Source organism: Mesorhizobium sp. M0028 (assembly GCF_040323855.1).
Classification (GTDB): Bacteria; Pseudomonadota; Alphaproteobacteria; order Rhizobiales; family Rhizobiaceae; genus Mesorhizobium.
Genome location: NZ_JAMYVG010000018.1, coordinates 1 through 57,373 on the forward strand (window position 1 = coordinate 1; position 57,373 = coordinate 57,373).

Here is a 57,373-nt window from a genome sequence, read left to right on the forward strand (position 1 = left end):
TCTCGTATGCCGGCTATGAAAGTGAAGTGATGCGTGGCGCCTTCGCCGGTGTACCGCACGGCCAACTCGAGGCGGCCCGCGCTTTCGGCATGAGCCGTTGGAAAATCTTCGGGCGAATATGGCTCCCGCAGGCGATCAGCCGGGCGCTGCCGACGCTGGCGGGTGAAACCGTTCTCCAGCTGAAAGCAACACCGCTGGTGGCAACGATAACCATGGTCGACATCTATGCCGTAGCCTCGCGGGTGCGCCAGGATCTCTTCGTCACCTACGAACCCTTGCTGCTTCTGGCGTTGGTCTATATGTCCATCACCGGTATCGTGGTGTTCGGCTTCCGCCGGCTCGAGGCACGGATCCCGAGCAAGCTAGGCTAAAGCTGTTAAAGTCGCGAATTCAGGGCAGCTACCATGCAACTCAGTCTCGACCAGGCGACAGGGCTGTGCCGGATGGCCGCACTTGGCGCCGGCGCCAACGAAGAGGCGGCGCAGTCGCTGGCTGCCTCGATCGTCGCGGCCGAGGCTGAAGGACTATCGACCGTCGGGCTGTCGCATTTCATTGATTATCTCGAAGCGCTGGAAGCCGGCCGTATCGACGGCAATGCCGATCCTGTCATCACCAGGCCAGCGCTCGCGGTTTATCTCTCCGATGCCCGCGGCGGACTGGCGCATACCGGTTTCGACCGCACGATCGATGACCTCGCCAAGGCGGCGCGGCTGTTCGGCGTTGCCATCTTTTCGCAGAAGAATGCCTATACGTGCGGCGCGCTCGGCTATTTCACCGGACGGCTGGCCTCGCAGGGATTGGTATCGTTCGCCGCGACCAACGGCCCGGCCGTGCTTGCCGGCTCGGGCTCGGTCAAGCCGGTCTACTGCACCAACCCGATGTCCTTTGCCGCACCGGCCGCGGACGGGGCGCCGCTGGTCATCGACCAGTCGTCGAGCGCCACCGCCTTCGTCAACATCCGCAAGGCGGCCGAGGACGGCAAGAAGATCCCCGAAGGCTGGGCACTGGACGCCAGCGGCAATCCAACCACGGACCCGGCAGCCGCCATGAAAGGCGCCATGCTTGCCTTCGGCGGCCAGCGCGGCGCCAACATCGCGCTGATGGTCGAGGTGCTGGCTGCCGGCCTGTCGGGCGCCAACTGGTCGCTCGATGCGCCATGGTTCGACGGCGGGCAGGACAGTCCGGGGACCGGCCTGTTCGTGCTCGCCGTCGAGCCCAAGCTGCTCGATCCGGACTTCGAGAAACGGATGAAGGACCAGCTCGACCGGTTGCGGCGGCGCTATGGCGTGCATGTGCCGGGGCGTGCCCGGGCCGAGGCCGCGGAGAAGTCGGCGGCGCGCGGCATAAGCGCGCCGAAAGCTGTGGTGCAACGCATTTCCGAATTCGCCGCGCGCTATTCGTCCTGAAGAAATTCGTTTGTCCGATGAGCGGCTGAGGAGGCCGGCCGATCCGGCAGCGCGAGCCTACTTCCCGCAATAATGATCGTTGATGACGTTCGCCGCATTCGCGTCCGGTCCTACCCTGTTGTAGGAGCAGGGTTCGGCGGCTGTCGTGAACAGGTGGTTGTCATAGTAGCGCGGGCCACCGAACAGGAACTCGATGATGTCGCCGTTGGCGGGAACATAGCGTTCGGGTTGAGCTTGGTGGTGATGCCGGTTTCCGGCGAATGCCGAGGCGCCAATGCTGCAGCCTGCTGCTAATGCCAGAGCGAAGATCGCAACGCGTTTTGTCATTGGCAATATCCTTCATTCGGAATCAAACCATACATCTAAAATCGCCGACCGAACAAAGGTTCCTGTTTCGAATGGAGTTACCGCAAAGCCGGGCCTCGGCGGAGTTTTCTGCCGTTTCGAGCGGATCCGGAAAATCATGCTTCAACAATGCCGGGCGACCTATGGTCGCCCTTTGCCTTTGGCGCGAAACGGACTATGAAACGGCTTCAACCAAGCCATCTGGATAGCCCGCCGGAGCCAGCCATGACCGAAATCCTGCAGACCCCAAAGCTCGTCGTCGTGTTCGGCGGCTCCGGCTTTGTCGGTCGTCATGTCGTGCGGGCGCTGGCCAGGCGCGGCTACCGCATCCGGGTCGCCTGCCGTCGGCCCGATCTCGCCGGCCACCTGCAGCCGCTCGGCAATGTCGGGCAGATCCAGCCGGTGCAGGCCAATGTCCGGGTGCGCTGGTCGGTCGACCGCGCCGTGCAAGGCGCGGACCATGTCGTCAATCTGGTGGCGATCGCGCATGAGGCCGGCCGGCAGAAATTCACTGCCGTCCACGAGTTCGGCGCGCGCGCTGTCGCTGAAGCGGCGCGCGCCGTCGGCGCCGGCCTCACCCACATCTCGGCTCTGGGCGCGGATCTCCACGCACAATCGGACTATGCGCGCACCAAGGCGCTTGGCGAAAAGGCCGTTCTTGAGACGGTCCAGGACGCTGTGATCCTGCGGCCATCGATCAATTTCGGGCCGGAGGACGGTTTCTTCAACCGCTTTGCCAACATGGCCCGCTTTTCCCCAGTCCTGCCGCTGATCGGCGGCGGTCAGACGAAATTCCAGCCGGTCTATGTCGGCGACGTCGCCGAAGCGGTGGCGCACTCGGTCGACGGCAAGGTCCAGGGCGGCCATATCTATGAGCTCGGCGGGCCGCAGGTGCTCACTTTCAAGGAATGCATGCAAGAATTGCTTGTTATCATCGAACGCAAGCGGTTTTTGCTGCCTATGCCGTGGTGGCTGGCGAACCTCCAGGCATCAATTCTCGGGCTGCTGCCCAATCCGTTGTTGACCAAGGACCAGGTCCTGCTGTTGCGCCAGCACAATGTCGTGTCGGATGCCGCCGTCAAGGACAACAGGACGCTCGCCGGCCTCGGAATCCAGCCACGGTCGATCGGAACCATCCTGCCCAGCTATCTCTGGCGCTACCGCGCCGCGGGCCAGTTCCAACGCAAGTCCGCCGCATAATACCGGCGCGAATGGACGTTCAGCCGCTTACGAGGCGCGCCGGGTGACTTGCATCGGCAGCCCGCCTTGCGGTTGCGTCGTCAGCTTCTGCACCGGCCAGGGGCGGGTCTCCGCGGTGGTGTCGAAACGGTAGCGCGACAGCATGATCGCCAACGCAATGATCGCCTCCTGCATGGCGAAGCTGGCACCGATGCAGACGCGGGGGCCGGCGCCGAACGGCAAATACTGGAAACGGTCGATCTTTTCGCGATTCCCCGGATGAAAGCGCTCCGGCATGAAAGCGTCCGGCCGGTCCCATAATTTCCTGTGGCGATGGACGACCCACGGCATCACCAGCACCGCGGCGCGTCGCGGTATATAGAGGCCGTTCCAGGTTTCGGGTTCGATCGGTTCGCGGTTGATCGAGGGCGCCGGCGGATAGAGCCTGAGCGCCTCGTCGAAGGCGGCACGGGTCAGCGGCATGGCGTCGAGCCATTTCGTCGGGTCGGGCTCACGCGCCAGCACAGCATCGATCTCGGGCTCGATCTTTTCGCGCTCCCATGGCGCTTCGGCGAGACAGTAGAGCGTCCAGCCGAGCGCCCTGGCTGTAGTCTCGTGGCCGGCGCCGATGAAGGTGATGATGTTGTCCTCGACCTCGGCCCGGGTCAGCCCGCCCGGTCCTTCCGCCTTCAACAGCAGCGTGAGAAAATCCTGCGGCACCGCGTCCGGAGCGCGCCTCAGCCGCGCCTCGCGCATCTGCACCGTGTCGGTGACGATCTTGCGGAAGTAGGCCATGGTCTTGCGGCCGCGGATGCGGGTCAGGCGCGGCAGCCAATCGGGCGCACGCAAAAGGTCGAGCGGATCGACCCGGCCCATCGTCTCGAACAGGCGGTCGATCTCCTTGGCGAAGCTGCCCGGCTCGCCCGATATCTCGCCCGAAAACAGCGTCTCAGCCAGGATGTCGAAGGTGAGCAGCGTCATGTCGTGGGCGATATCCGACGTGCCACCTTGCTCGTAACGGGTGACGAATTCGAGCGTGCGTTTCAGCATCGGCTCGGCGAAGCCGAAAATGTGACGCGGCGTGAATACCGGCGCCATCGCCTTGCGCGAACGCCGCCACACCTCGCCTTCGGCGGTCAGCAGCCCGTCGCGCAGGATCGGCCGCAGGATCTTCTGGCGCACCGTCGCCATCTTGTAGTTCTTGGCGTTGTCGACCAGCACATGGCGGATGAGGCCGGGATCGTTGGCGATGACCAGCGGCCCACCGACGCCGTTCACCGAAATCCAGGGCTCGTTGTAGGTCGCCTCGCCCCACAGTTCGAGCGGATTGCGATAGACGATGCGGATCATCTCCAGCGTCGAAGGCGGCGCGGTGCGCGGCTTCGGCGCCGGCGGGACGAAGGGGACGGGCTGACTGTCCATGGCTTGCTCCGCTGACCCCTCAATGTAGTGGCTGGCAAGGCAGGCGTCCATGTGATCGGACGGCAGGGCCGGCTAACAACACGAACGGGCGGCTTGCCCATGCCATAAAGAGATGGAATGCTCCGGGAAATGACTGGGCCGGGGCGGTTCGATTTGCGTCTTCTGTTTGCTTTGCTGCTGATCCTCTCGACGGCCTCCGGTGCCATGGCGGAGCGGCGCGTTGCGCTGGTCATCGCCGAGAACGACTACCGGCTGATCCGGCCGCTCGCCAATCCCGTCAATGACGGCGAGGTCATGGAAACGGTGCTGAGGAAGCTCGGTTTCGAGGTCTTCCTCGAAACCAACCGCGACCTGCGGCGCATGCGCCGGGCGCTCGACGATTTCCGCGAGGATGCTAAAGGCGCCGACGTGGCACTGGTGTTCTTCTCCGGCCACGGCGTCGAGATCGCCGGCGAGAATCGGCTCCTGCCGGTGGATGCAGACGCGTCGTCGCTCGCTACGCTGGAAGGGACCAGCCTGCCGCTGGAGGAGATCCGCGCGGCCGTCGCCGCCACCAGCAAGGTCGGACTGATCGTGCTCGATGCCTGCCGCAGCGATCCGTTTGCTGCCACGGGCGGCGAAGGCCGCGGCGCAACGGCGCTGGTAAAAGAGGTCAGCGACAAGGTCCGGCCGGGTCTTGGCCGCATCGGGCGGGCAGAAAACATCCTGTTTGCCTTCTCGGCGGCGCCCGGCGAGACCGCCTCGGATGGGACCGGCCAGAATTCGCCGTTCACCGCGGCGCTGACGAAATACCTCGGCACCGAGGGTCTTGAGATCCGCTCCGTGCTGACGCTCGTGCAGCAGGAGGTCTACGATCTCTCGCGCGGCAGGCAATTGCCCTATGTCGAGAGCGGCCTGCCGCAGTTGTTCTTTGCCACGACAGCCAAGGAGAAACTGCCGGAGCGCGAACGCTTGTTGCTGGCCATGGCCGAGGTGACGCCCGCGATGCGTGGCGAGGTGGAAAAGATCGCCAGCGACGCCGACATGCCGCTGGCACCGCTCTATGGCGCGTTGATCAGTTCCGATGCCGGCCGCCTCTCCGCGGACAGTCTGAACGCCAGGCTGCGTGAGGCAGCCGACGCCTTCGTCAAGGTGCGGAGCGAAATGCAGACGCTTTCCTCCGACGATCTCAGAGTGGCAGCGTTGCGCCGGCAGGCGGAAGAGCAGCTTTCGCTGGGAGCGTTCGATGCCGCGCGGAAAAAGCTTGCCGAAGCAGCCGAGATCGACAATATCTCGCGCAACGCGCTGAAGGCCAATTTCGTCAGTCGCACGCTTTCCGAAGCCGCGACGCGCTATTTGTCCGGCGGGGCAGCGCGCGCCGACCTCGACTACGCCACAGCCATCAAGGATTATGAATCCGTGCTCACGCTTTATGGCGAAGCCGGACAGGTCGTGCTGTCGCTCGACGACGCCGACCGCTTGATCCGCACGCTGGACGAGCTCGGCAAGCTCTATACCACGGTCGGCAACATCGATGCTGGTGGCCGCGCCTTCGAGGCGCTGCAAGCCGATCTCGAGCGGCGGTCGCGCCACGAAACCGATCCCAACGTGAAGCGCGACTTCGCCGTCAGCCACGTCAAGCTCGGCAACGTGCGGATGGCGCAAGGCAATCTGCCGGCAGCGCTGCAAAACTATGAAACGGCCAAGACCATTCTGCAGGACCTGACCGAGGCAGAGCCGGACAATCTGGAGTGGTTCGGCGACCTTGCCATGACCGACGACAAGATCGGTAACGTGCTGGCGACGCAAGGTGATCTGGCCGGCGCCGCACAGGTCTATCAGGAAAGCCTGTCGATCAAGAAACAGCTCGCTGCCGGAGAGCCCGACCGTGCCGAACTGCAGCGCGACCTGACCATCACCTATGATGAGATCGGCCACCTTGCCCATGTCGCAGGTCAACTGGACAACGCACAGGCGGCCTATCAAGAGAGCCTGAAGGTGCGGCTGGCGCTGGCGGCGGACAGACCGGGAGACGCCGATCGGCAGCGTGACGTCTCGGTCAGCCACGATACGATAGGCGACCTGCTGCGCGAACGCGGCGACGCCGCTGGGGCGCTGACGGCCTACAAGGAAGGCCTGGCGATCGTCAAGCAACTGGCGAAACGCGATCCGGACGACACCGAGCTGAAACGCGACCTGTCCGTCGGCAACGCCAAGGTCGGCAACGCGCTGAGCGACCAGCAGAATTGGCCGGCGGCACTTTCGGCTTATCGTCAGGCACTCTCGCAAGCCAGCGCGCTCGCCGCCGGCGACCCGAACAACACCGATTGGCAGCGCGACCTGTCCGTGTGCCTCGAGAAGGTCGCCGGCGTCCTGGCGATACAGGGCGACCACAAAGGCGCACTGAAAGCCTATCTGGACAGCTACGCGATTGCGGAGAGGCTGGCGAAGCTCGATTCCGCCAATTCCGACTGGCAGCGGGACTTGTCGATAACGCTGTCCGAAGTCGCCACGCTCCGCCTCAGGCAGCGCGACGTCAGGGGAGCCCGGCAAGCCCTTCAGGACAGCCTTGCCATTCGCGAGAAACTTGCCCAGTCAGATCCGGACAACGCCACCTGGCAGCGCGACCTGGTGGTTGCCTATATCGACTACGCCCAAGTCGCAAAGGACCCGAAAGCCGTCCTTTCCAAGGCACTCGACATGACGCTGGAGCTCGACCGGACCGGTCGGCTGGCGCCGCGATACAAGTTCATGATCAAGTTTTTGCGTGAGCGGCTGGCCAGGATCGAAGCCAGGCGCCGGTAGCGGGTTCACGCGACGGTCATTCCGTTCGGAAATGCCTGCAAACCTTGGAAAAACCGCCTTTTGCGCCTATATCTACGACATTAGGAATGCGCGATTCGACGCCGATTTTTCGCGCTCTGCACACGGCACCAATCAGACAGGTTTTCATGAGCGACCAGACCGACATCGCCAACGGCGTTGAAGCCGAATACGGCGCCGATTCCATCAAGGTTTTGAAGGGCTTGGACGCCGTTCGCAAGCGGCCGGGCATGTATATCGGCGACACCGACGACGGCTCGGGCCTGCACCACATGGTTTATGAGGTGGTCGACAACGCCATCGACGAAGCACTGGCGGGCCATGCCGACCTGGTGACGGTGACGCTCAATCCGGACGGCTCGGTGACGGTCATCGACAATGGCCGCGGCATTCCGACCGATATCCACACCGGCGAAGGCATTTCGGCGGCCGAAGTGATCATGACGCAGCTGCATGCCGGCGGCAAGTTCGACCAGAACTCCTACAAGGTGTCGGGCGGCCTGCACGGCGTCGGCGTGTCGGTCGTCAACGCACTGTCGGCCTGGCTGAAACTGAAGATCCGCCGCAACGGCCAGATCTACGAGATGAGCTTCACGCATGGCGATGCCGACGCGCCGCTGCGCATCACCGGCAGTTATGAACAAGACAAGGTCCCCGGCACCTATGAAGGGCGCAGCGGCAGCGAAATCACGTTCTTGCCGTCGTCCGAGACCTTCACCATGGTCGAGTTCGACTATGGTACGCTGGAGCACCGGCTGCGCGAGCTCGCCTTCCTGAACTCCGGCGTGCGCATCGTTTTGACCGATGCCCGCCATGCCGACATCGTGCGCCATGAACTGCACTATGATGGCGGGCTGGAAGAGTTCGTCCGATATCTCGACCGAACGAAGAAGCCGTTGCTCGACAAGCCGATTTCGATCCGCGCCGAGCGCGACGGCATCACCGTCGAAGTCGCCATGTGGTGGAACGACAGCTACCACGAGAACGTGCTGGCCTTCACCAACAACATCCCGCAACGTGACGGCGGCACGCATCTCGCCGGTTTCCGGGGTGCGCTGACACGCCAGATAACCGGCTATGGCGACTCCTCGGGCCTGACCAAGAAAGAAAAAGTGGCGCTGATCGGCGACGATTGCCGCGAAGGCCTGACCGCGGTGCTGTCGGTCAAGGTTCCCGACCCGAAATTCTCCTCGCAGACCAAGGACAAGCTGGTGTCGTCCGAGGTTCGCCCGGTGGTCGAAGGGCTCGTCAACGAGGCGCTCGGCACCTGGCTCGAGGAGCACCCGACCGAGGGCAAGGCGGTCATCGAGAAGGTCATCCAGGCCGCTGCCGCGCGTGAAGCCGCGCGCAAGGCACGCGACATCACCCGCAAGAGCTCGCTCGGCGTCACCTCGCTGCCCGGCAAGCTGGCCGATTGCCAGGAGCGCGATCCGGCGAAATCCGAGATCTTCATCGTCGAGGGCGACAGCGCCGGCGGCTCGGCTAAGGGCGGCCGTTCGCGCCAGAACCAGGCCATTCTTCCGCTGCGCGGCAAGATCCTCAATGTCGAGCGCGCCCGCTTCGACCGCATGCTCGGCTCCGACATGATCGGCACGCTGATCACTGCGCTCGGCACCTCGATCGGCAAGGACGAGTTCAATGCCGACAAGCTGCGCTACCACAAGATTATCCTGATGACCGACGCCGATGTCGATGGCGCCCATATCCGCACCTTGCTGCTGACCTTCTTCTTCCGCCAGATGCCGGAACTGATCGAACGCGGTCATCTCTATATCGCGCAGCCGCCGCTCTATAAGGTGACACGAGGGAAGAGCTCGCAATATATCAAGGATGAAGCCGCCTTCGAGGAATTCCTGATCGGCTCGGGGCTGGAAGAAGCGTCGCTTGCGCTCAGCACGGGCGAGGTGCGGGCCGGACAGGATCTGCGCAGCGCCATCGACGATGCCCTGGCTGTCCGCCAACTCATCAACGGATTGCATACGCGCTATAACAGAGGCGTGGTGGAGCAGGCAGCGATTGCCGGCGCGCTCAACCCCGAAATCTTCACCGACCTCGGTCGCGCCAACGAGATGGCCGAGCGCGTTGCCCGCCGTCTCGACATTATCGCCGAGGACACCGAGCGCGGCTGGACAGGCCGCATGTCGACCTCCAACGAGGGCGTCGGCGGCTATGTATTCGAGCGCACGGTGCGCAGCGTCAAGGAGTTCGCGCATCTCGACCTGGCGCTGATCAATTCCGCCGACGCACGCCAGCTCGACCGCTATGCGCCGCGCCTGGCAGAAATCTATGGCGAGCCGCCGGTGCTGCGCCGCAAGGATGTCTCCGAAACAATTTCGGGGCCGCTGGCACTGCTCAATGCCGTGTTTGCCACCGGCCGCAAGGGTCTGACCATGCAGCGCTACAAGGGCCTTGGCGAAATGAACGCCGAGCAGCTCTGGGAAACGACGCTCGACCCGAATGTGCGCTCGCTCTTACAGGTCAAGGTCAATGACGCGACTGACGCGGACTCACTGTTTTCGCGACTGATGGGCGACGAGGTTGAGCCAAGGCGCGAATTCATCCAGGAAAACGCGCTGTCGGTCGCCAATCTGGACATCTGAGCCGCCATCCAGAATACCCAGCCTGCAGGCATGAAGTGCATTGGTGCATCTTGGCGCACCGACGCCGACTGCTGCACCGCAACAAAGATCACCGAGGATCTCCCGGAACGGAAAGTCTTTCAAGGCATTGTAGTTGATCACAATCGCCGCAGGAGGCATTCATGGGACGTGGCATTTTGCTCTGGCTTCTCGGAGTCCCGATTCCGATCATTATTCTGATTCTGCTTTTTGCAAGGTAGGAGGCTTCCATGCCGTCCACCCTAACGACTACCGAGGTTTCCGCACCGACGGAATCCTCATCCCCCGCCGTCAGCTGGGGACCAATCGTCGCCGGCGCCTTTGCTGCGTCGACGCTTACCTTCATCTTGATGCTGCTCGGCTCCGGGCTTGGACTTAGCATGGTGTCGCCATGGTCCGGCTCGGGTGCGTCAGTCACAACTTTCGCCGTTTCCACCGCCGTCTGGCTGATCGTCGTGCAGTGGCTGTCGTCGGCCCTCGGCGGCTACCTCGCCGGACGCCTGCGCACCAAATGGGTCGGCATCCACACCGATGAAGTCTTCTTCCGCGATACCGCTCACGGCTTCCTGGCCTGGGCGCTGGCGACGCTGCTCGTCGCCGGCGTGCTCGGCACGGCGCTTTCGGCCGCGATAGGTACCGGTGTCCAGGCCGCTTCGACTGTGGCATCCGGCGCGGCAATGGGCGCTTCGGCAGGTGCTGCTGCAAACGCTGGTGGCGCCTCGACTGACAACGCCACATCGTATTTCGTCGATACGCTGTTCCGCCCGGCCGATCCGGCAAGGCTCGCTGCCGCCAATCCGGAGAGCGACGCCGCGGCAACGGCGCAGGCATCGCGCATTCTGATCGCGAGTGCCGCAGCAGGCGAAATATCGGCCGACGACAAGACCTATCTGTCGCGGCTGGTGGCCGCCCGCACAGGCCTGTCCGAAGCCGATGCCACCGCTCGCGTCGATGCGGTAATCGCCAAAGCGCAGGAGGCCAAGGTCAAGGCCCAGCAGGCGGCCGACACCGCCAGAAAGGCAGGCGCCACCTTCTCACTGATTGGCGCGCTGTCGCTGGTCGTCGGGGCTTTCATTGCCAGTGCGGCTGCAGCACTTGGCGGCAGGCAGCGCGACGACGAGGAAGCGATTTTCCTGACCAATCGTTGATCGGCGCCTAAGCGAACTCGGTCCGCTTCGAAGATTACCCCGAAGCGGACCTTGCTTTGAGCTGTCGGCGCAGCATTGTCGTGCGTTGCTCGCCACCGACAGCTCAGTCCCCCAGCTTGCGGCCGAGATCGACCGCATCGCGCAGCACGGCAAGGTGCGAGCGCGGCACGCCGGACGGTGCGTTGGCCTCGACGCCGCTCGCCGTCAACGACCAGTAGAGCGTGTGTGTGAAGACGCGGCCGAGCGAGCCGCGCAGCTCGACCTGGATGTTTTCCACGCCCGGACCAAAGTTCTCCGTCATCGGCCCGGAGATCGGGTCGCCGGTCAACCAGCCATTGCCTCTGTCGAAAATGTTGGTCCAGCGCATCGCGGCAAACATCGCGCCATGATGCACCGCCCGCTGTGGCTTGCCCGAATGGCTGCGGCCTTCCTGATAGAGCATAGTCCCGCCCGCCGCCCTGTCGGCGATCGGCGGGCATGCCGAGAACAGCCGCTCGGCGATGCCGCGCCTGAACTCGGCAAGATTGTAGGTCACCAGAAACTCGCTGTGGGTCAGCGGACTGCCGAGCGTGACGAAATCGCTGATCTTCCACGGCAGCGGATGATCGGCGTCACTGTCGCGAAGCTGCCGGTAGAGTTCCCATTGGCCGCGCCGGAATGTGGGGAGGTCATCGAGGCGGTCGGGCCAGGCGGAAGCATCGGTGGCCAGCATCGCCTTATCGACGGCGTGGATCGCCTTCAGCCTCGCTCTGTCGCGAATGGCTTCCAGCTTTCGAGGCCTGAAATCGGCCCATAATATCTGCAACAGATCATAGGCTATGATCGACCCCAGGCTGTGCGAGACCAGCACGATGCGGTCGTAGGCGTCGTCCACCATAAGGCGCTTCAGCAGCTTGAGGCCACGCTCGCGGACCAGCGCGCGCTTCTCGACCGTCGCCGCTTCGGCCCGCACATAGGCGGCGGCATCGCCGAAATAGGGCAGGCCAAACTGGTCCACCGACCAGATAACGAACGACGCCAGGACGGTGACAAGCACGCCGGTCGTCCAGGAGATATAGCCTTGCCAGGCCGACGTTGCGAGCGCCAGCGCCGCGCCAAGGACGACGATGGTGGCCAAAAGCGTGACGACATAGAGTTTGCGCACATCGCGCGGAATATCGGCGGGCTTGCGCCAGAGCAGGGTCGTCACCCAGGCAGCAAGGCGGCTCCGGGTCGTGCCCTGGGTGATGTCGGCCCAGTAAAGCTCGTAGAAATCGGTGCGGCGGCCATCGACATCATACGGTGTGGTGATCCGGCGAAGCTCGTGCGAATTGGTCCGGCTGTCGGGCGTGATCCAGCTCTGGTTGATCTTCGCACCCATTGGGTCGGCCGGATCAGCGACATGGGCATAGAACGGAGCACGGGCCGGATCGTGGCTCCAAACGGCCTGGACAAATCCCCTCAACGTGTCCATGGGCCGCTGTTCGCCCATACCGTGCACGACCACCACCGCCTGGCTGCGCTTGCGCGGCACCTTCTCTGCTGCGGTCAGATCGGCGGCCGGCGACGCGGCAGAACCAGGGTCGGGCACAGCACCTCCACCGATCACGCCGTTAGACAAGACGACGGGTCGCTATCGTAGCTTCAGAACCGGTAACAGCCAAGAAAAAGCCCGGCGCGGAGCCAGGGCTGTATTTCGACGACCGGCAGTGAGTTGGCAACGACGCCGTTTCAGTGATCAATCGCCTTGACGATCTCCTCGGTCATCTTCTTGGCGTCGCCGAGCAGCATCATGGTGCCGTCCTTGTAGAACAGCGTGTTGTCGATGCCGGCATAGCCGGACCCGAGCGAGCGCTTGACGAACAGGCAGGTGCGCGCCTTGTCGACGTCGAGGATCGGCATGCCATAGATCGGCGACGATTTGTCGTCGCGGGCGGACGGATTGGTGACGTCGTTGGCGCCGATGACATAGGCGACATCGGCCTGCGCGAACTCAGAGTTGATGTCCTCCAGCTCGAACACTTCGTCGTAAGGCACGTTGGCTTCCGCCAAGAGCACATTCATGTGGCCGGGCATGCGGCCGGCCACCGGATGGATGGCGTATTTGACGTCGACGCCGTTGGCCTTGAGCTTGTCGGCCATTTCGCGCAGCGCGTGCTGCGCCTGGGCGACGGCCATGCCGTAACCCGGCACGATGATGACCTTTTGCGCATTCATCATCAGATAGGCGGCATCCTCGGCAGAGCCCTGCTTGACGGTGCGCTCGATGCCGTCGTCGGCAGCGGCTGATGTCTCGCCGCCGAAGCCGCCGAGGATGACCGAGATGAAGCTTCGGTTCATGCCTTTGCACATGATGTAGGACAGGATGGCGCCCGATGAGCCGACCAGCGCGCCGGTGATGATCAGCGCCAGATTGCCGAGCGTGAAACCGAGTGCCGCCGCTGCCCAGCCCGAATAGGAATTGAGCATCGATACGACCACCGGCATGTCGGCGCCGCCGATCGGGATGATGAGAAGGACGCCGAGCACGAGCGAGGCGGCAACGATCAGCCAGAACACCAGCTTGGACTCGGTGGTGACGAGCAGCATGATCAGCACAATGAGCGCTATGCCCAGGGCTGCGTTGATGAAGTGACGGCCGCCGATCATGATCGGCTTGCCCGACATGCGGCCGTCGAGCTTCAAGAAGGCGATGACCGAGCCGGTGAAGGTGACGGCGCCGATGGCAACGCCGAGGCTCATCTCGATCAGCGCCTGGGCATGGGTATCGGCGACGGTGCCGATGCCGAAACTTTCCGGCGCATAGATGGCGGCGGCCGCCACCATGACCGCGGCAAGACCGACCAGCGAGTGGAAGGCGGCGACCAGCTGCGGCATCGAGGTCATGGCAATGCGCCGTGCCGTGACCGCACCGACCGAGCCGCCGATGGCGAGGCCGAGCACGATCAGCGCAAAGCGGCCGGCGGAAGGGGTGGCCAGCGCCAGCGTCGTGACAATGGCGATGCCCATGCCGATCATGCCGTACATGTTGCCCTGGCGGCTGGTGGTCGGATGCGACAGGCCGCGCAATGCCAGGATGAACAGGATGCCGGAGACCAGATAGAGGAAGGAGGCGAAGTTGGCGTTCATAGCGGCCTACTTTTCCTTCTTCTTGTACATGGCCAGCATGCGCTGGGTGACGAGGAAGCCGCCGAAGATGTTGACCGATACCAGCATCAGCGCAACAAAGCCGAAGCCGGTGGCGATGCCCGAGGCCGAGATGCCGACGGCAAGCAACGCGCCGACGACGATGACGGAGGAAATGGCGTTGGTGACCGCCATTAATGGCGTGTGCAGCGCCGGCGTGACCGACCAGACGACGTAGTAGCCGACGAAGATCGCCAGCACGAAGATGGCGAAGCGGAAGACGAAGGGATCGATCGCGCCGCCGGACAGCGCGTGCGCGGCGTCACCAGCGGCCTCGGTGCCGGGCGCGGTGGCCAGGTTCTGGACCGCAAGGCGGACGGCAGCTGTGGCCTGGTCGAGCTGGTCGAGGGCTTTCTGCAGGGTCTGATCCATCACGCGATCCCTCCGGTGGTCTTGGGCTTCCTCGAAGCGGCCGGCCTCTTCGCAGCCGGCTTTGCCGAAGCCTCGGCAACCATCGTCTTGGCCGGAATGGCCGGCGGTTCGACATGTTGGCCCTTTGGCGGCTCCTGCTCAGCCCTGACGAAGGCGGGATGCACGACCTTGCCGGCATCGGTCAGCATGGTTGCCTTGACCAGCTCGTCGTCGCGGTTGATGGCAAGCGTCTTCGTCGCCTTGTCAACCAGCGTCTCGAGGAAGGCATAGAGGTTTCTCGCATAGAGCAGCGAGGCGGAGGCGGCGACGCGACCGGGAACGTTGAGATGGCCGACGATCTTTACCCCGTTGGCGGTGGTCACCACCTGCCCCGGAACGGCGCCCTCGACGTTGCCGCCACGCTCGACCGCAAGGTCGACGATCACCGAGCCGGGTTTCATCGAGGCGACCATTGCCGCAGAAACCAGCTTCGGCGCCGGCCGGCCCGGTATCAGCGCGGTGGTGATGACGATGTCCTGCTTGGCGATGTGCTCGGCGGTCAGCGCCGCCTGCTTGGCCTGATACTCCCTGGACATTTCCTTGGCGTAGCCGCCGGCCGTCTCGGCCGCCTTGAATTCCTCGTCCTCGACCGCCAGGAACTTTGCGCCGAGCGAAGCAACCTGCTCCTTGGCAGCCGGGCGCACATCGGTGGCGGTGACCACGGCGCCGAGGCGGCGCGCGGTGGCGATGGCCTGCAGACCGGCGACGCCGACGCCCATGATGAAGGCCTTCGCCGCCGGTACCGTGCCAGCCGCCGTCATCATCATCGGCAACGCCCGGTCATATTCGGCAGCCGCGTCGATCACCGCCTGATAGCCGGCGAGGTTCGCCTGGCTGGATAGAACGTCCATCGACTGGGCGCGGGTGATGCGCGGCATGAACTCCATGGAAAAAGCAGTAGCACCGGCCCTGGCCAACGCGGCGACGCCGGCATCGTTGCCATAGGGATCCATGATGGCGATCACGGCAGTGCCCGGCCGATAGACTTTCAGCTCGGCATCGCTCGGCCGGCGCACCTTCAGCACGACATCAGCCCTGGAAACATCGCCGGCCTTGCCGATCGCGGCGCCGGCCTTGGCAAACTCCTCGTCGGGAATGCGCGACGCCGCGCCGGCGCCAGCTTCGACGACCACGTCGAAACCCAGCGCCGCCAGCCGCTTCACCGTGTCGGGCGAGGCCGCGACGCGCGGTTCGTTCGCGTCGAGCTCACGAGGGATGAAAACCGTCTGTCCCACCGCATGATCCTTTCGGCCGCAACCCGTTACCGCAAGACGCCGGCCGGCCCCCGGCGGCGTCCTCGACAAAAATTGGAGGAGTTATCGGAGAATAAAGGCGCCGACGGCCAGGATCAGAACGAACAGGATGGTCCCCGAGAAGAAGCCGCCCACAAAGAAGCCGAACGCCATGGCCAGAAGCACTGCGGCGCAAAACAGCGACCCGTATTTGGCCAGCATCAGGAAGCCGGCATAGGTGCGGTCGTGCTCGGCATAGTCCATCTTCGCGCCCAGTTCGACAGGACCGGTCGGCGTGTGTTCAGCCATAGGAATACCCCTTCGAAGACATCTTTCAGGCACATAGCGAAAAGCCGCGTTAAGGGCAATGGCGCTATTGCCGCATCGCCGCAGCCAACAGTCTCAAGCGAAACTTGAAATCGCTGCGTCAATGATGTGGCGCAACGTGCGCAGCGGCTATGACTGACCCAACCCCTGAAACGAGGCGGGTCGGAGCGCGGCGATACCAATCACAATGGATGGCAGGTCCGCTATTGCCGATGTCGTTAGCTGGCGAGATGCGGGAACAGCCCGAGCAGGCCGACAACGATCAGATAAAGGGCGACGATATAATTGAGCAGCCGCGGCATCACCAGGATCAGCACGCCTGCAATCAGTGAGATAAGCGGGGTGAGGGCGAGCGTGGAAATGGTCATATCGGTTCCTTTGATCGGATGGCTGTCGAAGCGATACGTGGCGGATATCGGCCGTGCCGACCTACCACCAGCACCCTTGCCGTTATCCAGAACGCCGAAGCTACCGGAAGGCTCCATGGGCTCGTTCAGGCGGCTTCGCGAAAATACTTGGCGGTTGGCAGGATGGTCAGCGGAGCGAGTTCGCCGGCACCGGGCGCATTGAATAACATACGCTGCTCCATTGGCGTCGAACGGAAGAATGGAAAGCGCGACAGCGACCGTTCGCGAATAGCGCCAACATCAGCACGGTAGAGCACGACCTTGTTATAGACGCCAGGATAGGCACGAGGCTCACTGATCTTCTCGGCGTAGTAGATCCGCTTGTAGAAGCCGGCGTGATCCTCGCGGATGGTCGAAAGGCAATAGGGCGCGTTGAAGTGAAAACATGCCATGCCGGCGAGCCGCAGCGTGAGATAGGGTATTTGCGGATAGACGCGCGACCATTCCGGGTCGGAGGCGAACCGACTGGGGCAGACGAAGCTCATGCCCTCCTCGAGCATCGGCATGACGATGTCACCGAAAGCTTTGGTGGAAGGCGATCTTGGCGTCGACAGCGTTACGTGATGAATACGCAGTGTGCTGACGAGTTCCTGGTCGATGTAGACACCGAACCGGAAGACGTTAGGCACCTCGTCGAGTTCGTCGTGAATGGTGTGGTTCTCGTTATCGGGAACCATATCGTTGGAACGGTACGACTTGTAGCGCAGGCGATAGATGTCCTCGAGATCCTCGCCCTTGTCGCAACGGCGGTATTCCGTCCGCTCCAGCATCGCCGAAACATTCCTGGCGAAACTAGACATAGTTTCGGACGAATTTTCACCGCCCGCGCTCGCCGCATGGCCGAGCGAACTCAACTGGGCACACATGAACTCTATTCCCCGCGATTACCGCCACCAGTCGACACTAAGGCAGGGTCCTGAGATGTAAAGATGAAAATAAGCAGGAGGTTGTTTACCGCTCGTTAAGGTTAACAATCGACCAAATTGTACTAAATTTGCGCGGTTTTTCGACATAAAAATCAACGCCGCGTCGCCTTCCTCGCTGTTTTGATGTCCTTGGCAAAGGGCCAGACCGTGCTCGACATCGTCTCGATGCCGGACGCGCTGAGCGCCGACCCGAACAGAAAGCCCTGGACCAGGTCGGGCTTGACCTGCAATGCCAGGATCTTGAGCTGTTCGAAGGTTTCGACGCCTTCGACGGTGACAGAAAGTCCCAGCGGCCGTGACAGGTTGACGATGCCCTTGAGCAATTCGAGCGACCGGCTGTTCTGGGTAACGTCGATCAGGAACGAGCGATCGATCTTGATCTTGTCGAGCGGCAGTTTGTGGAGATAGCTGAGGCTCGAATAACCGGTACCGAAATCGTCGAGCGCGATGCGAACGCCGAGCCGCTTCAATTCCTCGATATATTGGCGTGTCAGCGACTTGTCATCGAGCAGCGCCGTCTCGGTGACCTCGATCTCGAGGCGGTCGGCCGGCAGACCGGAACCGGCCAGCGCATCGCGAACCTTCTGGATGACATCACGATTGCGGAAATCCTTGGCCGAGAGATTGACCGACACGCTGGTCTGGGCCGGCCATTTGGCGCATTCCGTGCAGGCCGCATGCAGGACGAAAGTGCTGATGTCGGAAATGATGCCCATTTCCTCCGCAAGAGGAATGAAGATACCGGGGGAGATCGGCCCGAGGTCGGGATGATCCCAGCGGCACAGCGCCTCGCAACTGGCGATCCGCATCGTGTTCATCGCGACGATCGGCTGGTAGACGACTCGCAGCTCCTTGTTTTCCACCGCACTGCGCAGATCCGCCTTCATCAGCTGGCGGCTGCGGAAGGCAGCGTCCATGGAGGCCTCGAACAGCCGCCAGCCGTTCTTGCCAAGCTCCTTTGCCTTGTAGAGTGCAAGGTCGGCCTTGACGATCATGGCATCGACGTCGGTATCCCTGACCCGCGAGAGCGCCGCACCTCCGCTGGCCTGGATGCGCAATCCGTGGCCGGCGACATCGACCTCGCCCTGTAGATTGACAAAGATCTCATCAACCTGGCCGGTCAGATGGCTTTCATCTTCGATGCGTTCGAAGAAGATCATGAACTCGTCGCCGCCGAAGCGGCTGACGGTGATACCTGGCCCGGCGATCGCGGCCAGCCGCTCAGCGACGGCGTAGATCAAACCGTCACCGACCGGATGGCCGAGCGTATCATTTACGCTCTTGAAATCGTCGAGGTCGAGCACGACCAGCCCGCAGAGACGATCCGGATCGCCCGAGGCCATGGCCTCCACGACCAGCTCATGGAAATAGGCGCGATTGGGCAGACCGGTGAGACTGTCGTAGCGCGCCATGAAGCGGATCTTGTCCTCCGCCTCGACGCGGGCGGTCACATCCTCGAAAGTGATGACGCCCAGTTCCTGGCTGCCTTCCCGGGCAGAAAATTCATAGTGCTGGCCGTTGGCGAGCGAGACCAGAACCTTGCGGTCGCGGCCCTCGCGCAGGGCGCGCGTCAGTTGGGCTTCGATGTAGCGGCAATCCTTCGGCGCCAGCATGCCGCCGGCAACGCCGCGCATCAGCAGACCGTGGATCGACCGTCCGAGCAAGGCATCCGGCGATTTGAGCGACATCAGGTGCGCGGCTTCGGCATTGGCCACCGCTACCCGGCCGTCCGGACCGAGCATGACAAGACCATGCGACATGGTGTTGAGGGCGCGGTTGAAACGCTGTGCGATGCGGTTCGCCTTTTTTTCCTCCGAGACGGCGGCAAAAAGCACGTCGCGGACCGTGTCGGCGAATTTGCGAATAGCAAACAGGAATGGGGCGGACAGGAGCCCGAGAAGGATGTGGTAGATATCGCCACGTAAAAGGAACCCCAACGAGATCGGCCACGTCAAGGCAAGCGTCAGGATGGTGACCATGCGCGGGGAGCCATAGTTGCGCCCGGCAATGGAGGTGGCCGTGGCCAGCGTCAGGCAGACGGAGGCGATCTCAGCGAAATTGTCGCGCGCAAAATAGATGCCAAGCAGGCAGAAGGCGCCAAGCGTGAGCCCGTGCAAGGAGCCATAGAGGATGTAGTCGTTCTCGCGCTTGTGCGCCTCTTCCCAGGTCGCCGGCGGGGGCAAGCTGTTGTATTTGCGGAAGTTTCTCATACGGAAGATGCCGACGAGAACCATCGCGATCGCGACAAGCAGATAAAGCGGGTCGCCGCTTTTCCACCAGACAAGGCCGATCAGGAAGGTCTGCGCGACAATGCCGATCGAAAGCGTAACGCCGTCGCGAAACAGAGTTTCCACGAACGGAATGTAAACGTCGACCGGAATCTCGTTTTGTCTTTTCAGATTCACGCCTGGATCCCAACCCTTGGGAACCCAGCAGTGTCACATTGGCCTTAAGAAAGGTTTAGAGAGGCGGTTTGAGACCTGCCGGGATCCCCCGCTGACGCTGCGGAAACAGGGAAACTACCGTTCAGGTAAACAAGGCGTATCACGGTGCGGAATCATTCGGCGGCTTGAAGCTGCGGCCGCAGTGGCGCCGTCGAAAGGCGGTCGAGCAGACGCTGGCGTTCGCCGGCGGCTTTTTCGGCACTGGCCCGCTTGACGTGGCCATAGCCGCGGATGAGCGCCGGCACCGAGACAAGCGCGGCAGCGGCCTCGATCTTGCCCGGTGCCAGCGCGCCGGCGACAAGCTCCAGGTCGGCTTCATAGATGGCAAGAAGCTGCCGCTCCATACGCCTCTCGGCGCTGTAGCCGAACAGGTCGAAAGCGGTGCCGCGCAGGCCCTTCATCGCCGCCAGCAGGCGGAACCCGTTCATCATCCACGGACCAAAGCTCGATTTCTTCGGCTTGCCGTCACTGCCGCGCCTGCCCATGATCGGCGGTGCGAGATGGAATTCGAGCCTGTCGTAACTCTGGAGCTGCTTTGCGAGATCTGCGGCAAAGGAGCCGTCGGTATAGAGCCGCGCCACCTCGTATTCGTCCTTGATAGCCATCAGCTTGAACAGGTTCTTTGCGGCAGCTTCGGTCACCACGGTCGAACCGGGCACGACCTTGGTTTCGGCCTTACGCAGCGCTGCCAGTCTGTCGGCATAGCGCTTGCCATAGGCGGCGTTCTGATAGGCGGTCAGGAAGGCGACGCGGCGGGCAATGATGTCGGCCAGCGTCTCGGCAATCGCGGCAGGCTGCGTGGCCTTGCCCGGCTGGGTGAGAAGGCCGCGCACGAAATCCGGCTGGTGGGCGGCGCGGCGACCCCAGCGAAATGCCGCGATATTCATCGCCACCGCCTCGCCGTTGAGCTCGATTGCCTTCTCGACCGCCTCGTCCGACAGCGGCAAGCCGCCATGCTGGAAGGCAAAGCCGAGCATAAACATGTTGGCGCCGAGCGAACTGCCGAACAGCGCGGTGGCGGTGCGGGTGGCGTCGAAGAAATGCGCCTTGTCGTCGCCCGCGGCAGTTCTTATCGCTTTCTTCAGCCGCTCGATAGGCAGCGAGAAATCGGCCGAACGGGCGAACTCGCCCGGCATGATCTCGGCGGTGTTGGCGAGGAAGATGGTATAGCCTTCGCGCACCGCGGCCATCACCTTCTTTGCACCCGAAACGACGAGATCGCAGCCAAGCACGAGATCGGCCTTGCCGGCCGATACGCGAATGGCGTGGATGTCGTCCGGCGTGCGGGCAATACGGACATGGGTGAACACGGAGCCGCCCTTTTGTGCGAGGCCGGCCATGTCGATCATGCCGCAGCCCTTGCCTTCGAGGTGGGCTGCCATGCCGAGCACTGCGCCAATGGTGACGACGCCGGTGCCGCCGACACCGTCGATGATTGCCGCCCAGCCTTGTTCACCGAGCGTAAATTGCGCCGGCGCCGGCACCCCCGCGAGCGGGTCGGCCGCGCCGGCTATGCCTTCGGCTTTCCTGATTTTGGCGCCGTGGACGGTGACGAAGGACGGGCAGAAACCATTGACGCAAGAGAAGTCCTTGTTGCAGCTCGACTGGTCAATCTTGCGCTTGCGGCCGAATTCGGTCTCGACCGGCTGGATCGAGACGCAATTCGACTGCACGCCGCAATCGCCGCAACCTTCGCAGACCAGCTCGTTGATGAAGATGCGCTTGTCGGGATCGGGGAAGGTGCCGCGTTTGCGGCGGCGGCGCTTCTCGGCGGCGCAGGTCTGGTCGTAGAGCAGCACCGAGACGCCCTTGACCGAACGCAACTCGCGCTGGACGAGATCGAGGTCGTCGCGGTGGTGGATGGTGGCGCCGGCGGGAAATTCCACCTTGCCGGTATATTTGTCCGGCTCGTCGGTGACGATGGCGATGCGCTCGACGCCCTCGGCGCGCACCTGCCTGGCGATCATGTCCACCGTCAGGCCGCCCTCGTGCGGCTGCCCGCCGGTCATCGCGACGGCGTCATTGTAGAGGATTTTGTAGGTGATGTTGGCGTCGGTCGACAGCGCGAAGCGGATCGCCAGCACACCCGAGTGGTTGTAGGTACCATCGCCCAGATTCTGGAAGATGTGCTCGCGCTTCGAGAACGGCGCCTGGCCGACCCACTGCGCGCCCTCGCCGCCCATGGCAGTGAAGCCGACGGTGTTGCGGTCCATCCACAGCGCCATGAAATGACACCCGATTCCGGCGGCGGCGAGCGAGCCGTCCGGCACCTTGGTCGAGGAATTGTGTGGGCAGCCGGAGCAGAAGAAGGGCGTGCGCGAGGCGATGTCTGACGTGTCGGCCAGCATCGCCTGGAACTGGCGCAATTTCGCCACCCGCGCGGCAATTTCTTCCGACGGGCCGATCGTTAGCAAGATCCTCTCGCCGAGTGCGATGGCAATGTCGTTGGGGTCGAGCGCGCCCTTGGCCGGGAACAGCCAGTCGCCGCGTTCGTTTTTCTTGCCGACGATGACCGGCTGCGTGGCGGTGCCGTAAAGGTTCTCGCGCAGTTGCACCTCGATCAGCGAGCGTTTCTCCTCGACGACAACGATGGTGTCTAGGCCGCGAGCAAAGTCGGCGATGTGCTGCAGGTCGAGCGGCCACGGGCAGCCGACCTTGAACAGCCTGATACCGATACGATTGGCGGTTACTTCGTCGATGCCTATGTCTTCGAGCGCCTGCCGAACGTCGAGATAACTCTTGCCGATGGTGACGATGCCAAGCTTCGGGCTGCTGCCGCCTGAATAGACGATCCGGTTCAGCCCGTTGGCGTGGATGAAGGCCGAAGCAGCGGCGCGCTTGTATTCATGCAACCGCTCCTCCTGGCCGAGCATGTCGATCTCGTTACGGATGTTGAGGCCGCCGGGCGGCATGTCGAAGTCCGGGATGACGATATCTAGCCGGTCGAGCGCGGCATCGACCGAGGCCGTCGATTCGATGTTGTCCTTGACGCATTTGATCGCCGCCCAGGTGCCGGCAAAACGCGACATGGCAAAGCCGTAGAGGCCGTAGTCGATGATCTCCTGGACACCGGCCGGATTGAGGATCGGCACCATGGTGTCGACAAACAGGAACTCGGTGGCATGCGCGTTGGTCGAGGATTCGGCCATGTGGTCGTCACCCATCAGGGCCAGCACGCCGCCATGTTTCGACGAGCCGGCGAGATTGGCGTGACGGAACACGTCGCCGGAGCGGTCGACGCCCGGACCCTTGCCGTACCAGACCGAAAAAACGCCGTCACGAGTGCCCTCGCCCAGCAATTCGGCCTGCTGCGAGCCCCAGCAGGCGGTGGCGGCGAGCTCCTCGTTGAGACCGGGCTGGAAGACGATGTCCGACTGCGCGAGCTGGTCCCGGGCCTTCCACAGCTGCATGTCGAGGCCGCCGAGCGGCGAGCCGCGATAGCCGGAGACGAAACCGGCGGTGTTCAGGCCAGCCCGGCGGTCGCGCTCGCGTTGCATCAGAAGCATGCGGATGACTGCTTGGGCACCCGACAGGAAGATGCGCTCCTTTGCCAGGTCGAACTTGTCGTCGAGCGCGACATTGTGCAGCGTCATCAGGCATTTCCTGTGCGGAAGCCGCACCTGGAGGGTGCGCGGCCAACGTCGGAGTCAAGTACCTATAGTCTTTCTTCCCTTGCCGGGGAGGTCAAACAAAATCGAAGCCGCCAGGCGGTCCGCAACAAATCATCAACGCCGCGCCCGCCGGCGTAAGAAACCGCGCGTCGGCTGTTTTCGACAGCAATAAAATTCCGCGCCATCCGATGCCGTCGAAAAATGCGTCAGAGACCTTTCGAACAGTCGGGCTTAGGTTCGTTCGGCAACTTGCCGTCCGGGTGGCCGGCAAGGTCCGGATTGGGCGTATAAAGCTGATCGATGACCAGCGGCCGGTCGGGCAGGACGGACTGGTCCTCCGTCGACATCAGAGTGGTGTCGATCTTCTGGAGGATCGTGCCGTCAGCGTCCTTGATGCTGATCGCGATCGCGTAAGGCTTGTCCTTGACGACGCATTGAAGCGCCGGACTCTCCAGCGTCACCTTGTCGAGCTTCGGCCAGATTTTCTGCTCGACTGCCAGCGGCTCGCCGCCGGCCGGGTTTTGGAAGCTGGCGACCGCGACCTGCCCCTCCCCCATCGGCCGCAACGGCCGCAGCGTAACGAGGTAGGTCGCCCTGGCGAGGCGATAGTTGAACACGAATATCTTGCCTGAAATCTCGAACAATTTGCCATCGCCGTTGTCGTCCGTGCCCGTCTCGCGACAGGCGCCGAGCGCTGCAGCCACAATCAGCGCAACCCCGACAACGATCGAGCGCGAAAACAGCCTAGCCATTCTGGACCTCGCCATTGTGGACCTCGTTCGCCGCCGTCCGGCGGCGATAGTGACGGTTTGCCTTCTGGCGGTTGCCGCATACCGCCATGTCGCACCAAAGGCGGCTGGAATTGCGGCTTCGGTCGACAAACAGCCAGCTGCAGTTGGGACAAATCCTCAGCCTGGCGATGGTGTCGCCGCGCAGCAGCGACAGCGCCGAGACCGCCAATGCCGCCTCAAAGGCGATCGGCGTCGCCGGGTCGCCGAACGGTTTTCCAAGCGTCCCGATTTCGGTGCGGCCATGGGCGAGGCCGTCGGCGCAGGCTTCCAGGAATTCAGGCATGTCGGCGGTGGCGATCGCACCTTTCGACACCGCGCGGCGAAACAGCCGATCGGTGGTTTCGCGGATCGACAGTACCACCGGCGCGATCTTGTCCGGCGACGGGGCCTCCAGCCGCCTGCCGCCGAGCTCGGCGGCGCGAAAGCCGCTGGCGGCTTCGGCAAAGCGGGCAATCTCGGCGGGATCGTCGAAACGGTCGAAGGTCTTCTCCGGATGGTGCCGCAGCACAACGGTGTTCGCCGTGTCGAGCGCAAGCATGCCGCCGGTGAAGCGGTGCGGAGTCCAGGATACCGTCATGCGATGAAATCTAACCGATAAATCGCATTTGACAAGTTAGATTCCGAGTGCAACGCTCTTCACGGCTGCGAGCGCCGCGGCTTGTAGCACTTTGATTTTGTGCATGATCCCAGCGAAAGTCGATTTCCGATTATTCGGAGCCATGCACCGAGGATTTTGCATGCTCTATTTCTTCCAGCAGGTTCTGAACGGGCTGCATTCGGGCGCGCTCTACGCACTGCTTGCCTTCGGCTATGTGCTGACTAACGGCATCCTGCACCGCACCAATCTTGCCTATGGCGCGCTGTTCGCCTTTTGCGGGCAAACGATGATCCTCACCGCGGCATTCGGCTATCAGGCACTGTGGCTGACGCTGCTTGCATCGGTCGCGCTCGGCATAGTTGCGGCGTTTCTCTACGCGGCGCTGATCAGCCACGTTCTGTCACGAAGCATCTTCGAACCCTTGGCCGACCGCTCGCCCAATGCGATCGTGGTGACAACGCTCGGTATATTGCTGGTCTTGTCGGAAGCCAGCCGCATCGCCGCCAACACCCACGATCTGTGGTTGCCACCGATGCTGGCCCAGACCATCGTCTTCGCGCAGAGTGCCAGCTTCAAGGCGACGTTGACGCTGATCCAGTTGCTCGATTGCGCTGCCGTGCTGGCGGCCATTGCGCTGGCTGCGTGGGGCTTCACACATTCGAGCTTCGGCCGCAGTTGGCGCGCCGTTTCCGACGATCCCAAGGCTGCTGCGATGTGCGGTGTCGATGTCCGCGCGGTGTTTCGGCGTGCGGTGCTTTTCGGCGGCCTTTGCGCTGCGCTGGCCGGCGTGCTCGCCGGCTTCTACTACGGCAACATCAGCTTCGGCACCGGCCTGGTCTACGGGTTGAAGATCCTGTTCGTGACGGCAGTAGGCGGCTATCTTTCGCCGCTGCGGGCGGCACCGGGCGCCGCCGCTTTCGGCATGGCCGAATCGCTATGGGCCGGCTATTTCCCGCTCGAATGGCGCGATGCCTGGATGTACCTGTTCCTCGTCGCCATGCTTGTGCTGATCGGCGCCGGCCGCGACCAACAGAAGATCGCCTGAGCCGCACCCGACTTTGGTTGGTGAAAGAGCCGCATGTCCTTGGACATGCAAAGGACGCGGCAGCTTTTTTGCCGGTCGTCACCTCACAACTGTGTTTATGCGGGCAGGCCCGTGTTGACCCGCCGAACCACGCACTGCATACCGTTGGTCCACAGCGGCGCAACGGACAGGGAACCGCCGCGCTCTGACACAAGGGAGGAATGCATGGCAGGGCTTCTCGCTCTTTCCAGAACCATTGACCGTTTGAACGAATTCATCGGCAAATGGGTATCGTGGCTGATCCTGCTCGCAATTCTGGTAAGCGCCGCTAACGCCGTCATCCGCAAGCTGTTCGACATGTCCTCGAACGCCTGGCTGGAATTGCAGTGGTATCTGTTCGGCGCCGCCTTCATGCTGGCCGCCGCCTACACGCTGAAGCAGAACGACCATATCCGCATCGACATCGTCTACGGCATGTTCTCGCGCCGCGTGCAGCACTGGATCGACCTTTTCGGTCACGTCTTCTTCCTGATGCCGTTCGTGACATTGATGGTGGTCTATTTCGTTCCCTATGTGTCGCTGTCGTATCGCAGCGGCGAGATGTCGAACAATTCCGGCGGGCTGATCATCTGGCCGGCGAAGGCGATCCTGCTGGTCGGCTTTTTCCTGCTTGCGCTGCAGGGCATTTCCGAAATCATCAAGAAAATCGCCATCATGCGCGGTCATATGGACGATCCCACTCCATTCATATCGGTGCATGAACAGGCCGAGCTAGAAGCCAAGGCGCTCGTCGAAGAGGTGCGCTCGTGATCGAGTTCATCGCCCAGAACATGGCGCCGATCATGTTCGCCTCGCTGATCTTCTTCCTGCTGATCGGCTACCCCGTCGCCTTCTCGCTTGCCGCCAACGGCCTGATGTTCTTCTTCATCGGCGTGCTGCTGTCGCCCTATTCGGGCGGCTCGATCAACCTCGCCTGGCCGTTGCTGCACGCGTTGCCGGACAATTTCTACGGCAGCCGGGTGATGTCGAACGACACGCTGCTGGCGATCCCGTTCTTCACCTTCATGGGCATCGTGCTCGAACGATCCGGCATGGCCGAAGACCTGCTCGACACGATCGGCCAGTTGTTCGGACCGGTTCGTGGTGGCCTGGCCTATGCCGTGATTTTCGTCGGCGCGCTGCTGGCCGCGACGACCGGCGTGGTGGCGGCTTCCGTCATTGCCATGGGGCTGATTTCGCTGCCGATCATGCTGCGCTACGGCTACGACCGGCGGCTGGCATCCGGCGTCATCGCAGCATCGGGCACGCTCGCCCAGATCATCCCGCCGTCACTGGTGCTGATCGTGCTGGCCGACCAGCTCGGCCGCTCGGTCGGCGATATGTACAAGGGGGCGCTGATCCCCGGGCTCATTTTGACCGGCATCTACATGCTCTACATCCTGCTCATGTCGATCGTCCGGCCGAAGTCGATGCCGGCACTGCCGCTGGAGGCCCGCACGCTCGGTCACGGTGTGCTGTCGCTGCTGGCGGCGCTGCTGGCGGCGGTGGTGGTTTCCTATGCCGCGTATCGCTACCTCGCGCCAAACCATGGCGGCAATGCCGATATCCTCGGCGCCACCATCGGCGTGATCTTCATCTATGTCGTGGCGATCATCGACCAGCGCCTGAAGATCAACCTGATGTCGAGGTTGGCACAGCAGGTGATCATCGTGCTGATCCCGCCGCTGGCGCTGATCTTCCTGGTGCTGGGTACCATTTTCCTCGGCATCGCCACGCCGACGGAGGGCGGCGCCATGGGCGCCGTCGGCGCGCTGGCGATGGCGGCGATGAAGGGGCGGCTGTCGCTCGACGTGGTCAAGCAGGCGCTGGCCTCAACGACGCGGCTGTCGTCCTTCGTGCTGTTCATCCTGATCGGCGCGCGGGTGTTCTCGCTGACCTTCTACGGCGTCAATGGCCACATCTGGGTCGAGCACCTGTTGACGTCGCTGCCGGGCGGTGAAGTCGGTTTCCTGATTGGCGTCAACATCCTCGTCTTCGTGCTCGCCTTCTTCCTCGATTTCTTCGAGCTCGCCTTCATCATCGTGCCGCTTTTGGCGCCGGCGGCCGACAAGCTCGGCATCGACCTGATCTGGTTCGGCGTGCTGCTCGGGGTTAACATGCAGACCAGCTTCATGCATCCACCGTTCGGCTTCGCGCTGTTTTATCTGCGCTCGGTCGCCGCACGCGTGCCCTATCTCGACCGGCTCACCGGCAAACAGATCGCGCCCGTCACCACCGGGCAGATCTATTGGGGCGCAGTGCCGTTCGTCTGTATCCAGGTGATCATGATCGGCCTGACCATCGCCTTCCCGCAGATGGTGATGCACTACAAAGGCGCCGTCGTCGATCCAGCGACGATCGACATCAAGGTGCCGGAGATGCCCAGCCTGTCGCCGCTCGGCACGCCGCCGGCCGGTGGCAGCACGGCACCCGCTGCGCCCGGCGCGCAGGACCTGTCGCAGCCGCCAAGCTTCGACGAAAAGCCGCCCGCGAAACCGGCGGCACCGGCAACCGATCTGTCGCAACCACCGAGTTTCAATTGACGAAGGCCCGGCAGCCATGAAGGCGGTGCGACTGGAGCGAGTGGGCGGCCTCGCCGTGTGCGAGGTCGAGAAACCGACTGCCGGACCGGACGAGCTGCTGGTGCGGATCGAGGCGTGCGGCGTCTGCGGCACCGACCGGCATCTTTTCCATGGCGAATTCCCGTGCACGCCGCCGGTGACTCTCGGCCATGAATTCTCCGGCATCGTCGAGGCGATCGGACCTGCCGTATCCGGCTTTGCCGTCGGCGACCGCGTCACCGGCGATCCCAACATCGCCTGCGGCCGGTGCGCGCATTGCCAGGCCGGCCGGGTCAACCTCTGCGGCAATCTGCGTGCCATCGGCATCCATCGCGATGGCGGCTTTGCCGAATATCTTGCCCTGCCGCAGAAACAGGCTTTCGTCCTGCCAGGCGATCTGACGCCGACGCATGGTGCGTTCTGCGAGCCGCTCGGCTGCTGCCTGCATGGCGTGGACCTTGCCGCGATCAGACCAGGTTCGTCGGTTGCCGTGCTCGGCGGCGGCGTGATCGGCCTGCTCACCGTTCAACTGGCAAAGCTCGCCGGTGCGACGACCATCATCCTGTCGACGCGCCAGGCCTCGCGGCGCGCCCTTGCCGAGGAACTTGGCGCAACGGCGACGGTCGATCCCAGCGCTTCCGACATCACCGACGCGATCGTCGGCCGGTCGGGTTTGATGCCGGGCGGCGTCGACGTGGTGTTCGAATGCGCCGGCGTGAAAGACACCGTCGAGCAGGCGATGCGGCTGGCCAAGGCGGGCGGCACAATTGTCGTCGTCGGCGTCATGCCGCAAGGCATGAAAGCGGCGTTCGAACCGTTCGACCTGCTGTTCCGCGAGTTGAAGGTCCTGGGCTCCTTCCTCAATCCCTTTACCCATCGCCGGGCCGCCGATCTCATCGCCTCGGGTGCGATCGAGGTAGACCGGCTGATATCGCGACAAGTCGACCTCGACGAGGCGGTGGCGATCATTGCCAACCCGTCGGCACCAGGTGAGGTCAAGGTCCTGGTAGTGCCTCAGGGCTGATCGATCGGGCCAGTTGCCACCGGCGGGGCGACCGGTTACAGAAACTACGCCGAAAAAGACATTGCCGGTTCGGTAGTCCGGCTCTTCCCGTCCTGAGCACGATGCTCGGGGAAGCCTGTTCGCCACATTACTTGTGGGAGAACCCGCGGCCGGCAAGCGAGGCGAAACTCGCGAGCCGGTCGGGTCACGTCCGGATTTTCGGATGTAGCGGTCCCGCCGGTTTGCGCTCTTCGGTCGAAGCCTGTCCGCATTCAACCCGTGGCAGGAGACGCATCATGAAACTGAACCACATAAATCTCGTCACCACCGAAGTTGCCGGCCTTGCCCGCTTCTTCACCAGCCATTCGGCTTTGAATTTGTCGCCGTGCGCGGCAAGGACGCCTTCGCGGTTCTGCGTGGCATCGATGGCTTCATCCTCAATCTGATGAAGCCGGGGAAAGGCGAGCCCGCCAGCTATCCGGACGGCTTTCACGTTGGCTTCTTCGTCGGCAAGCCGGAGTTTGTGCATGCAAAGCGAGCCGGGCTTGCCGATGCCGGCCTGCAACCGGGCGAGGTCCAGCAGCTAATGCGCGGCCGCATCCAGTCGACGACGTTCTATTGCCATGCGCCGGGTGGAGTACTGGTCGAAGTCAGTGCGTCCGAAGGCTGACAGGGAAGGACCGCGGGGCGTGGCTCGCGGTCCTTTGACGAGATCCATCAAACGCCTGGAGCGGAATGCATTCAAACCAAACGGGACATCCGCTTTGTTTTAGCCCTTTTCTGCGACGCCGAGTGGAGCCACTCGGCGTCGCAGAATATTCTAGAGCTTGCCGTTGCGCTGCTGGACCATCATGAAGGTGTCGTAATTGTACTCGGCCACCTGCGCCCAGAGATAATGCTCCTTGCGGAACGCCTTGATCGAGTCCCAGATCTTCTTGAACGGCGCGTTCGAGGCTTCCATCTCGGCATAGACTTCGTTGGCCTTTTCGAAACAGGCGGCCATGATCTCCTGGCTGAACGGGCTCAACTTGGCGCCGCCGGCAACCAGCCGCTTCACCGCCGCCGGGTTGAGGTAGTCGTATTTCTGCAGCATGTTGGCGTCGGCCGCTTGGGCGGCAGTGTGCACCAGCGACTTGTAAGCCGGCGAAAGTTCGTCGTATTTCGCCTTGTTGAACATCAGATGGACGGTCGGTCCACCTTCCCACCAGCCGGGATAGTAGTAATAGGGCGCAACCTTGTAAAAGCCGAGCTTCTCGTCGTCGTAGGGGCCAACCCATTCGGCGGCGTCGATCGTGCCTTTTTCCAGCGCCGGATAAATGTCGCCACCGGCGATCTGCTGCGGAACTACGCCGAGCCTTTGCACCACTTTGCCGGCAAAACCACCGATACGCATCTTGAGGCCGGAAAGGTCGGCGACCGTTTTGATCTCCTTGCGGAACCAGCCGCCCATCTGCACGCCGGTATTGCCGCCCGGCAGCCCGAACAGACCCTGCGTCGCCAGGAACTCGTTGAACAGATCGATGCCGCCGCCATGATAGTGCCAGGCGTTTATGCCGCGCGCGTTGAGCGAAAACGGAACCGCCGCCCCCAGCGCCCAAGTCGGGTCCTTGCCCCAGTAATAGTATGCCACCGTATGGCAGGCCTCGACGGTGCCGGCAGTGGTGGCGTCGGCGGCCTGCAGGCCGGGAACGAGTTCGCCGGCGGCGAAGACCTGGACCTGGAAGTTGCCGTCGGTCGCCTCCGACAGCATCTTGGAAAACACTTCGGCGCCACCATAGATCGTATCGAGCGACTTCGGGAAGGACGACGCCAGCCGCCAGGTCACTTTCGGGTTGGACTGGGCGATGGCCGGCGCAGCAAGTGTCGCGGCAGCCGCCGCGGCGCCGAAACCGGTGGTGCCGGCCTTGCGGATGAACGAACGACGATCCATGAAGTTCCTCCCTTTGGATCAACTGACCGACATTCGGGACGCTTCGGAGCCCGGATCGGCTTCGAGCCCGACAATACACAGGCAAGGAGTCGAGTCCAGCGTCGCAGCCCGGTTTGAGTGGCGCATTTCGGGGAAATTCACGGCGTTGGGGCAGATCTTGCAACTATAGTCTAAGGTCGATTAACTGGCCTACGCGACACGCCGAAACTTGCCATGGAAATGCGCCTTCGGATCGCCTATTTTGCAGGCAGATAATTCGTTGCACCCGATGGGATCCGGACCAAATGCACCAGCCGCTCGTCGCCATATCGACCGACGTCCGCCAGTTCGACAATTACATCTGGCATGCCGCCCCACAGCAATATCTTGAAGCGGCGCTTTCGGGTGCAGGCGTGTTCCCGCTGCTGGTACCGTCCTTCGGCGACCGGCTCGACTTCGATGAACTGCTTTCCGCCGTCGACGGCGTCATGGTCACCGGTTCGAAGTCCAACGTTCATCCCTCGCTCTATGGCGGTGACGCCAGCGAAGCCAATGGTCCTTACGACTCCGCCCGCGACGCGACGACGTTGCCACTGATCCGCCGGGCGGTGGAGCGCGGGGTACCGCTGCTCGCCATCTGCCGCGGAATCCAGGAGATGAATGTGGCACTGGGCGGCACGCTGGCGACCGAAATCCAGGAACGCGTCGGTTCGCTCGACCATCGTGCGCCGGCAAGCGACAATCAGGACGAACGCTTCGCCATCCGCCAGAGCGTGTCGATAAAACCCGGCAGCTGCCTGGCCGGGGTCTTCGGCGCCGGCGACATCCTGGTCAATTCGGTGCATCGCCAGGCCATCGATCGGCTTGGCCCGAAGCTGCAGGTCGAAGCGGTCGCCGCCGACGGCACTGTCGAGGCGGTTTCGGTCAAGGACGCCCGCGCCTTCGCTGTTGGCGTGCAGTGGCATCCAGAGTACTGGGTCGAATCTGACGACATCTCGGCAAAGATTTTCCGCGCCTTCGGCGACGCTGTACGTCTGCATCAGGCGGCGAAATCGGGCGCGCGCGCAGCGGCAGAATAGCGCTCGTCAGTTGCCGGCCGACGCCAGCGATAGCAGCGGCAGCGCCGGCGCGTAGGATTCGTAACCGTCGCCATCGGCGACTGAGAACATGACGATTGGATCGGTGCCGTTGGCGCTGAATGTGACCGTGCCGTCATTCTGCTCTCGCCAGAACTTCGCCTGCTCGACACCGGGCAACACCCGGCGGCAATTCGCGGCGACCGTCAACAGCGACAAGCCTTGCGAAATCTCGGCGCCACGGCTGACCGCACAAGACGCCTCGTCACCATGGGCTACCAGCCGGTAGTTGCCGGATGAAGGTGGTGACTCACTGGCTGCACGGCTTTCACCGCTACCGGCATAAAACAGCTGGACGCTGCCGAACAGCACAGCAACCGCCATCAATGCAGGAAGCGTTTTCATCCTGTTTCTCCGCGCATTTCAAGCGCGCCGCGTTCGAAGAGATCAGGAGGCGCGCTTCATCTTGCTGTCATGTGCTGTCAGGCGGACAGACACTAGGAAGGGACCAGAATGATTCCGAAGGGTTAAGCTGAAGTTAATAGATATGGCAGCCCGCTTACGGCCTTGCCTTGACATTTGCCGTCTCCGGCACCGGCGTCAGTGCCTTGCGCTGCGAAAACCACGAGACCAGATTGTCGACGCATAGGTCCGCCATGGCGCGGCGGGTGTGCTGCGAGGCGGAGCCGACATGTGGCAAAAGCGAGGTGTTGGGCGCGGCAAGCAACGCCGCTGGCACATTCGGCTCGTCGGCAAAGACGTCTAGCCCGGCAGCGGCGATGCTGCCGCTGGCAAGTGCGGCGGCAAGGGCTGGCTCATCGACCGTGCTGCCCCGGCCGATATTGACGAAGACGCCGTTCGGCCCAAGAGCCGAGAGGATTTCGGCATTGACTGCCCTTTCCGTCGCGGCCCCGCCGGGCGCCACCGAGATCAGTGTGTCGACCGCCTCGGCGAGACCTTTCAGCGTCGGGTGATAGTCATAGGACAGGCCTTCGACGCGGCGCCGGTTGTGGTAGGCGATGGGCAGCCCGAAAGCGTCGAGCCGGCGGGCAATGGCGAGGCCGATGCGGCCCATGCCAAAGATACCGACATGGCGCCCGCGCAGGGTCAGCCGGCTCAGCGGATAGTTGCCTTTGCGCAGCCAACTTCCGTCGCGCAGCCAGGCCTCGGCGCGCGGCAGTTCGCGGATGGTGTTGATCAGCAAGCCGAGCGCCGTATCGGCGACCTCTTCGGTCAGCACATCCGGGGTGTTGGTGACCATGATGCCGCGCTGTACGGCGTGGCGGACATCGACAGAATCATAGCCGACGCCGAAATTGGCGATGATCTCGAGCTTTGGCAGCGCGTCCATCAACGCGGCGCTTATGCCGCCGAAGGCGGCTATGCCGCGCACCGTACGGCGCATGTCGTCGGTGACCAGCGACGGATCGGCGCCTTCGATCCGGACGCGGCTGAACGCCCCGTCGATGCGGCCGACCGCATGGTCGTTGAACTGGCCCGGCACCAGAATGGCGACAGCTTGCTGTTCGGTTTTTGTCATGCACGTTCCACCGGTTTGCCGGTCGACTGGCGCACATGCAGTTCCGGCTTGATCAGTTCCTGCGACGGCCGCACCGTCTGTCCGTTGAGTTTGTCGAGCAGCGCGCTGGCGGCGCGGCGGCCAACCTCGCGCTGGCCGTTCCAGACCGTGGTCAGTGCCGGCGTCGCGATCGCCGCTTCCTCGAGGTCGTCATAGCCGGTAACGGAGATGTCGATGCCCGGCACCAGCCCCGCGCGCGCAATGCCGTTCATCAGGCCGATGGCGACGAGGTCGTTCCAGCAGCAGGCCGCGGTAGGCCTGTCTTTCAGCGCCAAGAACTGCCCGGCAGCCTCGAAGCCGGCCTGCTTGGTGCGCGGGCCGGCGATACGCCATGACGGCCTGACCTCGAGCCCTGCCGCCTCCATGGCGTTGACATATCCCTGATAACGGTCGCGGCCGGTCGACGTCTGGTCGGTACCGCCGATCATGGCGATGCGCTTGTGGCCAAGCGAGATCAGATGATTGGTAGCAAGCCCGGTGCCATAGGCATCGTCGCCGCGAAACACCGGCACGTCGGCACCTTCGACGGTGCGTGCAATCAGCACTGCCGGGAGACCGTTCTCCTCGGCCATGATTATGTCTTCGGGCGGTGTGCCGATGGCCGGCGACATGATGACGCCGTCAGCGCCGAGCTGCAGAAGCGTGTCGATGAAGGTGCGCTGTTTCTCGAGTTGGTCGTAGTGGTTCGACAGGATGAAGGTCTGCCGGCTGCGGTCGAGTTCGCTCTCGATCGAACGCAGTATCTCGGCAAAGAACGGGTTCATGATGTCGTGGACGACGACGCCGACAATGCCCGAGCGTGAGGTGCGAAGGCTGGCGGCACGGCGGTTGTAGATATAGCCGATGGCGCGTGCATGTTCCTTGATACGGTCGCGGGTGCCGCCGGCGACCAGCGGGCTGTCGCGCAAGGCCAGCGAGACCGTGGCCGTGGACACGCCGAGCGCATCCGCGATGGTCGAAAGCTTGATCTTCTGTGCCAGCGCCCTGCGCTCCCGAAGCAATTTAAACTGTTTAAAGGCCGGCTCTTATGCCATCGATCCCGAGCAAATCAAAGTTTTTTTGCCAGCGCTTCCGCCTCCGCGTCCAGCGTCGCGCGGTTGTGCAAGCGAAGCCGGTGCTCGCGGTGGACGATGTAGAGGCCGCTGGCGACGATGACGGTGGCACCGACCAGCGTCCAGCGGTCGGGAAACTGGTTGAAGACGATCAGGCCGGAGATGATCATCCAGATCATCTGCGAATAGGGATAGGGAGCCAGGGCCGTGGTGGTGGCAAGGCGATAGGCCTGCACAAGAAGCCAATGGCCGATGGCGCCGAAGACGCCAAGCATCAGCAATATGAACCAGTGCCAGCCATCCTGCGGCAGCGAAAGCGAAAACGGCAGTGTCGGCAGCAGCAGCACGGCCGGCGCCAGCGCCGAAAACAGGATGAGACTTTCCGAGGTTTCCGTCGCCGACATACGGCGCGTCATGATGACGTAGAAACTGTTCGATAGCATCGAGCCGAGCGCAAAGAGATGGCCGACGCCAAAAACCCCGATGCCCGGCCGGGTGATGATGAGGACGCCGACAAAGCCGCTCATGATCGCCAGCCAGCGCCGCCAGCCGGCCCATTCGCCGAGCAACGGACCGGCAAGCGCGGTGATCACCATCGGGCCGAAGAAGTAGATCGAGGTGGTTTCCGCCAGCTGCAGCGTCCGCAGCGCCAGAATGTTGACATGGTCGATCCGAACAGGAGCAGACCGCGCGTGAGATGCGCCGGCAGGTTGGCGGGACGAAAACGCAACGGCTCACGCCATCCGCGCAGAAAGACGCCGACAAGCAGGACATGGACCGCGAAGCGGGTCCAGGCGACGATCAGCGCCGAGACGCCAGCCAGCACAAGGTACTTGCTGCTGGTGTCGAGGAAGGTGAAAAACACATAGACGGAAAGCATGCACAGGATCGCCGCCGGCGACGTCGCGCTTTCGTCTTGTCTTGGGGGAGCATTCAATTTCAGGCCGGACGGGAAGCAAGGCAGTCCCTCACCAATGCGGGAATTGTCGCCAGCGGGCAAGCCAAAAGAGGCTGGCACACCGACAGGCGACGACGGGCTCAGTTTTGTTCCTGGTGGCCGGAGAGTCAGGTGTGCATGCGGGCACCCTTGGTGATCTTGTCGACGAGCTTCTTTTCGGCGCGAAGCGCGATGCCGACCACCTTGGCATCCTCCGGCGCAAATTCGGCAAAGACGGCACGGTTGGCCAGATCGTACCCAGTCGAAAACATTTCCTCGACATAGAGCGAAACCGTCACACCACGCTCCAGCGCCCGCCGCTGGATCGTTCCGAGCGCCTGGCCGTCTGCCGAAAGCACGATGACCGGCTGGATCGATAGCGGGTTGTAGATATTGCCGGCGCGGTCACGGTAGGGCTCGCCGATGAGGTCGGGAAACTGCGCGACGATGCCGCTGGTCAGAAAGGCGGTGACGTTGAGCTTCTGCCAGACGGGAAGATCGTCCCTGAGCACGATTGCAAATTTCGTATCGAACATGCGACAGTTTCCAATCCGAAAGGGGGCCAATCCGAGGCTGCGAGTGAAGCGATGCCGCACGGTCTAGACGGGGAAGCCTTTCAGGGTCTTGGACGTTTGTGCGTGGATGCAGCCGAGAACTGCATCGTATCGGCACCCGGTACTGCCGGCATGGAACGCATCGAGGCCCGGTTCCACGGCAACGCCTTCGATCTCCATCGCCACGACACCTATGCAATCGGGGTGACGCTTTATGGCATACAGAGCTTCCGCTATCGCGGCGCGACGCATCAGAGCCTGCCTGGCCAGATCATTATCCTTCATCCCGACGAAATGCACGATGGCGGCGCCGGCACAGAAGACGGATTGCGTTACAGAATGCTGTATTTGGAGCCGTCCCTGATGCTCGATTGCCTCGGCGGCGGGTCACTGCCGTTTGTCGGGGATGCCGTGATGACAGACCGCGATTTCCGCGCGACGCTGCTTTCGGCGCTCGGGCCGCTGGATCAGGAACTGGACGAGCTGTTTGTGGTCGATTTCATGACGCAGCTGATGCAAAGCCTGGCCCGGCACGCCGGTCAGCCGGCGAAACCGATAGCGAAAACTGCATGGCGTGCCGCCAGTCTGGCGCGCGACTATCTGGAGGAAAATGTCGCGCGGATTGTACGTTCGGATGAATTGGAGGCGATCACCGGATTGGACCGTTATGCCCTGTCGCGGCATTTCCGCGCCACCTTCTCCACCAGCCCGCACCGGTTCCTGTTGATGCGCCGGCTTCAACGAGCCCGTCGGATGATCGAATGCGACGAGCCGCTGGCGCAAATCGCCATCGCAGCCGGCTTCAGTGACCAAAGCCATTTCAATCGGCATTTCAAGAAGGCGTTCGGCGTCACACCCGGACGCTGGTCGGCACTGACGCGGCGGCCGTCAGCGGCGAACGCGTGACCTATTCAAGGATCTTGTCCTCGATATCCAGTTCGTCATCGGGGAGCACCATTTCGCCGTTCGAAAGATTCGCTTCGACACGTGCAAGCAGCTTGAACAGCGATTTCTGATCCTTCTTGTCGAGACCCTTCAATGCCTGCTTTTCGGTCTTCTTCACCGATTTCTCGATGGCGTGGATGATTTCGCGGCCGGTGTCGGTGAGGAAAATATGAGCCTGGCGGGCATCGGCGGAGGAGGCGCGCTTTTCCAGAAAACCCTGTGCCTGCAGCCGGTTGATGGTCTTGGTGATGGTCGGCGGACGCACGCCGAGGCGGCCGGCAAGATTGCCGGGCGTCTGCCCGTCCTCGCGGTCGAGCGCCAGCATGATCTGGTCCTGACCGGCATAGAAGCCATGCGCCAGAAGCCGGGCGGCGAGCGCCGTGCGCGCCAGCCGCGCCGCCGAATGCAGCCGGCTCATTGTTGCAGTCTTGTCCGCCTTGGCCATGCTCATCCCTCCTCGGCCGAACCGGTGCGGACAGCATAGAAGCAGGCCGCCGATTGGCAATGACGATCGAAAACATTCCGGCTCGGAAAATAGCTTTGCCGGCAAGCATCGCGGTGTTCGCCGTGGCTAATGCCAGATGTTTATTTCAGTTAGATGACAAACGACTTTCCGCGACGGCTGGATGGCGACGTGACGAGGCGCCCTCAACCGGCCTTCACCGCGACCACCATCAAGGCCTGATAGGCGTCCGCCATTTCCCGCAGCGCTGCCTGTGACAGCGGCCCGGCCTGGCGGGCAATGCCGTCCCGCGTGTTCGATGTATCGCGTTTGCCGGGGCGATCGTTATAGGGCGCGACGGTGGCGAATATCTGCTCGCTCAAGCTGTCGGGGAAGAACATCTGGCCGGTCATCGCCGAGCGGTCGTCGGGGAAGATCTTGAAATGGATGTGGGTGGTGCGGCCGCGATACCAGCCGGGATAGATGGTGGCGAAAGAAGCGATGCCGCTTTCATCGGCTCTCTGCCAGCCGCGCAGAAAGCTCTGGCCGGACGTGTCGATATCCTGCCCGTCGCCCTGTCCGGGATAGCCGGAATAGGCGCCCTGGGCGTCGCAATGCCAGATATCGACGCGTGCGCCGGGAAGCGGCCGGCAGGCGGCGTCGACGATTTGCAGCCGCACATTGAGGGCGACGCCCTTCTTGCCCTCGGTGATATCGGCGCGTTCGAGCTTCGGGTCGAAATAGAACGGTCCTTCTGTGACCTCGGGCGTGATGGCGCAGACGCCGGCACCGGCTTTGAACAAAGCAAGCCCGGCATAGGGCGAGACCTGCCCGGCCCTTACGCCGGCGGGCAGGAATATGCCGCCCGTGGTGACCGCTACAAGACCGAGAGCCTGCCGCCGGCTTAGTGGCAAGGACTTGTCGGACATCTGGCGCCTCCTCAGTGCGAACAACCCCTCGCCCTATCTAGGCCCCACCGCCAGCCCGCGCCAATGAACGTTCGGCAATGTGAGGAAAGTTCGGCAATACCGGCCTCTTTGGCCCATCGGTTTGCCTCGTGCAAAAGCGGAGCACACATCCTATATGGAGCCGACAATCCCTATTCGAGGCACAATATGAGCGACGCACAGACGCAGATCCCCGTTACCGTCCTTACCGGCTATCTCGGCGCCGGCAAGACGACACTGCTCAACCGCATCCTTTCGGAAAACCATGGCAAGCGCTACGCCGTCATCGTCAATGAGTTCGGCGAGATCGGCATCGACAACGAGTTGATCGTGGAATCCGACGAGGAAATCTACGAGATGAACAATGGCTGCATCTGCTGCACCGTGCGCGGCGACCTGATCCGCGTCGTCGAAGGCCTGATGCGCAGGCCCGGCCGCTTCGACGCCATCGTCGTCGAGACCACAGGCCTCGCCGATCCCGTGCCGGTAGCGCAAACCTTCTTCATGGACGACGATGTGCGTTCCAAGACCAGGCTCGATGCGGTGGTGGCGCTGGTCGACGCCAAGCACCTGCCGCTGCGCCTCAAGGATTCCCGCGAGGCCGAGGACCAGATCGCCTTTGCCGATGTCGTCGTGCTCAACAAGACCGACCTGGTCACCCCCGAAGAGCTGAGCAAGGTGGAGGCGACGATCCGCGCCATCAACCCGGCGGCACGCATCCATCGCACCACACGCGCCGGCGTGGCGCTGTCCGAGGTGCTCGATCGCGGTGCGTTCGACCTGTCCCGGGCGCTGGAGAACGATCCGCACTTCCTCGAGGCGCATGACGATCATGACCATCATGATCATGATCACCATGATCACGAGGGCCACGATCATCACGATCATGACGGGCATGACCATCATCACGCGCACCCTTCCGACATCCATGATGTGACGGTGCAGTCGGTGTCGCTGCGCGGCGGCGAGATGGACCCGAAAAAGTTCTTCCCGTGGATCGAGAAGGTCACCCAGATGGAAGGCCCGAACATCCTGCGGCTGAAAGGTATCATCGCGCTGAAAGGCGATGACGAGCGCTATGTCATCCAGGGCGTGCACATGATCATCGAAGGCGACCACCAACGCGCCTGGAAGGACGGCGAGAAGCACGAGAGCCGGCTGGTGTTCATCGGCCGCGAACTCGACGCCGAGCGGCTGAAGACAAGCTTCCAGGCCTGCCAGGCCGCTTGATTTAGCTGCCCTTTCCCCCTTCTCCCCTTGTGGAGAAGGGGCGCCCGCAACGCTGGCGCTCTCTCCTCACGACGATCCGAAGCACGGGTTGAGACCCGCAGCTCAACCCCTTAAGGGTGGGGCAGCAGAAATCTCGAACGGAATGGTCTCTCATGCCGACAGTCGCCCCGCTCGATCTCGAAGGCCACTGCCTCGCCGCCGTGTTCCTTGGCGACGTGCCGCATTTCGCGCTGGCCGACGGCACAATCCATCGGCTCGACCATGGCCACAAGACGGTGCAGGCCAATGACGGGCTGCTCGCCGCCCTTCACGATGCCGCAAACGACCGGCTGATCACCGGCGGTGAGGACGGCAAGATCTTTGCCGTGACCGCAGGCGGCAATACTGCGGAATTGGCGACCGCAGGAAAAAAATGGATCACCAGCGTCGCCGCCGGGCCGCAAGGCGCTGTTGCCTATGCTTCGGGCAAGATTGCCTATGTGCGTTTTGCCGACGGCAAGACCAGGGAATTCTCGCATCCGCGCTCGGTCGAGGGGCTGGCCTTCTCGCCCAAGGGCATGCGCTTCGGCGTTGCCCGCTACAATGGCGCGACGCTCCATTTCCCGGCCGCCGACGGCAAGCCGGTCGAGCTCGAATGGGCCGGCGCCCACACCGGCATCACGTTTTCGCCGGACGGCGGCTTCGTCGTCACCACAATGCAGGAAAACGCGCTGCATGGCTGGAAACTCGCCGACGGCAAGCACATGCGGATGTCCGGCTACCCCGGCAAGGTCAAAAGCCTGTCGTGGAGCGCCAAGGGCAAATGGCTGGCGAGTTCGGGCGCTCCGGCGGCGATCGTCTGGCCGTTTTCGGGCAAGGATGGGCCGATGGGCAAGGCGCCGCTGGAACTCGGCACGCGCGGCAATGCGATGGTCACCTCCGTCGCCTGCCATCCGAGCCAAGATGTAGTGGCCGTAGGGTATGATGACGGCATGGTGATGGCGGTGCGCTTCGCCGAGGCCAGGGAAGTGCTGTTGCGCCGACCAGGCAAGGGCGCCATCACATCGATGATGTGGGACAAGGAAGAGCGCCGTGTCGCGTTCGGCAGCGCCGCCGGCGATTGCGGCGTCATCGACATTTCCGCCTAGCCCGTTAGTCGGCTCCGCAAGACACTTTGCCGGTCAATTCAGCCGGCTTGCCGTCCTTTTCGGCATCGGCCGTTACATCATAGATTGCGAGCAAATAGCGGCCGTCAAAGACGCCTTCGTCGCTGGCCTTGGTCAGGATCACCAGTTCGACATAGCCGTAGGCGTTTTCGACCTGCCGTTCATGGTAGACGAGCAGCCGCAATTCCTTGTTGTCGAGCCAATATTGCGTGAGGTTCTGATCCTCGAACACGGTCTTGCGCAGACTGTCGCCGACTGGCCTGCCCAGAATTTCGAGCTCGCCGCGAAAATTGAAGGTCGGCCCGCCCATGCCTCTGGTGACCCCGGCATCGACCTCAAATTTGACGGCTGCATCCTCGGCGGAACACCAGATGCCGCCGGATGCCAAAGCCGCACCAACCGACGACAGCAGCGTTGCCGCGCAGATGATCGCCCGCACCATCGTGTCCCCTCCAGCCGAAGTGCCATTGGCGCCCGAAGGCGGCTCGCGGTCAAGCGCCTGTTCCATTCAAATGACCGCTGACCCAACACAGGGCAGCCGCCCGCCAATTGCGGTGGCGGATGCCGATTGTCTAAAGTGCGGCGGAGAGGGCCGCCATGAACGTCACCGACCATTCAAAGACCTCCATCGGCGGCATCGGCCCGGCCCGGATTGCCGAGTTGCGCGAGACCGAGGCAGAAGCCTTCCGCCAGGCGCGGCCGAAATCGATGGCGAAAATCGGCAATGGCCTGCCCGGCTTCTTCGGCGGCGTGCCGATGCACTGGATGAACGACTGGCCGACGCCGTTCCCGATCCTCGTTGATAAGGCCAAAGGCACCACCATCAGAGATATCGACGGCAACCGGCTCGACGATTTCTGCCTCGGCGACACCGGCTCGATGTTCGGTCATTCGCCGCCGCCGGTCGCCCGCGCCATCCGCCGGCAGGCCGGACGCGGTCTGACCTACATGCTGCCTGCCGAGGACGCGCTCGCCATCGGCCCGCTGCTGCAACAGCGCTTCGGTCTGCCGTTGTGGCAGATCGCGACGACGGCAACCGACGCCAACCGCTTCGCGCTGCGGGTTGCCCGTGCCGTTACCGGCCGGGAGAAGATCCTGGTCTTCAACGGCTGCTATCTGGCTCGGTCGACGAGACGATGGTCCGGCTGGTCGACGGCAAAGCGGTGAACCGACCGGGACTGGCCGGCGAATTCCGCGACCTGACGCGGGCAACTGATATCGTCGAGTTCAACGATCTGCCGGCGCTTGAGGCCGCACTTCAGGGCAACGATCTCGCCTGCGTCATCGCCGAGCCGGTGCTGACCAATTCCTGCATGGTGCTGCCCGAAGCCGGCTTTCATGACGGCTTGCGGCGTCTCACCCGTGCGACCGGCACGCTGCTTCTAATCGACGAGACGCATACGATCTCGACCGGTCCCGGCGGCTATACAAGCAAATACGGGCTGGAGCCGGACCTGTTCGTGCTCGGCAAGCCGATTGCCGGCGGCATACCGGCGAGTGTGTGGGGCATGAGCGAAGGCGTTGCGGCGCGCTATGCCGCTTATATCAGCCGGAAAGAGCCCGGCTATTCCGGCATGGGGACAACGCTGTCGGCCAATCCGCTGCAATTCGCGGCGATGCGTGCCACGCTCGAAGACGTCATGACCGACGAGAACTACAGCCATATGGACCATCTGGCGCGGCGGCTCGACGCCGGGCTGACTGCCGTTATCGATCGCTATCGCCTGCCCTGGCATGTTGCTCGGGTCGGCGCCCGCGTCGAGTTCATCTGCGCGCCAGGCCCGCTGAGGAATGGCGGCGAAGCCGAGAGGGCGCATGCGCCGGAGCTCGAAGCGGCGATGCATGTCGCGCTGGTCAATCGCGGCGTGCTGATCGCACCGTTCCACAATATGATGCTGATCTCGCCGGCAACTCGCGCCGCCCAGGTGAACCGGCTGATCACCGCCTTCGGCGCGGTTGCGGCAAAGCTTACGGCATGAGACAAGCTGGCAGCATGAAACAAGCGCCCAAGCAAAGTTTGAACCTGGTCACGGCATCCCCTTCGGGCTCGACGCCCGCCGAGGCGCAGGCCTTTCTCGACGCCCATCCGGAGATCGAAGCGTTCGACATCGTGCTGACCGACGCCAATGGCGTGGGGCGCGGCAAGATCGTGCGCCGACATGAGTTGATGAGCATCTTCGAGGGCGGCCGGCACATGCCGATCTCGATCCTCGGCCTCGACATCACCGGCGAGGATGTTCACGAGACCGGGCTGATCTGGACGACCGGCGACGGCGACCTGCGGGCGTGGCCGATCCACGGCACGCTGGTGCCGCTGTTCGGCACCCAGCCGCCGCGCGGCCAGGTGTTGATGGCGATGTACCATCTCGATGGCCAGCCGATGTCGTCCGACCCGCGGCTGGCGCTCGCCCGCCAGGTAGATATCCTCGCGGCCAAGGGCCTGCATCCGGCCGGCGCCTTCGAGCTCGAGTTCTTCCTGCTCGCCAATGAGCGCGATGCCGAAGGCAAGGTGCAGCCGGCGCATGCGGTGCTCGACGGCCGCCGCTCGGCCAAGACAGAGGTCTATTCCGTCGACCATCTGCACGGCATGGAGCCGCTGTTTTCCGACATCTATGCCGCGGCCAAGGTGCAAGGCATCCCGGCCGAGACGGTCATCTCGGAATATGCGCCCGGCCAGTACGAACTGACGCTCAATTACCGCAAGGACGTGATGCGGGCGGCCGACGATCTCGTCATGCTCAAGCGGCTGGTGCGGGCGCAGGCACGCCGTCATGGTGTCACCGCTTGCTTCATGGCCAAGCCGATCGAGAAGTATGCCGGCTCTGGCATGCATTTTCATGTCTCGCTGCTGGATGATGCCGGCAAGAACGTCTTTGCCGAAGCCGGCGGCGAAAGCTGGTCGCTTCCGCTGCTGCGCGGTCTCGGCGGACTGATCCAGACGATGGCGGAATCGATGCTGGTGTTCGCGCCGCACGCCAATTCATGGCGGCGCTTCGTATCGCAATCCTATGCGCCGGTGGCGCCGACCTGGGGCGTCAACAACCGTTCGGTGGCGCTGCGTGTGCCAGCCGGCGATGCCAAGAACCGCCGCATCGAGCACCGGCCATCGGGCGTCGACGCCAACCCTTATCTAGTCGCGGCAACGGTGCTGGCCGGCATCACTAGGGGTCTCGACGAAGGTCTTGACCCCGGCCCTGAAACCACCGGCAATGGCTACGAATCCGCCGTCACGCGCACGACGATGCCGGTCGACTGGCGTGCCGCGATCGAGGCGGCAAGGGCGTCGACCTTCCTCAAGGGCGCATTGGGCGAAGACCTGCACCGGACATTCGTGGCGATCAAGCAGTCGGAATATCTGCGCGTGGCGCGCACGGTCAGCGAACTGGATTATCACCTCTATCTGCACGAGGTTTAGGGCTTCACATCGTCGGCCATCTGCCGGTGAAGGCCCATGCGGAATAATTTCAGCGGAACCTTCGGCGGGCTTTGCTCATTGCGTGTCTGATTGCAGGAGCGAACAAGGCCGCCTTAGTCATGATCGCCAGGATGCAGACAACCCCGACGCCGCACCATGCCAAGGTGCAGTCGAGAGGCTTGCCTGCAAGCAAGTCCCCGGACACGACAGAAATCGACGCCAGGACGATTCCTGAACTGCGCGAAACGGCCAAGATCTGCCGCCGCTGTCCGCTATGGCGCGATGCCACGCAGACCGTGTTCGGTGAGGGTCCTGATAAAGCCAAGGTGATCTTCGTCGGCGAACAGCCGGGCGACCAGGAGGACCTGGCGGGCAAGCCTTTCGTCGGTCCGGCCGGCAAAGTGTTCGACGCGATCCTGGATGATGCCGGCGTCGATCGGCTGAAAGTCTACGTCACCAACGCGGTTAAGCATTTCAAGTTCGAGCCGCGCGGCAAGCGGCGCATCCACTCCAAGCCGAATGCCGGCGAGGTGCAGGCTTGCCGCTGGTGGCTGGACAAAGAGATCGATCTGATCAAGCCCAACCTGGCGGTGGCACTCGGCGCCACTGCAGCGCAGGCGCTGCTCGGCAAGGTGGTGCCGATCATGAAGATGCGCGGGGCGGTAGTGGAGCGCGACGATGGCTTGCGTGTCTTCGTCACCATCCACCCGTCCTTCATTCTGCGCATTCGCGAGCCGGCGGACAAGCGGGCCGAACGCGAGCGGTTCCTGCAGGATATGAGAGCGGTGAAAAGGCTGATGGCGGCCTGAGCTATTTGATCAATATCGCCCGGAGATCGTTGATGTTTGTGCCGGTCGGACCGGGTACGAAAAGGTCATCTACGGCATTGAATGCCGTCCAGGCGTTGTTGCCGGCAAGCATGGCCTTGGCATCGACGCCCGCCGCGCGCATCCGCGAAACTGTCGAGCCGTCGGCGAAGGCGCCGGCATTGTCTTCCGAACCGTCAATGCCGTCGGTGTCGGCGGCCAGTGCGTGCACGCCCGCCATGCCGGTGATGCCGATGGCGAAGGCGAGCAGGAATTCCGAGTTACGGCCGCCTTTGCCTTTCGCGCGCAGGGTCACCGTCGTCTCGCCGCCCGACAGGATCAGCACCGGCTTTGCAAATGGCCGGCTGCGCGTCGCCACCTCGCGCGCGATTGCGGCGTGGATGCCACCGACCTCGCGTGCCTCGCCCTCGATGGAATCGGAGAGAATGACGGCCTGAATACCTCGGCGCTTCGCTTCGGCCGCTGCTGCTTCCAGCGAGACGCCGGCCGAAGCGATCAGATGCACCTCGTTGCGGATAAAACGCGGATCGTCCGGACGTGGCGCATCGGCCGCCGGCGACTTGATATGCGCCATGACCGAAGCCGGCAGCTTCATGCCATAGGCAGCGATCGACGCCAGTGCGTCCTCACGGCTGCCTATGTCCGGCACGGTCGGACCAGAAGCGACCAGAGCCGGATTGTCGCCCGGAATGTCTGATACCACCAGCGAGACCACCTTGGCCGGATATGCGGCGGCCGCCAGCCTGCCGCCCTTGATGGTGGAAAGGTGCTTACGGATCGTGTTCATCGCGGCGATCGGCGCGCCGGAGGCGAGCAGCGCCTCGTTGACGGCGATCTCATCGGCCAGCGTCAGACCTTCGGCGGGTGACGGCAGCAGCGCCGAGCCACCGCCGGAAATGAGCGCTACGACCAGGTCGTCCGCAGTCAGTCCCTGGACTTTTTCGAGCAGCCGTCGCGAAGCTTCCAGCCCGGCGGCATCCGGCACCGGATGCGCCGCCTCGATGATCTCGATGCGCCGGCAGGCCGCGCCATAGCCGTAGCGGGTGACGACCAAACCTTCGATCGGCCGGTCCCACACTTTCTCGAAAGCCGCCGCTATCTGCGCCGAGCCTTTTCCTGCACCGATGACGATCGTGCGGCCCTTCGGCCTTGCCGGCAAATGATTCTTGATCGTCCTCTGGGGATCGGCGGCGGCAACGGCGGCGTTGAAGATGGATATAAGGAAGGATTTCGGGTCGAGAATGGTCATACTGAGCTGCCACCGACGTTCTGCGAACTTCTTCGGCGTTTGCGCTGCCCCTCACCCTTACCCTCTTCCCGTCTAGAGACGGGGAGAGGGGGTAGCCAGCGTTGGAGCGCTTCCCTTCTCCCAGTCGCTAGACGGGGAGAAGGTGCCGGCAGGCGGATGAGGGGCGGCGCCAACGTCACGATGTTGCTCCCGGCGGCAGGACCAACTCCTGGTTATCCACGCCCAAATAGGCACAGAGCGCATCGACGACCACACCATGGTCCTCACGCTCCGGCAGGCCCGAGACGGCGATCACGCCGATGACACCGGCGCCCTTGACAGTGATGGGAAAGCCGCCGCCGGCCAGCACGTAGTCGACAATGTCCAGCCCCTCGCCAGGCTTGAAGCTGCGGTCGGGGCGCTGCTGCTCCAGCACCATGCGGTAGGTGCTTTTCAGGAATCGCCGCACGACGTTGATCTTGCGCCGCGCCCAGTCCGGATTGGAAGCGTTCGAGCCGGGCATTGCCGCATAGAACAGCGGCCGATCGAAGGTTCTGATATCGATGATGATCGGCAGGTTCTCGGTCAAAGCCCGGTCGCGGATCGCCGAGCCGATCTCGAAAGCGACAGCCTCGTCGAAGGCGGAGAAAACAAGCGCGGCTTCCTGTTTCTTGATCAGAGCGATGTCGTCCGCAACGGCCATGTCGTTCCCCTGTCAATCTCGCCGCACGCTTTGGCCGATGGCTGCCGTTCGGTCAAGCCGGGACGCCGGGACCAGCTAGGTCGCCATGTCCGCCTTAGCTGCCCGACCGGCGACATAGACCTCGTGCACGGCGCGGTCGTCGCCGAGCGTCTGCAGCAGAAACAATTCCTCGGCGAGCGTGTCCGCCGTCTCCACCCGCAGCCGCATCGCCGGCGTGGCGCGGGCGTCGAGCACGACGATATCGGCGTCGCTGCCTTCCTCCAGAGTGCCGATCTTTTCCACAAGCGACAGCGCCTCAGCATTGCCGCGGGTCAGTTGCCAGAATGACTGAAACGGATTGAGCTTCTCGCCATTCAGCGCGATCACCTTGTAGCCCTCGTCCATGGTGCGCAGCATCGAATAGTTGGTGCCACCGCCGACATCGGTGGCGGCGGCGATGCGGAGCGGCTTCTCGCGGCGGCGATAGCGCTGATAATCGAACAGGCCCGAGCCGAGAAACAGGTTGGAGGTCGGGCAGAACACCGCCACCGAGCCGCTATCGGAAAGCGCATCCGCCTCGCGTTCCGACAGATGGATGCAATGGCCGAACAGGCTTCTGCGCCCGAGCAGCCCGTAATGCTCATAAACATCGGTATAGTCGCGCGCCTGCGGATGAAGCTGCTGCGTGAAGGCGATCTCGGCGTGGTTTTCCGACAGATGCGTCTGCATATGCAATTGCGGATATTCGCGGCAGAGCGCGCCCGCCGTTTCCAATTGCTCGGGTGACGAGGTGATGGCGAAGCGCGGGGTGATGGCATAGTGCTGGCGCCCCTTGCCGTGCCACTCCTCGATCAGCGCCTTGCTGTCGTCATAACCCGATTGCGGCGTGTCGAGCACGCCGTCCGGCGCGTTGCGGTCCATCATCACCTTGCCGGCGATGTTGAGCATGTTGCGGTCATGCGACTCGGCAAAGAACGCCTCGGCCGATTCCTTGTGTACCGAGCAATAGGCGGCGACAGTCGTCGTGCCATGACGCAATACTTCATCCAGGAACAGCCTGGCGATACGGCGGCCATGCTGAGCGTTCCCGAATTTTGTCTCTTCCGGAAAAGTGTAGGTGTTCAGCCAGTCGAGCAGCTCGGCGCCGAAGGAAGCGATGACCTGCATCTGCGGAAAATGCGCGTGCGCATCGATGAACCCGGGCAGCAGCAGATGCGGCCGATGGTCGACCTTTCTTGTTCCCTCGCCCGCCTTTTTCTCGACCTCGGCATAGGCGCCGGCGGCAATGATCCTACCATCGCGGAGCAGCAGGCCGCCATCTTGCTCGTAGCGCCAGGCGGAATGGTCGTCGACGGTTTCGGGCCAGCGCAAAAACGACAGCGTGCGGCCGCGCAGGAGCGTGCGGGTCATTTCCTTGCGCCTTCGAACCATGCCACCAGCAGCGCCCGTTCCTTGTCGGTGATCTGGGTGACGTTGGCGGGCGGCATGGCGTGGCTGCGGCCGGCCTGCAGGTAGATCTCGCCGGCGTGCTCGGCGATGCCGGCATCGGTGTCGAGCATCACGCCCTTCGGCGCGTGGTAGATGCCCTCGTAGGACGGCTCCGCGGCGTGGCACATCGAACAGCGGCCAAGCACCGTATCGCGCACGGCAGGGAAATGCGCCGAGGCAACGTAGACCTGGGCCGCCGCCGACGCCTTCGCCTCGCCGGTCAGCAACTTCGGCACCGTCGACAGCCAGATGATGACCAAGAACAGCACGGCCGCCGCCAGCCAGGTCCAGGTCGGATTGCCTTTGCGCGCATGCCTGGTGTTGAAATAGTGCCGGATCAGCACGCCGATGATGAACACCAGCGAGGCGATGACCCAGTTGAACTCTGTCCCGAACGCCAGCGGATAATGGTTCGACAGCATCAGGAACAAAACGGGCAGCGTCAGGTAGTTGTTGTGCAGCGAGCGCTGCTTGGCGATCTTGCCGTATTTCGGATCGGGCTTACGGCCGGCGATCAGGTCGGCGACGACGATCTTCTGGTTGGGGATGATGACCATGAAGACGTTGGCCGACATGATCGTCGCGGTGATGGCGCCAAGATGCAGGAACGCGGCGCGGCCGGTGAACAGGTGGGTCAGTCCCCAGGCCATGAATACCAGCACCCCATACAGCACCAGCATCAGGCCGGTGTCGCTGTTGCCGAGCGGCGAACGGCACAGGAGATCGTAGACCACCCAGCCGACGCCGATCGTCGCCAGCGACAGCAAGATGCCTGTAGGCACCGACATGGCAAGCACATTCGGATCGATCAGGAACAGGTCCGCCCCGGCATAATAGACCACGCACAGCATCGCGAAGCCTGACAGCCAGGTGGCGTAGGATTCCCACTTGAACCAGGTCAGGTGCTCGGGCATTTCGGCCGGTGCCACCAGATATTTCTGCACGTGGTAGAAGCCGCCGCCATGCACCTGCCATTCCTCGCCGAAAGCGCCTGCAGGCATGCCCGGGCGTTGGCGCAGGCCGAGGTCGAGCGCGACGAAATAAAAGGACGAGCCGATCCAGGCGATGCCGGTGACGACGTGCAGCCAGCGCACGGCGAAACTCAGCCAATCCCAGAATATCGCGAAATCCATCATGAAAAATCGTCCCTGCCGATCGACTGACTTTACGGACTGGAGCGCAAACGGAAAGGGCTGAGGTGCACGATGACTTTCAAAAAAAATTGGAAAATACTAGGCTGATCATACGCAGCCACATGAGAGCCCCGAAAGCCGCATGGCCTATCTCGATAACATCGCCGTTTTTGTTCGCGTCGTCGAACTCGGCAATTTGTCGGCGGCTGGGCGCGACATGCGCATTTCGCCGGCGGTCGCTTCCAACCGGATCAAGGAGCTCGAGAAGCATCTCGGTGTCAGGCTGTTCAACCGCACGACGCGGCAGTTGATGCCGACCGAGCACGGCACGGTGTTCTATTCCGGCGCCAAGCAGGTGCTCGAGGCGGTCACCGAGGCCGAAGCTGCGGTCAGCGCGTTATCCGGCCAGCCGCGCGGCACCATAAAGGTGACAGCGCCGCTCGGCCTCGGGCGGAGACTGGTGGCATCCGGCATCCCGGATTTCCACGACAGATACCCAGATATCGAGGTGCGGCTCCGGCTTTCCGACCACAATGTCGATATCATGAAGGAAGGCATCGACGTTGCGTTCCGGCTGGGCATCATCGAGGATTCCAGCCTCAGGATGCGCGGCATCATGGACTGCGAGCGAGTGCTGGTGGCGGCTCCGCAATATCTGGAGGCGCGCGGCGAGCCGAGCGAGCCGAGCGAGTTGATCGGCAAGAAGCACGATTGCCTGATGCTGCGCTATTCCGGCGCGCGCGAATATGTCTGGACCCTGCAGACGCGGAACGGGCCGCAAAAGTTCGAAGTGCACGGCCCCTACGATACCGATGACGGCGACGTGCTGACCGGCTGGGCGCTGTCCGGCCGCGGCATCATCAACAAGCCGCGCTTCGAGGTCGAGCCGTTTATCCGCGACCAGCGGCTGAAGGTGATCCTGAGCAAAACGCCGCCGACGCCGGTGCAATTCGCCGCCGTCTACCCGCATAAGAAGCTGCAGGATCCGAAGGTGCGGCTGCTGCTCGACTTCATGGCCGAGCGCTGCCAGCGGCTGATCAGGGATATTCTGGCCGGCAAATGATCGCCGGCTGGCCGGTTGCTTTCCGTCCAGCCGGCGAAGATATTTCTTATGGAATCTCACTCACCAGGGAAGACCGATGGCCAGCGGCGCCACAATGCATCTAGCCGTTTCACTAGCTCCGGAAACTGCTCCCTCCTCTCCGTCCGACGTCGTTCCGGATTTCAGTCTGCTGACGCGGTCCGTGCAAAAAGCCGAAGCGGCCGGCCTGGATATGGTGTTGCTCGCCGATTCCGCGCCGGTTGCAGGCGGACCGAACCGGCAAATGCGCTTCGAAGCAACGACCTTGCTGGCAGCGCTGGCGACGGTGACAAGCAGGATCGGTCTCATCGCCGCGGCGTCAATGGTCGCCCACCAGCCCTATAATCTCGCGCGCCGTTTCGCTTCGCTCGACATTATCAGCCATGGCCGCGCCGGCTGGAACGCCAGCATGATGCCCGACCCGCGCGAGGCGGCCAATTTCAGCCGACCGGAAGGGTTTTCCGGCGACGCATTCCGCCTGCGCGCCGAGGAATTCGTCGGCATCGTGCAAGGCTTGTGGAAAGGCTGGGACGCAGACGCGCTTCTGTTCGACAAAAGTGGCGGCCGCTTCTTCGATCCCGAGAAGATGCACCTTCTCGACCACAGGGGCGAATATTTTTCTGTGCGCGGGCCGCTCAACGTGGCGCGGTCGCCGCAGGACACGCCGGTGCTGGTCATGTCCGGCCTGTCCGAGCCCGACATGGATATCGCCGCCCGCACCGCCGATGTTGTCCTGCTAGACCAGCGATCGATCGACTGGGCTGACGATCTGAAGCGCCGTGCGCTTGCCTTCGGGCGCAGGCCGGAGGGGCTGAAGGTGCTGATGAATGTTGTCACGGATGGCGAGATGGCCGCCATGCCGGATATGTTTGCGGATAGGCTCGAAGAGTGCTTTCGCTCGAAAGCCTGCGACGGTTTCAACATCGCCGTGCCGCTCACGTCGGCGCTCGACGATTTCATCGGTCTCGTGCTGCCGGAGCTTCGCCGCCGCGGCCTTGTCCGGTCCGGCTACAGCGCGGCGACACTGCGGGCCCATCTCGGGCTTGCAGGGGAGGATCGGCAATGAGCGCCGGTCGAGGCCAGATGAAGCTCGGCGCCTTCCTATGGGCGACAGGCCACCACATCGCCGCCTGGCGCCATCCGCAGGCGCATGTCACGGCTGGCATCGACATCGATCATTACATCCAGCTGGCGCGGACGGCGGAAGCGGCGAAGTTCGACATGATCTTCTGCGAGGACGCCGCCGGTGTGCGCGAGGCCAATGTCGACATCGCCAGCCAAACGTCGCGCTCGATTGGCTTCGAGCCGATCAGCCTGCTTGCGGCGCTCGCGGTGCAGACGGAGCGCATCGGCCTCGTCTCCACGGCATCGACGAGTTACAACGAGCCTTACGGGCTGGCGCGGACCTTCCTGTCGCTCGACCATCTGAGCGGCGGGCGTGCCGGCTGGAACCTTGTCACTTCGGCCAGCCAGATCGAGGCCGCCAATTTCGGCTCGACCGGTCTGCGCCCGCATGCGGACCGTTACGGGCGGGCGCGCGAATTCGCTGCCGTGGTTGCCGGCCTTTGGCGAGGCCAGGGTGGACACGAAGGCAGAAGTTTTTCGGTGCGTGACCCGCTCGATCTGCCGCGCTCGCCACAAGGTGCACCGGTCATGGTGCAAGCGGGAGCGTCGGACGAGGGTCGTGACCTCGCCGCCCGGACCGCCGACGTGGTCTTTACGGCGGCGCAGACATTCGAGGAAGCGAAGGCCTTCTACGACGACCTCAAGGGACGGCTGGCTGCCTATGGGCGCAAGCCGGACGACCTCAAGATCATGCCTGGGGTGGCGCCGGTCGTCGCGGCAAGCGAAGCGGAAGCCCGGGCAAAACATGATGAACTGCAGGAGCTGATACCGGACGATGTCGGCGTTGCGCTGCTTTCCAGCTATCTCAGCATATCCGATCTCTCGCGCTATCCCATCGACGGACCGCTGCCGCAGCTGCCGGCCAGCGAAGGCATGCAGAGCCGGCAGGCGCTCGTCATCGAGCAATCGCGCCGCGACAACCTGTCCATTCGCCAGCTTGCCCGTCATTTCGCCGGCGCGCGCGGCCATTGGCGCGTCGTCGGAACTCCGGCCCAGATCGCCGACCAGCTCGCAGCACGCTTCGAGGGCGGCGCGGCAGACGGTTTCAACCTGATGCCATCCTATTTTCCCGGCGAACTCGATGCCTTTGCCACGCTTGTCGTGCCGGAGCTGCAGCGGCGCGGTCTGTTCCGTACGGATTATGACGGCAGCACGCTGCGCGACCATCTGGGCTTGAAAAGGCCAGCGTAAACGACGAGCGGAACGAAAGTCGGAGATCGCCGTTTTGGGATGCTGTGCCGCGGCGATGAGGGCGTCTGCGCGCATGTTCGATTGACCTTCCACAACCTTCGCCCTCTTCAAACCACGCGGACGCAACCGCCACAGGAGCCGATCATGGATGCCATCGCCACCCGCAACGACCTGCAATCCAATGCCAAGAAAGAGTGTATCGATCTTCTCAACGCCCGCCTCGCCGACGCCATAGATCTGGCCTTGATCACCAAGCAGGCGCACTGGAACGTCAAGGGGCCGCAATTCATCGCCATCCATGAGATGCTCGACACGTTCCGCGAGGAGATCGACGGACATGTCGACACCATTGCCGAGCGCGCCGTACAGCTCGGCGGCACGGCGCTCGGCACATCGCAGGAGGTGTCGAAGGCGACTATGCTCGAGGCCTATCCGACCGACATCCACAAGACCCGAGATCATCTGGCGGCGCTGATCGACCGCTATGCCGCGACCGCCAAGCGGGCACGCGCGGCGATCGACGAAGCGGCGGGAGCGGGCGACGCCGACACCGCCGACATCTTCACCGCCTATTCACGCTCGCTCGACAAATTGCTGTGGTTCCTCGAGGCACACACGCAGGAACAGGAATAGAAGGAAACGTCAGCCCGCCATCGCCTTGCCACGACGTGCTTTGGACGGAGCTGCCGGTTCTATCGCGTGGGCGGCCAACGCCGTCATGATCTCGGCTGCGGCGAGTGCGGCGATCACTTGCGGGCGCTTGTCCTTGACGGCATCGCCGCCGATCGGCGAGACGAGGCGGTCAAATTCCGCCTCGCTTCCGTCCGCCGACTTAAGGAACCAGTTCCGAAACGTCGCCTTCTTGGTTCTGGAGCCTATCATGCCGACATAGGCGGCATCCCGGCGTTTCAGCGCCTCGGCGACGATCAGGAAATCCAGCGCGTGGTCATGGGTAAGGACGACGAAGGCGGATCCAGCCGGGGCTTCGCGCACCATCGCCTCAGGCATCGGCGTCAAACAGGTTTCGACCGTGTCTGGCATGCCCTCCAGCGCTTCGGCTCGCGTCTCGGCAATGACGACATGCACCGGCAGCAAAGCCACCGCCGAGGCCAGCGCATGGCCGACATGGCCGCCGCCGAAGATGTAGACATGCGGCAGCTGCGCCTCCTCGGCTTCCGCCGCCCCGACCAACTTGGCCTCAAGCGCGGCGTCAACCAGCCGGATCAGCACCTCGACCCTGCCGCCGCAGCACTGCCCGATCTCCGGGCCGAGCGCGACGTCGAGCGTCGCGACAGCGTTGCGGCCAGCCCCCTTCTCCCCGTAACTATACGGGGAGAAGGGGCCGGCAGGCGGATGAGGGGCGGCGCCAGCCTCGACAGATTCGCCAGAACCTGAGGCCGATCGACCAAGCATCTGCCGCGCTTTGTCGATCGCCATATATTCGAGCTGGCCGCCGCCGATCGTGCCGAAAGTGGCCGATCCTGAGACGAGCATGAAGGCACCCCTCTCGCGCGGCGTCGAGCCTTTTGTCCCGGCCACCTCAACCAAGGCGACCCGGCAGGCACCGGCAAGAAAGGCTTTCAGGCTCTGCATTTTCGCGTTCATCATTCGCGTTCCCTGTTGGGAAATATAGAGTTTTTCGGCCTGAATTGCACGTTTTCCGGGATTCAAGTGCCGGTCCTGGCTTCTCGCTTCAGCCGTTCGATCGCCATCAGCACCCGTTCCGGCGTGGCAGGCGGGTCAAGGCGCGGGCAGATCTTGTGGCCAGCAACGCTCGCCACCGCATCCGACAGCGCATGCAGCACCGACATTGCGAGCGGAAAGGGCGGCTCGCCGACCGCCTTGGAGCGGTGCACCGTCGGCTCGCCTGCTTCCGCCCAGTCGGCCAACGTGATGTTGAAAATCTTCGGCCGGTCCGAAGCGAGCGGGATCTTGTAGGTCGACGGCGCATGGGTGCGCAGCCGCCCCTTGTCGTCCCACCACAGTTCCTCCGTGGTCAGCCAGCCCATGCCCTGGATGAAGCCGCCCTCGATCTGGCCGAGGTCGATGGCGCGGTTCAGCGAACGCCCGGTTTCGTGCAGAATATCGGTGCGCTCGACGACATATTCGCCGGTCAGCGTGTCGACCGAAACTTCCGAGCAAGCCGCGCCATAGGCGAAATAATAGAAGGGGCGACCCTCGCCCTTGTCGCGGTCCCAATGGATTTTCGGCGTCTTGTAAAAGCCAGCCGCCGAAAGCTGGATGCGCGCCATATAGGCCTGCCTGACGAGATCGGCGAAGGCGATCTCCTGGTTACCGATGCGCACCCGGTTTGGCAGGAACAGCACCTGGTCGCGCGGCACCTGGAATTTCTCGGCGGCGAAATTGGTCAGCCGGTCCTTGATCTGGCGGGCGGCGTTCTGCGCCGCCATGCCGTTGAGGTCGGAGCCGGAAGACGCGGCAGTGGCCGAGGTGTTCGGCACCTTGCCGGTCGTCGTCGCGGTGATCTTGACCTGATCGAGGTCGATCTGGAACTCTTCCGCCACAACCTGCGCCACCTTGACATAGAGGCCCTGCCCCATCTCGGTGCCGCCGTGGTTCAGGTGCACTGAACCATCGGTATAGACATGCACCAGCGCGCCGGCCTGGTTGTAATGGGTGGCGGTGAACGAGATGCCAAACTTGACCGGCGTCAGCGCCAGTCCCCGCTTGATGAAGCGGCTGTTGGCATTGAAAGCATCGATGGTGCGGCGGCGCCTTGCATAGTCGGAACTCGCCTCCAGCTCGGCGACGATGCGGTGGATGATGTTGTCCTCGACCGTCTGGTGGTAGGGCGTGATGTTGCGGTCGCTGGTGCCGTAGAAATTCTTCTTGCGGATTTCGAGCGGGTCCTTGCCGACGGCAAACGCGACTTCGTCGATGACGCGCTCGGCGCCGACCATGCCTTGCGGGCCGCCGAAGCCGCGAAAGGCGGTGTTCGATACCGTATTGGTGTAGAGCGGCGCCGATTGCGCGTGCACCGCCGGCCAGAAATAGGTGTTGTCGCAATGGAACAGCGCGCGGTCGGTGACCGGGCCGGAGAGGTCGGCCGAGAAGCCGCAGCGCGCCGCGAACATGAAATCTACGCCGAGAATATTGCCCTCATCGTCGAAGCCGACCTCGTAGTCGACGAGGAAATCGTGGCGTTTGCCGGTGGCGATCATGTCGTCGTCGCGGTCGGGCCGGATTTTCACGGCCCGATGATGTTTCTTCGCGGCGATAGCGGCCAATGCCGCAAACTGATTGCCTTGCGTTTCCTTGCCGCCGAAAGCGCCCCCCATCCGGCGGATTTCCACCGTCACCGCGTGGCTCGGAACACCGAGCGTATGGCTGACCATGTGCTGGATTTCGCTCGGGTGCTGGGTCGAGGAATAGATGGTGACGTCGTGGTCCTCGCCAGGGATGGCCAAGGCGATATGACCCTCGAGATAGAAATGCTCCTGGCCGCCGATGCGCATCTGCCCTTTCAGCCGGCGTGGCGCTGCCTTGATCGCAGCCGCTGCATCACCGCGCTTCAGGGTCAGCGGCGGCGTGACCAGCTTGTCTTTCCGGGGATCGAGCTCGCCAATATCGGCGACGAACGGCAATTCCTTGTATTCGACCTTGGCCAGCCTCGTCGCCCGGCGCGCCTGCTCGCGGGTTTCGGCGATGACGCAGAAGATCGGCTGGCCGAAGAATTGCACCTTGCCGTCGGCAAGCACCGGCTCGTCGTGGCGGCCGGTCGGCGAAATATCGTTTTCGCCGGGCACGTCGCTCGCCGTCAGCACGTCGATGACGCCGGGTGCGGCGCGGACCCCCGACAGGTCCATGCTGGTGACGGTGGCATGCGTCGCCGCCGAAAGCCCAAGACAGCCGTGCAGCGTGCCGGCCGGTTCCGGCATGTCGTCGATATAGACGGCCGTGCCACTGA

General features: G+C 63.2%; 48 protein-coding genes and 2 pseudogenes (1 of these 50 cut by a window edge). 22 read left to right on the forward strand and 28 right to left on the reverse strand.

Annotated elements, in window-relative coordinates; genetic code table 11:
• Positions 1-371: ABC transporter permease subunit (locus tag NKJ93_RS25290; protein WP_352591780.1), on the forward strand; the 371-nt coding region annotated here is incomplete at its 5' end.
• A gap of 33 nt (positions 372-404) precedes the next feature.
• Positions 405-1,406 (forward strand): Ldh family oxidoreductase, encoded by a 1,002-nt coding sequence (locus NKJ93_RS25295; RefSeq protein ID WP_352591783.1) that lies wholly within the window; start codon positions 405-407, stop codon positions 1,404-1,406.
• Between the two features lie 57 nt (positions 1,407-1,463).
• On the opposite strand, the gene NKJ93_RS25300 is transcribed toward NKJ93_RS25295, so the two are convergent.
• The gene (locus NKJ93_RS25300; RefSeq protein WP_352484389.1) at positions 1,464-1,733 is read right to left on the reverse strand and encodes a hypothetical protein; all 270 of its coding nucleotides are present in this window, start codon (positions 1,731-1,733) and stop codon (positions 1,464-1,466) included.
• A 243-nt stretch (positions 1,734-1,976) separates the two neighbouring features.
• Between NKJ93_RS25300 and NKJ93_RS25305 the strand changes: the two genes are divergently transcribed.
• A complete protein-coding gene (locus tag NKJ93_RS25305) occupies positions 1,977-2,951 on the forward strand; it encodes a complex I NDUFA9 subunit family protein (protein ID WP_023718032.1) in 975 nt (324 codons plus the stop codon).
• Between the two features lie 27 nt (positions 2,952-2,978).
• Here the strand turns inward: NKJ93_RS25305 and NKJ93_RS25310 are convergent, their stop codons facing one another.
• Entirely contained in the window at positions 2,979-4,352 is a 1,374-nt protein-coding gene (locus NKJ93_RS25310) for a cytochrome P450 (RefSeq protein ID WP_352591786.1), read from the reverse strand.
• Positions 4,353-4,469: 117 nt separating this feature from the next.
• Between NKJ93_RS25310 and NKJ93_RS25315 the strand changes: the two genes are divergently transcribed.
• The 3 genes from NKJ93_RS25315 to NKJ93_RS25325 all read left to right on the forward strand — a co-directional run bounded on the left by NKJ93_RS25315 (position 4,470) and on the right by NKJ93_RS25325 (position 10,920).
• Positions 4,470-7,136, forward strand: coding sequence for a caspase family protein (locus NKJ93_RS25315; RefSeq protein WP_352591789.1), 2,667 nt, complete (start codon positions 4,470-4,472; stop codon positions 7,134-7,136).
• A 146-nt stretch (positions 7,137-7,282) separates the two neighbouring features.
• Complete coding sequence (gene gyrB, locus NKJ93_RS25320; protein ID WP_023718036.1) at positions 7,283-9,754, forward strand: DNA topoisomerase (ATP-hydrolyzing) subunit B; 2,472 nt, start codon at positions 7,283-7,285, stop codon at positions 9,752-9,754.
• A 248-nt stretch (positions 9,755-10,002) separates the two neighbouring features.
• Positions 10,003-10,920 carry a hypothetical protein gene (locus tag NKJ93_RS25325; protein ID WP_023718037.1) on the forward strand — a complete coding sequence of 306 codons (918 nt, stop codon included), beginning with the start codon at positions 10,003-10,005 and terminating at the stop codon, positions 10,918-10,920.
• 103 nt (positions 10,921-11,023) lie between these two features.
• Here the strand turns inward: NKJ93_RS25325 and NKJ93_RS25330 are convergent, their stop codons facing one another.
• The 11 genes from NKJ93_RS25330 to NKJ93_RS25380 all read right to left on the reverse strand — a co-directional run bounded on the left by NKJ93_RS25330 (position 11,024) and on the right by NKJ93_RS25380 (position 24,811).
• Entirely contained in the window at positions 11,024-12,490 is a 1,467-nt protein-coding gene (locus tag NKJ93_RS25330; RefSeq protein WP_352484386.1) for a hypothetical protein, read from the reverse strand.
• Positions 12,491-12,630: 140 nt separating this feature from the next.
• On the reverse strand, positions 12,631-14,028 hold the full coding sequence (locus NKJ93_RS25335; protein ID WP_352591792.1) for an NAD(P)(+) transhydrogenase (Re/Si-specific) subunit beta: 1,398 nt from the start codon (positions 14,026-14,028) through the stop codon (positions 12,631-12,633).
• Between the two features lie 6 nt (positions 14,029-14,034).
• On the reverse strand, positions 14,035-14,457 hold the full coding sequence (locus NKJ93_RS25340; protein ID WP_036244434.1) for an NAD(P) transhydrogenase subunit alpha part 2: 423 nt from the start codon (positions 14,455-14,457) through the stop codon (positions 14,035-14,037).
• Positions 14,457-15,731, reverse strand: coding sequence for a Re/Si-specific NAD(P)(+) transhydrogenase subunit alpha (locus tag NKJ93_RS25345; RefSeq protein ID WP_352484384.1), 1,275 nt, complete (start codon positions 15,729-15,731; stop codon positions 14,457-14,459). The genes NKJ93_RS25340 and NKJ93_RS25345 overlap by 1 nt, the downstream gene beginning before the upstream one ends.
• A gap of 81 nt (positions 15,732-15,812) precedes the next feature.
• Complete coding sequence (locus NKJ93_RS25350) at positions 15,813-16,037, reverse strand: aa3-type cytochrome c oxidase subunit IV (RefSeq protein WP_023718042.1); 225 nt, start codon at positions 16,035-16,037, stop codon at positions 15,813-15,815.
• A gap of 236 nt (positions 16,038-16,273) precedes the next feature.
• Positions 16,274-16,423, reverse strand: coding sequence for a DUF3096 domain-containing protein (locus NKJ93_RS25355; RefSeq protein WP_023718043.1), 150 nt, complete (start codon positions 16,421-16,423; stop codon positions 16,274-16,276).
• Positions 16,424-16,548: 125 nt separating this feature from the next.
• Entirely contained in the window at positions 16,549-17,232 is a 684-nt protein-coding gene (locus NKJ93_RS25360; RefSeq protein ID WP_245278538.1) for an N-acyl amino acid synthase FeeM domain-containing protein, read from the reverse strand.
• Between the two features lie 248 nt (positions 17,233-17,480).
• Positions 17,481-19,793, reverse strand: a complete 2,313-nt coding sequence (locus NKJ93_RS25365) for a putative bifunctional diguanylate cyclase/phosphodiesterase (protein ID WP_352591795.1) — start codon at positions 19,791-19,793, stop codon at positions 17,481-17,483.
• Positions 19,794-19,945: 152 nt separating this feature from the next.
• Positions 19,946-23,425, reverse strand: coding sequence for an indolepyruvate ferredoxin oxidoreductase family protein (locus NKJ93_RS25370; protein ID WP_352591798.1), 3,480 nt, complete (start codon positions 23,423-23,425; stop codon positions 19,946-19,948).
• A 224-nt stretch (positions 23,426-23,649) separates the two neighbouring features.
• Positions 23,650-24,195, reverse strand: a complete 546-nt coding sequence (locus tag NKJ93_RS25375; protein ID WP_023718048.1) for a hypothetical protein — start codon at positions 24,193-24,195, stop codon at positions 23,650-23,652.
• Positions 24,188-24,811: a CGNR zinc finger domain-containing protein gene (locus NKJ93_RS25380; protein ID WP_023718049.1), complete on the reverse strand. Its 624-nt coding sequence runs from the start codon at positions 24,809-24,811 to the stop codon at positions 24,188-24,190. Before NKJ93_RS25380 ends, NKJ93_RS25375 begins: the two co-directional genes overlap by 8 nt.
• A 160-nt stretch (positions 24,812-24,971) precedes the next feature.
• On the opposite strand from NKJ93_RS25380, the gene NKJ93_RS25385 reads away from it, so the two are divergent.
• From NKJ93_RS25385 to NKJ93_RS25405, 5 genes are all read left to right on the forward strand, one after another.
• Positions 24,972-25,877, forward strand: a complete 906-nt coding sequence (locus tag NKJ93_RS25385) for a branched-chain amino acid ABC transporter permease (RefSeq protein ID WP_352547935.1) — start codon at positions 24,972-24,974, stop codon at positions 25,875-25,877.
• A 204-nt stretch (positions 25,878-26,081) separates the two neighbouring features.
• Entirely contained in the window at positions 26,082-26,666 is a 585-nt protein-coding gene (locus NKJ93_RS25390) for a TRAP transporter small permease subunit (RefSeq protein ID WP_023718051.1), read from the forward strand.
• The gene (locus tag NKJ93_RS25395; RefSeq protein ID WP_031193698.1) at positions 26,666-28,438 is read left to right on the forward strand and encodes a TRAP transporter large permease; all 1,773 of its coding nucleotides are present in this window, start codon (positions 26,666-26,668) and stop codon (positions 28,436-28,438) included. Before NKJ93_RS25390 ends, NKJ93_RS25395 begins: the two co-directional genes overlap by 1 nt.
• Positions 28,439-28,454: 16 nt before the next feature.
• Positions 28,455-29,480, forward strand: coding sequence for a zinc-dependent alcohol dehydrogenase family protein (locus NKJ93_RS25400; protein WP_023718053.1), 1,026 nt, complete (start codon positions 28,455-28,457; stop codon positions 29,478-29,480).
• 364 nt (positions 29,481-29,844) lie between these two features.
• A complete protein-coding gene (locus NKJ93_RS25405) occupies positions 29,845-30,129 on the forward strand; it encodes a VOC family protein (protein ID WP_352591801.1) in 285 nt (94 codons plus the stop codon).
• A gap of 150 nt (positions 30,130-30,279) precedes the next feature.
• On the opposite strand, the gene NKJ93_RS25410 is transcribed toward NKJ93_RS25405, so the two are convergent.
• Positions 30,280-31,389, reverse strand: a complete 1,110-nt coding sequence (locus tag NKJ93_RS25410; RefSeq protein WP_023718055.1) for a TRAP transporter substrate-binding protein — start codon at positions 31,387-31,389, stop codon at positions 30,280-30,282.
• A 284-nt stretch (positions 31,390-31,673) separates the two neighbouring features.
• Here NKJ93_RS25410 and NKJ93_RS25415 point away from each other — a divergent pair, with 284 nt between their 5' ends.
• Positions 31,674-32,447, forward strand: coding sequence for a gamma-glutamyl-gamma-aminobutyrate hydrolase family protein (locus NKJ93_RS25415; RefSeq protein WP_352591804.1), 774 nt, complete (start codon positions 31,674-31,676; stop codon positions 32,445-32,447).
• Positions 32,448-32,453: 6 nt separating this feature from the next.
• Here the strand turns inward: NKJ93_RS25415 and NKJ93_RS25420 are convergent, their stop codons facing one another.
• From NKJ93_RS25420 to NKJ93_RS25440, 5 genes and pseudogenes are all read right to left on the reverse strand, one after another.
• On the reverse strand, positions 32,454-32,849 hold the full coding sequence (locus NKJ93_RS25420) for a hypothetical protein (protein ID WP_352484378.1): 396 nt from the start codon (positions 32,847-32,849) through the stop codon (positions 32,454-32,456).
• 154 nt (positions 32,850-33,003) lie between these two features.
• Positions 33,004-33,984: a 2-hydroxyacid dehydrogenase gene (locus tag NKJ93_RS25425; protein ID WP_023718057.1), complete on the reverse strand. Its 981-nt coding sequence runs from the start codon at positions 33,982-33,984 to the stop codon at positions 33,004-33,006.
• A complete protein-coding gene (locus NKJ93_RS25430; RefSeq protein ID WP_023676245.1) occupies positions 33,981-35,003 on the reverse strand; it encodes a LacI family DNA-binding transcriptional regulator in 1,023 nt (340 codons plus the stop codon). Before NKJ93_RS25430 ends, NKJ93_RS25425 begins: the two co-directional genes overlap by 4 nt.
• A gap of 68 nt (positions 35,004-35,071) precedes the next feature.
• A pseudogene (locus tag NKJ93_RS25435) lies at positions 35,072-35,955 on the reverse strand (DMT family transporter).
• A gap of 185 nt (positions 35,956-36,140) precedes the next feature.
• Positions 36,141-36,548, reverse strand: coding sequence for a DUF2000 family protein (locus tag NKJ93_RS25440; RefSeq protein WP_023718059.1), 408 nt, complete (start codon positions 36,546-36,548; stop codon positions 36,141-36,143).
• Between the two features lie 51 nt (positions 36,549-36,599).
• On the opposite strand from NKJ93_RS25440, the gene NKJ93_RS25445 reads away from it, so the two are divergent.
• Positions 36,600-37,472, forward strand: coding sequence for an AraC family transcriptional regulator (locus tag NKJ93_RS25445; RefSeq protein WP_023718060.1), 873 nt, complete (start codon positions 36,600-36,602; stop codon positions 37,470-37,472).
• A 1-nt stretch (position 37,473) separates the two neighbouring features.
• Here the strand turns inward: NKJ93_RS25445 and NKJ93_RS25450 are convergent, their stop codons facing one another.
• Positions 37,474-37,956 (reverse strand): MarR family winged helix-turn-helix transcriptional regulator, encoded by a 483-nt coding sequence (locus tag NKJ93_RS25450; protein WP_023718061.1) that lies wholly within the window; start codon positions 37,954-37,956, stop codon positions 37,474-37,476.
• 203 nt (positions 37,957-38,159) lie between these two features.
• Positions 38,160-38,882 carry an intradiol ring-cleavage dioxygenase gene (locus NKJ93_RS25455; protein WP_352591807.1) on the reverse strand — a complete coding sequence of 241 codons (723 nt, stop codon included), beginning with the start codon at positions 38,880-38,882 and terminating at the stop codon, positions 38,160-38,162.
• 186 nt (positions 38,883-39,068) lie between these two features.
• Here NKJ93_RS25455 and NKJ93_RS25460 point away from each other — a divergent pair, with 186 nt between their 5' ends.
• On the forward strand, positions 39,069-40,130 hold the full coding sequence (locus NKJ93_RS25460; RefSeq protein WP_352591810.1) for a CobW family GTP-binding protein: 1,062 nt from the start codon (positions 39,069-39,071) through the stop codon (positions 40,128-40,130).
• Positions 40,131-40,282: 152 nt separating this feature from the next.
• Positions 40,283-41,257: a WD40 repeat domain-containing protein gene (locus NKJ93_RS25465; protein WP_352591813.1), complete on the forward strand. Its 975-nt coding sequence runs from the start codon at positions 40,283-40,285 to the stop codon at positions 41,255-41,257.
• A gap of 4 nt (positions 41,258-41,261) precedes the next feature.
• Here the strand turns inward: NKJ93_RS25465 and NKJ93_RS25470 are convergent, their stop codons facing one another.
• Positions 41,262-41,783, reverse strand: a complete 522-nt coding sequence (locus NKJ93_RS25470; protein WP_352591815.1) for a hypothetical protein — start codon at positions 41,781-41,783, stop codon at positions 41,262-41,264.
• 89 nt (positions 41,784-41,872) lie between these two features.
• Here NKJ93_RS25470 and NKJ93_RS25475 point away from each other — a divergent pair.
• From NKJ93_RS25475 to NKJ93_RS25485, 3 genes and pseudogenes are all read left to right on the forward strand, one after another.
• Positions 41,873-43,254: pseudogene (locus tag NKJ93_RS25475) on the forward strand (aspartate aminotransferase family protein).
• Between the two features lie 14 nt (positions 43,255-43,268).
• Positions 43,269-44,690: a glutamine synthetase family protein gene (locus tag NKJ93_RS25480; protein ID WP_352591818.1), complete on the forward strand. Its 1,422-nt coding sequence runs from the start codon at positions 43,269-43,271 to the stop codon at positions 44,688-44,690.
• Between the two features lie 86 nt (positions 44,691-44,776).
• On the forward strand, positions 44,777-45,499 hold the full coding sequence (locus NKJ93_RS25485; RefSeq protein WP_280940411.1) for a UdgX family uracil-DNA binding protein: 723 nt from the start codon (positions 44,777-44,779) through the stop codon (positions 45,497-45,499).
• Between the two features lies 1 nt (position 45,500).
• Here NKJ93_RS25485 and NKJ93_RS25490 read toward each other — a convergent pair whose 3' ends face one another.
• The 4 genes from NKJ93_RS25490 to NKJ93_RS25505 form a co-directional block, all read right to left on the reverse strand.
• Positions 45,501-46,766: a glycerate kinase type-2 family protein gene (locus NKJ93_RS25490; RefSeq protein ID WP_352591821.1), complete on the reverse strand. Its 1,266-nt coding sequence runs from the start codon at positions 46,764-46,766 to the stop codon at positions 45,501-45,503.
• A 175-nt stretch (positions 46,767-46,941) separates the two neighbouring features.
• The gene (locus tag NKJ93_RS25495) at positions 46,942-47,448 is read right to left on the reverse strand and encodes a heme-degrading domain-containing protein (RefSeq protein WP_352591824.1); all 507 of its coding nucleotides are present in this window, start codon (positions 47,446-47,448) and stop codon (positions 46,942-46,944) included.
• A 75-nt stretch (positions 47,449-47,523) separates the two neighbouring features.
• On the reverse strand, positions 47,524-48,837 hold the full coding sequence (gene guaD, locus NKJ93_RS25500; RefSeq protein WP_352591827.1) for a guanine deaminase: 1,314 nt from the start codon (positions 48,835-48,837) through the stop codon (positions 47,524-47,526).
• On the reverse strand, positions 48,834-50,051 hold the full coding sequence (locus NKJ93_RS25505; protein WP_023718072.1) for a urate hydroxylase PuuD: 1,218 nt from the start codon (positions 50,049-50,051) through the stop codon (positions 48,834-48,836). The genes guaD and NKJ93_RS25505 overlap by 4 nt, the downstream gene beginning before the upstream one ends.
• A 139-nt stretch (positions 50,052-50,190) precedes the next feature.
• On the opposite strand from NKJ93_RS25505, the gene NKJ93_RS25510 reads away from it, so the two are divergent.
• The 4 genes from NKJ93_RS25510 (at position 50,191) to dps (ending at position 54,078) form a co-directional block, all read left to right on the forward strand.
• A complete protein-coding gene (locus NKJ93_RS25510) occupies positions 50,191-51,111 on the forward strand; it encodes a LysR family transcriptional regulator (protein WP_023718073.1) in 921 nt (306 codons plus the stop codon).
• 76 nt (positions 51,112-51,187) lie between these two features.
• Positions 51,188-52,195: an LLM class flavin-dependent oxidoreductase gene (locus NKJ93_RS25515; RefSeq protein ID WP_031193704.1), complete on the forward strand. Its 1,008-nt coding sequence runs from the start codon at positions 51,188-51,190 to the stop codon at positions 52,193-52,195.
• Complete coding sequence (locus NKJ93_RS25520; protein WP_023718075.1) at positions 52,192-53,445, forward strand: LLM class flavin-dependent oxidoreductase; 1,254 nt, start codon at positions 52,192-52,194, stop codon at positions 53,443-53,445. The genes NKJ93_RS25515 and NKJ93_RS25520 overlap by 4 nt, the downstream gene beginning before the upstream one ends.
• Before the next feature lie 144 nt (positions 53,446-53,589).
• Positions 53,590-54,078 carry a DNA starvation/stationary phase protection protein Dps gene (dps, locus tag NKJ93_RS25525; protein WP_023718076.1) on the forward strand — a complete coding sequence of 163 codons (489 nt, stop codon included), beginning with the start codon at positions 53,590-53,592 and terminating at the stop codon, positions 54,076-54,078.
• A 9-nt stretch (positions 54,079-54,087) separates the two neighbouring features.
• Here the strand turns inward: dps and xdhC are convergent, their stop codons facing one another.
• Together xdhC and xdhB are read right to left on the reverse strand one after the other, a co-directional pair.
• Positions 54,088-55,050 carry a xanthine dehydrogenase accessory protein XdhC gene (gene xdhC / locus NKJ93_RS25530; protein WP_352591869.1) on the reverse strand — a complete coding sequence of 321 codons (963 nt, stop codon included), beginning with the start codon at positions 55,048-55,050 and terminating at the stop codon, positions 54,088-54,090.
• Between the two features lie 62 nt (positions 55,051-55,112).
• Positions 55,113-57,373, reverse strand: partial view of a xanthine dehydrogenase molybdopterin binding subunit gene (gene xdhB, locus NKJ93_RS25535; RefSeq protein ID WP_352548005.1) — the 3' portion only. The gene runs 91 nt beyond the window's last position; the window shows 2,261 of its 2,352 coding nt (coding positions 92-2,352); its start codon lies off the right edge, out of view — the gene reads right to left on this strand; its stop codon occupies positions 55,113-55,115.

Coding starts and splice junctions, on each gene's coding strand:
- NKJ93_RS25425 (WP_023718057.1), bottom strand. CDS start 33,984: ATGACAAAAACCGAACAGCAAGCTGTCGCCATTCTGGTGCCGGGCCAG.
- NKJ93_RS25400 (WP_023718053.1), top strand. CDS start 28,455: ATGAAGGCGGTGCGACTGGAGCGAGTGGGCGGCCTCGCCGTGTGCGAG.
- NKJ93_RS25375 (WP_023718048.1), bottom strand. CDS start 24,195: ATGGCTAGGCTGTTTTCGCGCTCGATCGTTGTCGGGGTTGCGCTGATT.
- gyrB (WP_023718036.1), top strand. CDS start 7,283: ATGAGCGACCAGACCGACATCGCCAACGGCGTTGAAGCCGAATACGGC.
- NKJ93_RS25505 (WP_023718072.1), bottom strand. CDS start 50,051: ATGATGGATTTCGCGATATTCTGGGATTGGCTGAGTTTCGCCGTGCGC.
- NKJ93_RS25350 (WP_023718042.1), bottom strand. CDS start 16,037: ATGGCTGAACACACGCCGACCGGTCCTGTCGAACTGGGCGCGAAGATG.
- NKJ93_RS25450 (WP_023718061.1), bottom strand. CDS start 37,956: ATGGCCAAGGCGGACAAGACTGCAACAATGAGCCGGCTGCATTCGGCG.
- NKJ93_RS25480 (WP_352591818.1), top strand. CDS start 43,269: ATGAAACAAGCGCCCAAGCAAAGTTTGAACCTGGTCACGGCATCCCCT.
- NKJ93_RS25515 (WP_031193704.1), top strand. CDS start 51,188: ATGGCCAGCGGCGCCACAATGCATCTAGCCGTTTCACTAGCTCCGGAA.
- NKJ93_RS25420 (WP_352484378.1), bottom strand. CDS start 32,849: ATGAAAACGCTTCCTGCATTGATGGCGGTTGCTGTGCTGTTCGGCAGC.
- NKJ93_RS25315 (WP_352591789.1), top strand. CDS start 4,470: ATGCTCCGGGAAATGACTGGGCCGGGGCGGTTCGATTTGCGTCTTCTG.
- NKJ93_RS25340 (WP_036244434.1), bottom strand. CDS start 14,457: ATGGATCAGACCCTGCAGAAAGCCCTCGACCAGCTCGACCAGGCCACA.
- NKJ93_RS25360 (WP_245278538.1), bottom strand. CDS start 17,232: ATGCTGGAGCGGACGGAATACCGCCGTTGCGACAAGGGCGAGGATCTC.
- NKJ93_RS25410 (WP_023718055.1), bottom strand. CDS start 31,389: ATGGATCGTCGTTCGTTCATCCGCAAGGCCGGCACCACCGGTTTCGGC.
- NKJ93_RS25520 (WP_023718075.1), top strand. CDS start 52,192: ATGAGCGCCGGTCGAGGCCAGATGAAGCTCGGCGCCTTCCTATGGGCG.
- NKJ93_RS25335 (WP_352591792.1), bottom strand. CDS start 14,028: ATGAACGCCAACTTCGCCTCCTTCCTCTATCTGGTCTCCGGCATCCTG.
- NKJ93_RS25465 (WP_352591813.1), top strand. CDS start 40,283: ATGCCGACAGTCGCCCCGCTCGATCTCGAAGGCCACTGCCTCGCCGCC.
- NKJ93_RS25490 (WP_352591821.1), bottom strand. CDS start 46,766: ATGACCATTCTCGACCCGAAATCCTTCCTTATATCCATCTTCAACGCC.
- NKJ93_RS25325 (WP_023718037.1), top strand. CDS start 10,003: ATGCCGTCCACCCTAACGACTACCGAGGTTTCCGCACCGACGGAATCC.
- NKJ93_RS25300 (WP_352484389.1), bottom strand. CDS start 1,733: ATGACAAAACGCGTTGCGATCTTCGCTCTGGCATTAGCAGCAGGCTGC.
- dps (WP_023718076.1), top strand. CDS start 53,590: ATGGATGCCATCGCCACCCGCAACGACCTGCAATCCAATGCCAAGAAA.
- NKJ93_RS25455 (WP_352591807.1), bottom strand. CDS start 38,882: ATGTCCGACAAGTCCTTGCCACTAAGCCGGCGGCAGGCTCTCGGTCTT.
- NKJ93_RS25310 (WP_352591786.1), bottom strand. CDS start 4,352: ATGGACAGTCAGCCCGTCCCCTTCGTCCCGCCGGCGCCGAAGCCGCGC.
- NKJ93_RS25295 (WP_352591783.1), top strand. CDS start 405: ATGCAACTCAGTCTCGACCAGGCGACAGGGCTGTGCCGGATGGCCGCA.
- NKJ93_RS25305 (WP_023718032.1), top strand. CDS start 1,977: ATGACCGAAATCCTGCAGACCCCAAAGCTCGTCGTCGTGTTCGGCGGC.
- NKJ93_RS25355 (WP_023718043.1), bottom strand. CDS start 16,423: ATGACCATTTCCACGCTCGCCCTCACCCCGCTTATCTCACTGATTGCA.
- NKJ93_RS25495 (WP_352591824.1), bottom strand. CDS start 47,448: ATGGCCGTTGCGGACGACATCGCTCTGATCAAGAAACAGGAAGCCGCG.
- NKJ93_RS25460 (WP_352591810.1), top strand. CDS start 39,069: ATGAGCGACGCACAGACGCAGATCCCCGTTACCGTCCTTACCGGCTAT.
- NKJ93_RS25380 (WP_023718049.1), bottom strand. CDS start 24,811: ATGACGGTATCCTGGACTCCGCACCGCTTCACCGGCGGCATGCTTGCG.
- NKJ93_RS25510 (WP_023718073.1), top strand. CDS start 50,191: ATGGCCTATCTCGATAACATCGCCGTTTTTGTTCGCGTCGTCGAACTC.
- NKJ93_RS25385 (WP_352547935.1), top strand. CDS start 24,972: ATGCTCTATTTCTTCCAGCAGGTTCTGAACGGGCTGCATTCGGGCGCG.
- NKJ93_RS25470 (WP_352591815.1), bottom strand. CDS start 41,783: ATGGAACAGGCGCTTGACCGCGAGCCGCCTTCGGGCGCCAATGGCACT.
- NKJ93_RS25440 (WP_023718059.1), bottom strand. CDS start 36,548: ATGTTCGATACGAAATTTGCAATCGTGCTCAGGGACGATCTTCCCGTC.
- NKJ93_RS25445 (WP_023718060.1), top strand. CDS start 36,600: ATGCCGCACGGTCTAGACGGGGAAGCCTTTCAGGGTCTTGGACGTTTG.
- xdhC (WP_352591869.1), bottom strand. CDS start 55,050: ATGAACGCGAAAATGCAGAGCCTGAAAGCCTTTCTTGCCGGTGCCTGC.
- guaD (WP_352591827.1), bottom strand. CDS start 48,837: ATGACCCGCACGCTCCTGCGCGGCCGCACGCTGTCGTTTTTGCGCTGG.
- NKJ93_RS25370 (WP_352591798.1), bottom strand. CDS start 23,425: ATGACGCTGCACAATGTCGCGCTCGACGACAAGTTCGACCTGGCAAAG.
- NKJ93_RS25390 (WP_023718051.1), top strand. CDS start 26,082: ATGGCAGGGCTTCTCGCTCTTTCCAGAACCATTGACCGTTTGAACGAA.
- NKJ93_RS25415 (WP_352591804.1), top strand. CDS start 31,674: ATGCACCAGCCGCTCGTCGCCATATCGACCGACGTCCGCCAGTTCGAC.